This is a genomic window from Micromonospora sp. LOL_025 (genome assembly GCF_048060285.1).
GTDB lineage: Bacteria > Actinomycetota > Actinomycetes > Mycobacteriales > Micromonosporaceae > Micromonospora.
In genome coordinates this window covers 335,174-390,460 of the sequence record NZ_JBHMIR010000004.1, presented here as the reverse complement: position 1 = coordinate 390,460, position 55,287 = coordinate 335,174, and the positions used below count along the sequence as shown (strand labels likewise).

Here is a 55,287-nt window from a genome sequence, read left to right as displayed (position 1 = left end):
CCGACCGCAGCGCCGGCTGACCGGCTCCCGGCGGTTCACCGCCCGCCGCCCGACCGCCCCGGCCCAAGGCGCTACGCCGGCACGCACCGGCCAGGCCCACACGCCACCAAGGGCACGCGCCACCGCCGGCACGCACCGGCCGTCGGAGGCTGCGGCGGTCAGCGGCCGAGGCCGGGACGCGCACCCGGCGCGGTGGCGACGCCCCGCCCGCCGAGGTCGGCGCGGCGGCCCGCCTCGGCACCCGAGCCGAAACCGCCGCCGGCCAGCCGGCGCGGCGCGGCGGTACGCAGCCGTGGGTAGACCTCGGCGACGCGGTGCCGGACCCGGTCCGACCGGTCGGCCAGGACCAGTGCCACCGAGGGCGCACCCGCCTCGGCGGCCGCCCCGGCCTCCGCCGCCCGGAGCCGCACCCCGATCACCTGGGCGAAACCGGCCAGCCAGGAGCGCCGGAAGGCGGCGACATGCGCGCCGGCCGGCACCTCGGCGCCGGCCAGCCCGTGGGCGGCCTGCACCAGCAGCGACGTGAAGAGCAGCTCGACCCGTTCCAGGTCGCTGGCGAAGCCGAACAGGTGCATGGCGAAGCCGGCGCCCTCCCGGCGGCGGACGCAGCGGCAGCGCAGCGGATCGGCGACGGCGGCGAGCAGGCCGGCCTTGTCCCGGGCGTACGGGGCGACGACCTCGACCACCCGGTCGCCCACCGGGTCCGTGGCCGGATCCCGGGCGGCCAGCAGCGCCCGGTCCACGCCGTAGCGGGCGATCAGCTCGGTCGCCTTGGCCGTGAACGCGGCCGACTCGGCGGGGGTGCAGGCCGGGTCCTCGGCCTGGGCCAGCAGCTTGCGCACCTTGCTGAGCATGGCGTCGGACATGCCCCTCAGCCTGTCACGGCGGACCGGCCCCGCCGCACCACGCCCGACCGGTGGCCGTCGGGCGCCCAGGTGATCCCGAGCCGGCGGGCGGCACCGACGGGTCAGTCGGCTCGGCTACGCAGTGTCGCCACGGTCGAGCCGGCGAGGGTGAGCAGGCACTCCGGCAGCAGCCCGTCGGCCGCCGCCGCCCCGAACAGCGCCTCGCCGGTGTCGGCGTCGGCGTTGGCGTACGCGCTGACGAAGCGCGCCACCCAGCGGGTGTCGTAGCCCGCCTCGTCGATGCCGGGAAAGTCCAGCGCGCAGGTGCCCGGCGGGACCGGCTCGCCGACCATCGTCGCGGCAAGACACCAGGCCACCCCGTACGCGCCGGCCAGGCCGGACCGGTCGACGACGGCGTCGAAAGCCCCCGCCACCGCGTCGCCGTCCCCGGCCAGCGCCGAGCGGAGCACGGCGGTCGCGTCGTCGAGCGTCTGCTGTGGTGAGTCCGTCACCCACAGCACGGTAGAGGGGAGGGTCAAGCCATCCGGCAGCAGTCACTTTCCGTAGTCAGGGCGGGCGACCTGCGGATTGAGCCCCATCCGTGGTCCCGCCGCGCAGCCCAGCACGCTAATGTGCGCAGCGGACCTTCGCCGGAGGAAGGACGACCATGTTCAAGTCACGCGCCTCGCGGGCGGCCACCCTGGCTGCCTGCGCGACGTTCCTGCTCGCCACGAGCGCCTGCGGGACCGAAGAGCCCGAGGAGGCGGCCACCCAACAGGTGCGCCTCTACGGCACCGACGGCAACATGCTGAACTCGTACCCTGCCGAGCTGAAGGATCGCGCCAGCCTGGTCGACGGCATGAAGGGCACCACGCCGCTGACACCCCTGCCCGAGGACTTCAAGAACCGGCTCCGGTCCATCGACCCGAAGCTGGGCGACTTCCTCTACTCCGCCGAGGCGTACGACGCGGTGGTGATCAGCGCGATCGCCGCACAGCTCGCGGGCACGACGGATCCGGCCGCCATCGCGAAGCAGATCGTCGGGGTCACCAACGGCGGGCAGCGCTGCGAGCGGGTGGCCGAGTGCCTGGTCCTGGCCCGCGCGGGTCAGGACGTGGAGTACCGCAGCGTCTCGCTGACCCGGGCCGGCTTCACCGACGCCGGGGAGCCCTCCACCGCGAGCTACGGCACGCTGCACTTCGACGGCCAGCGGCTCAACGACGGCAAGACGGAGTTCGTCGGGGCCGGGGACGAGTCGGCGGCGAGCACCAAGGCCCCGCCGAAGGCGAAGAAGCAGCGCGGCGGGCGCACCGACCGCAGCGACGGCTCGCCGCTGGTCATGGGCGGCCTGCTGCCGCAGTCCGGTGACCTGGCCCTCGCGTACCCGCCGATCTCCGCCGGCACCAAGCTGGCGATCAAGGAGATCAACGCGGCGGGCGGGGTGCTCGGCGAGCCGGTGGCCTGGATCGACGGCGACGACGGCACCAACCCGGCCGTCGCCAAGGCCACCGTGGCCCGGCACGTCGCGCAGAACGTCCACGTCATCATCGGCGCCGGCGCCTCCGGCATCTCCCGCGCGGTGCTGCCCGACGTGGTGCGGGCCGGCAAGGTGCTGTTCGCCCCGTCGAACACCGACGCCAGCCTCACCGAGCTGGACGACAAGGGCCTCTACTTCCGCACCGCCCCGCCGGACAGCCTCCAGGGCCGGGCGCTGGCCGACGTGATCCTCCGCGACGGCCCGCAGAAGATCGCCATCGTCGCCCGTAAGGACTCCTACGGCGAGGGGCTCCAGAGCACCGTCCGGGCCGAACTGGAGCGGGCCGGCATCGGCGGCGACCGGCTCAAGCTGCTGACCTACGACCCGCCGGAGGACGCCAAGGCGAACCCGATCGACTTCGTCGCGGGCGCGAAGGAGATCAAGGACTTCGGCGCGGAGGCCGTGCTGATCATCGGCTTCGCCGAGTCCGCGCAGGTGATCCGGGCCCTCGCGGACGCCGGGGTCGAGATCCGGCACTGAGCCGCCACCCGTCGGACACGGACGGCCGCACCGGTGACCGGTGCGGCCGTCGTTCGTCCGGGGCCTCAGCGGGGGCGGCGACGCTCCAGGAACTCCGTCATCCGCCGGTGCTTCTCCTCGTCCTCGAAGAGCACCGCCTGGCTGACCAGGTCGAGGTGCGGGTGCGCGGCGGCCGGCGCGTCGACCGCCAGCTTGGTCAGCCGCAGCGCCAGCGCGGAGCCCTTCGCCATCTCGTCGAGCAGCCCGTGCGCCGTGGGCAGCAGCTCGCCGGGCTCGGCCACCACCCGGTTGACCAGCCCGATCCGCAGCGCCTCCTCGGCGTCCACCCGCCGGCCGGTGAAGAGCAGCTCCTTGGCCCGGGCCTCCCCGACCAGCGCCGGCAGCCGGTGGGTCGCCCCCGCGCCGGCCAGGATCCCCAGCCGGACCTCCGGCTGGCCGAACACCGCCCGCGCCGTGCAGACCCGCAGATCGCAGGCGTACGCCAGCTCGGCGCCCCCGCCCAGCGCGGGCCCGTCCACGGCCGCCACGGTCGGCATCGGCAGCGCCCGGATCCGGGCGAAGGCCGCCGAGTTGATCGCCGCGAGGGCGTCCAGCCGACCCCGCTCGCGCAGCTGCCCGATGTCCGCCCCACCGGCGAAGATCCCCTCGGTGCCGCCGGTGAGCAGCAGCAGGCGGGGCCGTGCCTCCAGGTCCGCGCAGACCTGGTGCAGCTCGGCGATCAGGTCGGCGTCGATGGCGTTGCGCTTCTCCGGCCGGTCGAGCGTCACCACCAGCCGGTCCGCGTGTTCCTCGATCCGCAGCCCACTCATGAGCGCACCCCGCCTTCCCAGCGGTAGAAGCCCTGGCCGGACTTCTTGCCCAGCCGGCCGGCGGCCACCATCTTCTCCAGCAGCGGCGGCGGGGCGAACCGGTCCCCGTACGCGGCCTGGAGGGTGCGCGCGATGTCGAGCCGCACGTCCAGCCCGACGAGGTCGGTCAGTTCCAGCGGGCCGACCGGGTGCCGGTAGCCGAGCACCATCGCCTTGTCGATGTCGGCCGGGCTGGCCACCCCGTCGGCGACCATCCGGATCGCCTCCAGCCCGAGGGTGACCCCGAGCCGGGAGGTGGCGAAGCCGGGCATGTCGCGTACGACCACGGGGTCCTTGCCCAGCCGGCCGGCGAGCGCGACCGCCTCGGCGGTGGTCTCCTCCGCGGTGGCCGGGCCGACCACGACCTCCAGCAGGGCCATCGCCCAGACCGGGTTGAAGAAGTGCAGCCCGAGGAAGCGCTCGGGCCGGGCCAGCCCCTCGGCCAGCGCGGCGATCGGGATGCTGGAGGTGTTGCTGCCGAGCAGCGCCGGCCGCAGCGCCTCGGCCTCGCGCAGCACCGCCCGCTTCAGGTCCGGCCGCTCCGGTACGGCCTCGACCACCACCGCCGGCTCCTCGGCGACCTCGGCGAGCCCTGAGCGCAGGGTCACCCGCTCCCGGTTCGTCGCGGCCCGGTCGGCGTCCAGCTTGCCGCGCGCCACCGCCCTGTCCCACAGCTCCCCGAGCCGCTCGACGGCCGCCGCGCCCCGGGCCCGGTCCACCTCGACCAGCTCGACGGCGTGCCCGGCCCCGGCCGCCACGTACGCGATGCCGAGGCCCATCGTGCCGGCCCCGACGACGACAAAGCGGTCGCTCATGACGCCTCCCTGTCTCCGGTGGCGGGACGGGGTCGACCCGCGCCCCGCCGCCCGCTCCACTCGCTCATGGGCCGACCCTATGCAGCGGCGATCTTCACGGCATGCGTGGGGGCGCGGAGGATCGGGTACCACGGCACCCAACCGAGGGAAGGACGGGCCAGATGAGCCAGGCACCGGAGACCGCGCACGCCACGGACGCGGCGGAGACCGTGGAGACCCGCGGGGACGAGCGGGTCGACCTGCTGCGCGCCGACACCAACAACGACGGCCGCACCGACGTCTGGGTGGCCGACACCGACGGGGACGGCAAGCCCGACCTCTTCCAGTTCGACACCGACCACGACGGCAAGGTGGACATCACGATGGTCGACCTCGACGAGGACGGCACGCCCGACGAGGTGGTCGACGGCGACGGCGGCCTGCCGCCCGAGCAGCTCCCGCCGACCGTCCAGGTCTGACACCCGCGCCGGGTTCCCGCGTCCAGCGGGAATCCGGCGTCGGCGTTCCAGGGCCGCCGGCCGAGGTCTACGCGGCCCCTGTCGCGGTCGGGGCCTTGCGGTCAGCCGGCGAGGCGCAGCGTGGCCAGGTAGTACGGCGCGTCCCGGTCGTCCACGTCGGCCAGTCGCCAGCCGCTGCCCCGGACCAGCTCGGCCAGCTCGTCCGGGGAGCAGACCAGGTAGTCGAACCACTCGGTGCCCAGCTCCCGGTAGCGCAGCCGAAGCCGGAGCTGCCCACCGAACCGGCCCCGGCGCCGGTTGCGCTCGTGGTAGCCGGTGTGCACCGGGTCCCGGGTGCCGTACGGGTCGGTGCCGTGGGCGATGACCTGTGCGCCGGGCCGGGCCAGCGCGGCCAACGCGGCCAGCAGCGCCGGCCCCCGTTCCCGCCCCTCCAGCAGGCCGACGTTGTTGCCGAGCAGCAGGAACGTGTCGTAGCGGCGGCCGTCCGCGACGTGCGCGTCGACTGTGCCGTGCACCAGGTCGCGTACGCCCCGGCGGCGGCAGACGGCCAGCGCCCCGGCCGACGTGTCCAGCCCGGTGACGGGCACGCCCCGCTCCTGGAGCAGCAGCGCGATCCGACCCGCTCCGACGCCGACGTCCAGGGTCGCGCCCCGGACCCGGTCCACGGCACGGTGGTCGTACGGCTGCCAGTCCGCCGGCGGGTCCAGGTAGTGCGCGGCGGGCGCGCCGTTGATGAGCCCGTCGTCCCGCTCGATGATCTCGATGACCGGTCGCGGCAGCCGCCCGCCGGCCAGCGGCCGGGGGCCGACCCCGGTGGCCACGGCGTACGCGTCGCGCAGCATCTCTCCGAACACGTCACCGATCCGTGGCTGTGCCGTCACGGGCTTCACGCTATCCGGCCGGTCAGTCAGCCGCACCGGTCGTATCCTGGCGGGGTGACCACCCTGGACCGCCTCGGCGCGGAGAAGTACATCCTGCTCACGACGTTTCGCAAGGACGGTCGGGCGGTGCCGACCCCGGTCTGGGCGGTGCGCGACGGCGACGCGCTCTGGGTGTGGTCGGCGGCGGACGCCGGCAAGGTGAAGCGGATCCGGCGCAGTGGCGACGTGACGGTGGCACCGTGCGACGTCCGGGGCCGGCCGCACGGCGAGGCGGTCGCCGCCCACGCGACCCTCTGCGACGCGGCCGGCACGCGGCGGGTCCGTGAGCTGATCAAGCAGAAGTACCGGATGATCGGCCGGCTCAGCCTGCTCGGCAGCCGCCTGCGTCGCGGTGAGAGCGGCACGGTCGGCATCCGGGTCGTCCTCGCGGACGGGCCGACGGCCGGCGCCTGATCCGCGCCCCCGTCGCGTACGCGGGCGGGGTCCGGACACGACGGAGGGCGGCGGACCATGTCCGCCGCCCTCCGTTCACGCCTGTTTGACTCCCGGTCGGTCAGTCCCCCTGGCGCTGCTGGGGAATCTGTCCCTGCAACAGGGCCCTGACCTCCGACTCCCGGTACCGACGGTGGCCACCCAGCGTGCGGATGGCGCTGAGCTTGCCCGCCTTGGCCCACCGGGTCACCGTCTTCGGGTCGACACGGAACATCGACGCCACCTCGGCCGGTGTGAGTAGCGGCTCTGGTTCGTGCGTTCGCGATGCCATCGGTCACTCCTCCACATGTATAGACATCGGCCGGGGTCCCGCCGGCCGACGCGTCTCCCATGGTCCGGCTAGTCCCCGATGTCCGACATGGGCCGAACGGCCGAACGTCCCTAGACGGACGGATGAACCATGCCCGATTTATGCGACTTTTACACGGCAGAAAGTACCTTATTCGGACTCATGATCACGGTTCGTGATGCGTCGACTACGAACTCGCCTCAGCGTGGGAGCGCTCCCTGGGCGATTTCGTATCAGTTGCACCGTTCCAGCAACTGGATCGCCCGCCAGCGCGCGACCAGCCTGTCGTACGCCGCCGAGGCCTCCTCCGCCTCGCCCCGGGACAGCCCGGCGAGCCCGCTCGCCACCAGCTCGGGTGAGTCGTCGGCGGCCAGCGTCTCGTCCGACAGCAGCTCGACCAGGCCGCCGTAGTCCAGCTCCACCATCGAGCGGGGGTGGAACTCCTCCAGCCAGCGGGCAGCCTCCTCGACCGCCTCCGTGATCGGCGCGTCGCCGATCGACTTGCGCAGCACCGACAGGGCCCGCGACGAACGACGCCGTGCCTTGGAGATCTCCGTCCGGTAGCGCAGCGCCCGCCGCCCGGGGTGGGTCACGTGGTGCCGCTCCTCCGGGTCGAAGAGCACGAACCAGCGCAGCGGTACGCCCCACGTGGCGATCTGCTCGTGCACGCGCGGCACGCCGTGCTCCAGCACCCGCGCCCCGCTGCGCCAGTCCTCCACCACTGCCTTCGCCTGACCGGCGAGCACCGGCGGGACGAAGGCGTCGGCCAGCACCGGCGGCACCCCGTCGCGCGCGCTCAACGCCGCCTCGGCCACCCGGATGCGCAGGTTCCACGGGCAGACCAGCAGGGCCTCGTCGGTCTCCAGGACGTACGCCTCGTCCGGCAGGTCGGGCAGCCGGGTCCAGCCGGCGCCGAGCGCCTCCAGCACCGACGTCCGTTGCCGGCCCGGCCCCTCCACCGGTGCCACCGCCCGCCCCTGCTCGACGTAGCGCCGCCAGTACGCCTGGCGGTCCCGGTCGAAGGCGGTCAGCGGCTCGTACACGCGCAGGTATGAAGCGAAGAGCGACGGCACGGCGCGATCCTCCCACGAATTGGAACTCGGCCGTCGCCGGCGGCACGATCACGCGCGACGTGGGCGGCCGGACGGCGTCGGCCGATACTAGGCTCAGCGGCACCGGCAGCATCCCGCCGGCGGTCCACCGGTCCGCGTTCCACAAGGACGCACCCCACACCAGGAGCGAGTCATGGGCGTATTCGCCACCACCGAAGACCCGGGGTCCAGCGGTCACGAACAGGTCGTGTTCTGCCAGGACAAGCAGACCGGCCTCAAGGCGATCATCGGCATCTACTCCACCGCGCTCGGCCCCGCGCTCGGTGGGACCCGGTTCTACCCGTACGCCAGCGAGTCCGAGGCCCTCGCCGACGTGCTCGACCTCTCCCGGGGCATGGCCTACAAGAACGCCCTCGCCGGTCTGGACCTGGGCGGCGGCAAGGCGGTCATCTGGGGTGACCCCGAGCGGATCAAGAGCGAGGCGCTGCTGCGCGCGTACGGCCGCTTCGTGGAGTCCCTCGCCGGGCGCTACTACACCGCCTGCGACGTCGGCACCTACGTCGCCGACATGGACGTGATCGCCCGCGAGACCTCGTACGTCACGGGCCGCAGCGTCGAGCACGGCGGCGCCGGCGACTCCTCGATCCTCACCGCCTGGGGCGTGTTCCAGGGCATGCGGGCCGCGGCCGAGCACGTCTGGGGCGCCCCGACCCTCGCCGGTCGGCGGGTCGGCGTGGCCGGCCTGGGCAAGGTCGGCAAGTACCTCGTCGGCCACCTCATCGACGACGGCGCCGAGGTGGTGGCGACGGACGTCAACCCGAAGGCCCTGGAGTGGGCGCGCACCACCCACCCGCGGGTCGCGCTGGTCGACGACGCCGCCGCCCTGGTCGCCGCCGACATCGACGTGTACGCCCCGTGCGCGCTGGGCGGCGCGCTCAACGACGACACGGTGCCGGCGCTGCACGCCAAGGTGGTCGCCGGCGCGGCCAACAACCAGCTCGCCCACTCCGGCATCGAGAAGCTCCTCGCCGACCGCGGCATCCTCTACGCCCCGGACTACGTCGTGAACGCCGGCGGCGTGATCCAGGTGGCGGACGAGATCGAGGGCTTCAACTTCGACCGGGCCAAGCTGCGCGCGACCCGGATCTACGACACCACCCGGGAGATCCTGCGACTGGCCGACGCCGAGGGCGTGCCGCCGGCGGTCGCGGCGGACCGGCTGGCGGAGCGGCGGATGGCCGACGTCGGCCGGCTGCGCACGATCCACCTGCGCTGAGGGCCCCGGGGGCGGAGCGGCCGTTCCGCCCCCGGCCACGGCGGGCGGCCCGTCCCGTTAGGGTGGTTTGGACTGCTTTGCCCGGTGTCACGGGCGCTCCCCGCGCCGCTCCTTACCGGGTACAATCGGTGACGGCCGGATGACCGCGACGCGCGGTGTCGGTCGACGGTAACCCGAGGTGTCGAACGATGGCATCCCCATGTACCGTAAGAGCCACGAGAGATGCCTGACGTCATCGGGGCCCGCCTTCGGGCTGCCCCGCATTCTGTGCGAGGGGGTCGAGCCATGGGGCGCGGCCGTGCTAAGGCCAAGCAGACGAAGGTGGCCCGGGAGTTGAAGTACCACTCCCCGAACACCGACCTCACCGCCTTGCAGCGCGAACTGGCGGGTGCTGGTAAGTCTGAGCACAACTTCGACGACGACTACAAAGAGTATGTCGACGACGATGATGAGGATCACGCGGACGAAGACCCGGATCCCTGGGTACGTCCGCCCCGCTGACCTCCGGTAGCAGCTGAGCACGCGGTGATCGCCCGCGTGCTCACGCATGTGCCCATCGAAGCGGCGCCACGACCGACGATCAGGGACCTGCCCCGTCCCGGAGAGCCCTCCGGACGATCGACAGGTCCCTGATCACGGTCCGTGTCAGCGGGGACGGTTGTTCCAGTTGTAGAACGTCGGGATGTTCTCGAAGTGGTTCCAGGCGCACACGGCGCTCGCGCCGTCGCCGCCCGCCACCTCGGCCCGTAGTCGCCGCGCGGCCTCGGCCTCGTGGAGGAGTGCGGTGAGCCCCGGCGCGGCTTCCCGCACCCGGTCGGCTACCTCGTCCGGGGTGTCCGTCCTCCGGTCAGGATGCCGGTGACTGGTGGTCTCGGGCATGCTCCAACACTCCCTCCAGTAAGTGGATCTTGCTGTTGCGGCAGTGCGCGGTCTGCGTACCGTCGAAACGCCCCTGTTCGAAGTAGCGGTTGGCCGCGTGACCGCCGCCGCAGAACCCGAAGTAGGGGCAGGACGAACGGCACGCCTCGACGCCGGCGAGGAACTCGCCGACCCAGGGCGTCCGGTCCGCGTGGGCGAGGATCTCGACCAGCGGGGTGGCCAGCACGTTGCCGCTGCTGAAGTCGCCGTAGCGGACATCGGTGAAACCGGCCAGCTCCGGCGAGAGCACGATCACCGAGCCGTCGTGGCCGACGGTCGGGATCGGGTCCAACCGCCGGGGGAGCACATCGTCGGCGCTGCCGTCCAGGACCGCCGCGGCGTACCGCAGCGACCACTCGACCTCGCGCAGGTGGATCCGGGGCTCCCGGCGCCAGGCCGCCACCAGCTCCGCCCAGAAGGCGGTCACCAGCCGTGGATCGTGGGAGTTGTCGCGGAGGTTGACCCCCTCGGTCTCCTCGATGTTGACGCCCAGCACGTCACAGCCCAGGTCGAGGAAGTAGTCGTACAGCTCGGTGGCGAGGCCCGGCCCGGGGCGGCCCACCACCGCCAGCGCCGAGAACGGCAGGCCGTGCCGGCGCAGCGCCGCCACCCCGCGCAGGATCCGGTCGTACGCGGGCCCGCCGCCCCGGGTGACCCGGTCGCCGTTGCGTTCCCGCGGGCCGTCCACGCTCACGCTCACCCGCACCCCGTGCTCGACGAAGAACGCGCACCAGGCGTCGTCGATCAGCGTGGCGTTGGTCTGGACGTGGTGCTCGACCTCGGGCCCGAAGGGCGCGATCAGCGCGGCGAGGTGCTCCCGGCCGGCCGCCAGCGGCTCGCCGCCGTGCCACACCACCGAGAAGCGGCCCGCCGCCGCCCAGGGGTTGACCGACGCGGCCACCGCCTCGGCCACCGGCACCGGCATCCGCCGATCGGCCGCACGGAACGGCAGGTAGCAGTAGGCGCAGTCCAGGTTGCAGAGGGTGGTGGGCTGCATGACCACGTACGAGGGGACGGCGGCCAGGCCGCGCATCCCGCTGAACGGCAGTCCCCGAGCAGCCATTGCCCTCCTCCGTGCCTGAAGGGCTGTCGGGGAACCCGGGCGGGCGGCCCCGACAGCTCTGAGGGTGCCCTTCAGGCTAGGCGGCGACGGCCACTTGGGTGAAGCCCTGATCAGGTGCCCGTACGGTCACCGGGAGTCGATCAGCCCCTGGTGTGCTGGCCGATCATCTGCACGTTGCCGGAGCCCTCGATGATCTCGCCGGCCTGCCACGCGTCGACGCCCCGGCCCGTCAGGGTGGCCAGCGCGCGGTCCGCGTCCTCGGCGGAGACGATCGCGAACATGCCGACGCCCATGTTGAAGGTCGCCTCCATCTCCGGGTCCTCGATCCGCCCCTTGGACTGGATCAGGTCGAAGATCGGCTGCGGCTTCCAGGTGGACCGGTTGACCACCGCGTCGACGTGCTCGGGGAGCACCCGGACCAGGTTGCCGGGGATGCCGCCGCCGGTGACGTGGGCGATGGAGCGCACCTCGGCCTCGGCGATGAGCTTCAGGCAGTCCTGCGCGTAGATCTTCGTCGGGGTGAGCAGTTCCTCGCCGAGGGTGCGCTGCCGGCCGAAGTCGTCGATCACCACGTCGAGCCGCATCCGGCCGGCGCCCAGCAGCACGTGGCGCACCAGGGAGTAGCCGTTGGAGTGCAGGCCGGAGGAGCGCATCGCGATGACCACGTCACCCACCTCGACCCGGTCCGGGCTGAGGATGTCGCTCTCCTCCACCACACCGACGCCGGTGGCGGAGATGTCGTACTCGTCCGGACGCAGCACGCCCGGATGCTCGGCGGTCTCGCCGCCCAGCAGGGCGCAGCCGGCGTACCGGCAGCCGTCGGCGATGCCCGCGCCGATCTCGGCGACCCGGTCCGGCACGACCTCGCCGGTGGCGATGTAGTCGAGCAGGAAGAGCGGCTCGGCGCCGCACGCCACCAGGTCGTCGACGACCATCGCGACCAGGTCGATGCCGACCGTGTCGTGGATGTCCATCTGCTGCGCGATCACCAGCTTGGTGCCCACGCCGTCGGTGGACGAGGCCAGGATGGGGTTCTTGTACTTCTTCGTGTCCAGCCGGAACAGGCCGGCGAAGCCGCCCAGGTCGCCCATCACCTCGGGACGCCGCGTCTGCTTCACCTTCGACTTCAGCAGCTCGACCGCGCGGTCGCCCGCCTCGATCGAGACCCCGGCGTCCGCGTACGAGACCGAGCGTTTGCGCGCCTGACGGCCGGCGCCGGCCGTCCAGGGCTGGCGGTCGTCGCCGGCGCCGGTCGGGCTGCTTCCTGCGCCGCTGCGCTCGGACACGTGCGTCACGGTTCTCCCCCTTGGTTCTGGCGCCGCGCCGGCGGTGACCGGGCCGCGCCGGGTGGTGCTACGGGCGGTGTGTGGTCACGCCGCCCGGAGTGGCGACGAGCGGGGCGGTGTGCTCCGGGGTGTCGGACGCCTGCGCGGCGACCCGCCGACCCACCCCTTCGAGCACGTGCTTGCCGATCAGGTTGCCGGCGGGCAGCTCGATCGGGTACTCCCCGTCGAAGCACGCACGGCACAGCCGGGTCTTCGGCTGCTCGGTGGCGGCGATCAGGCCCGGGAGCGACACGTAGCCGAGCGTGTCCGCCCCGATGGAGCGCCGGATGCCGTCGTTGTCCAGCCCGTTGGCCAGCAGCTCGGCGCGGGTGGCGAAGTCGATGCCGTAGAAGCACGGCCAGTTGACCGGCGGCGAGGAGATTCGCACGTGCACCTCCAGCGCGCCGGCCTCGCGCAGCATCCGCACGATCGCCCGCTGGGTGTTGCCGCGCACGATCGAGTCGTCGACCACGACCAGCCGCTTGCCCCGGACGTTCTCCCGCAGCGGGTTGAGCTTGAGCCGGATGCCGAGCTGGCGCAGGGTCTGCGACGGCTGGATGAAGGTGCGCCCGACGTACGGGTTCTTCATCAGGCCGGCGCCGTAGGTGATGCCCGACTCCTCGGCGTAGCCGATCGCGGCCGGGGTGCCGGACTCCGGCACCGGGATGACCAGGTCGGCCTCGACCGGGTGTTCCTTGGCCAGCTGGCGACCGATCTGCACCCGGGCGGAGTGCACGTTGCGGCCGGCGATGGTGGCGTCCGGGCGGGCGATGTAGACGTACTCGAAGAGGCAGCCCTTGGGCTCCGGGGCGGCGAACCGGCTGGAGCGCAGGCCGTCCTCGTCGATCGCGATCAGCTCGCCGGGCTCGACCTCGCGGACCACGCTCGCACCGACGATGTCCAGCGCGGCGGTCTCGCTGGCCACCACCCAGCCGCGCTCCAGCCGGCCCAGCACCAGCGGGCGCACGCCGTGCGGGTCACGGGCCGCGTAGAGGGTCGACTCGTCCATGAACACGAAGCTGAAGGCGCCCCGCAGCTGCGGCAGCACCTCCAGCGCCGCCGCCTCGACCGACAGGTCCGGGCGGCTGGCCAGCAGCATCGTCACCAGGGAGGTGTCGTTGGTCGAGCCGTCGGCGACGAGGCCCCGCTCGGCGACCTCGCGCTGGAGCTCCGCGGTGTTGACCAGGTTGCCGTTGTGGGCCAGGGCGATGGTGGTGCCCGACGTGGTGGACCGGATGGTCGGCTGGGCGTTTTCCCAGGTCGATCCGCCGGTGGTGGAGTAGCGGGCGTGCCCGATCGCCACGTGCCCGCGCAGGCTGGCCAGGGTCGGCTCGTCGAAGACCTGGGCGACCAGGCCGAGGTCCTTGTAGACCACCACGCCCGAGCCGTCGCTGACCGCGATGCCCGCGGCCTCCTGGCCACGGTGCTGGAGGGCGTAGAGCCCGAAGTAGGTCAGGTTGGCGACCTCCTCCCCGGGCGCCCAGACGCCGAAGACGCCGCACGCGTCCTGGGGGCCTGGTCGTTGGGGATCAAGGTCGTGGCTCAGCCGGCCGTCGCCTCGGGGCACCTGCGCTCCCTCATGCTGATCTGGACCGGCCTTGCGGAATCACGCGGGGGCGGATCCGCACTCCTCGACCGGGACCACTGTCGTCGCCTGACAGTGTACGCGAATCCGTGTCGATACAGAAAGTCACGATCCGCCTCCAACCTGTCACCTGTCGATGCGTATCGCCGCAGCTAGAGCGGCAGGTGCGCGGAGAGATCCGCCCGGATTCCGCTCACCCGTACGCGACCCTCGGTGATCGCGTCGGCCCAGTCGAGCCGTCCGGTGGCCACCGCCAGCCAGGTCTCGGGCTCCATCTCGACGACGTTCGCAGGGGTGCCACGGGTGTGTCGGGGACCGGGAACGCACTGAACTGCGCCGTAAGGTGGGACACGCACCTCCACCGATCGGCCGGGGGCGCGCTCCGCGAGGACGGTCAACAGGGCACGGACCGCCTCCCGGAGGACCGGTCGTTCGGGCGTACGCCCCTCGTCGAGCGCCGACAACGCCGCCGCGACCGCGGCGGACTTAATGTGCGGAGAGGACACGACGGGACGATACGGCTTCAACGCGCCGCGTCCGACGCTGGCCCTGGGTCGCGCCGATCCGGTCAGACAAGGCATAGTTGCCGACGGCGTATTCGTACCGTGATGATCCCCGGCCCGGCGCCTCGCCGCCGAGGGAAGTCAGTCCGGAAGGCGGTGGACGTGTCAACACACCGACGTGCCTGGAAGCAGCGGGCCGGTGTGGTCGTGGCGCTGGTTGTCGGCGCTCTGCTCGCCGTCCCCGCCACACCAGCCCTGGCCGCCGACGTCACGGTGTCGCCCGGCTCGGTCACCGTCAACGCCGGCAGCGACGCCGCCGTCACCGTGCAGGTGACCCCCCGCGACGGCGACGAGAAGGTCCAGATCAGCCTCGCCGGCCTGCCGAGCGGCGTGAGCTGCGCCGGCGGTTGCGGGGAGATCGACTTCAACAACGACCGGCCGAGGTCCCAGCTGCTGCGGCTCCGGGCCAACGACAACGCCGGCGACGCCAACGTCACCGTGACCGTGGCGGCCGAGGGCGACAAGTCCGGCCCCGGCACCGCCACCTTCCAGCTCGGCGTGAAGGGCAAGGCCCAGCCGTCCGAGCCCGCGCAGGCACAGACCGTCAAGTCGGTCTCCGGCAAGGTCGTCGCCCAGGCCAACGGCAAGGCCGTGCCGAACGCCGTGGTCATGCTCCAGGACGGCGCCGGCAAGAAGCGCGACACGATCAGTGACGACGACGGCAACTTCCGCTTCACCGGCAGCAGCGAGAAGCCGATCGCGCCCGGCCGGCTCGCCGTCGGCGCCAGCGTCGGTGAGGTCTACGCCACCAAGAGCTTCGACGCGTCCGCCGGGCAGAGCGTCACCGGCCAGCGCATCGCCCTGGCGATCAAGGTCGAGACGACCCCGAGCGCGACCCCTTCGGCCAGCGAGGAGCCCCTCCCCTCCGACGAGCCCGTCGAGGAGACGCCCGAGGAGAGCGCCGAGGCGACCCCGGGCGCGGCGGCCAACGCCAGCAACGAGGACTCCGGCGGCATGGGCTCCTGGCTGATCATCCTGCTCGGCGGCCTGCTCGTCGCCGCCGGTGTCGGCACCATCGTGCTGCTCTGGATGCGGCGCAAGGACAGCGGCGACGAGGCCGACGACGACGCCCCGGCGGGCGCCGCGGCCGGTGCGGTCCCGGCGGCGCGCGGGGCGTTCCGGGGCGCGGACGACCAGACCCGGGTGGTCAACCGCGTCGGTGCCACGCCGGATCCGACGATGGTCGGCGGCACCGCGCTCAGCGACGCCCCGACGATGATGCACCGCCCCGTGGTCGACGACGTGCCGCCGGACCCGTACGGGGCTCCCCCGCAGCCCTACGGCGCGGCGGGCAACCAGCAGGGCTGGGGCGGCAGCGGCTACGGCGACGAGCCGGCCGGCGCGGGTGGCTACGGCGGTGCCGGCTACGGCAACGCGCCCGCCTCCGGCGGCGGCTACGGCAGCGGCGGAGCCGGCGGCGGCTACGGCAACGCACCGTCCTCGGGAAGCGGCTACGGCAACGCGCCCGCCTCGGGCGGCGGCTACGGCAGCAACGACTACGGCGCTCCGGCGGGTGCGGCCGGCGCGGCGGGTGCCGCGGGCTACCCGCCGGCGGGCGGCGGCCGGGGCTACGGCGAGCGGTACGACGAGCCGACCGGCCGCTACACCGGCGACGCCACGCAGTATCCGGCCCCGGCCGACCCGTACGCGACCGGCGTCTACCAGCCGGAGCAGGGTCAGGGCTACGGCCAGTCCGAGCTGGGCGGGTACGGCCGGGGCGGCGAGCCGACCGGCGGTTACGACCAGCCGGGCGGCGGCTACGAGCGGGGCAGCTACGGCCAGCCCGGTGGCTACGGCCAGGAGCCTCCGGCGCCACGCGACGGCTACGGCCAGCCGGGCGGCTACGACCAGCCCACCTCGTACGACAACCAGGGCGGCTACGGCCAGGGCGGCTACGGCCAGGAGCCCCCGCAGCAGCGCGGCGGCTACGAGGACCGCGAAGGCTACGGCCAGGGTGGCTACGGTCAGCCGGGCGGCTACGAGGACCCGCAGACCGGTCGCGGTCGCCCGGACGGCCCACCGCAGCAGGACCGGGGTGGCCGCCGGCTGGACTGGCTGGACGACTGACCCGCTCGGGGGACGGGCCCCCGACGACAGCACCACGGCGAGGGCCGTCCGGAGATCCGGGCGGCCCTCGCCGCCGTTCCGGCCTTTCGGACCAGGTAGGACGCGCGGTTGCGGGAAGGTCAGGCGGCGGAGAAGACGCCCTGGCGCAGCACCGGGACCACGGCCGAGACGCCGACCCGGACGGCGACCTCCACGTCCCCGGCGAAGCCGCCCTCGATGAGTTCGCGGCCGGACACGCTGCCGCAGACCGCGGCGGGCACGTCGGGGGTGCTGGCCAGCGCGGCGAGGGCCATGGCCGCCTCCACGGAGAGGCCGCCGGGCACACCCGACAGGGCGTCCAGCACGCAGGCCGCCCCGAGCTGGTCCTCCACGCAGGGGCGCAGGGAGCCGTCCGGCCAGCGCTCGCCCGAGGCGATCACGCCGATCGGCGCGTCCGTCGTGCCGTACCCCTGCTGGTCCAGCCAACGGCCGACGGCGCGCGCGTTGCGCAGGCAGGCCGCGACCACCGGCAGCCCGGTCGCGCTGGCCGCCGCGCTGATCGCCGAGCCGTTCGGCGACGGCAGCACCAGATCGGCGACGACCGGCGCGGTGGTCAGCGCCGCCGACGAGAGCGACCACGGATGCTCCGGGGTCGTCTGCCGGCGGCCCACCGCCGCGACCGCGCCGACCCGCCGGGCGTAGTCGGCCGCCTGCTCGCCCCACGGGAACGGGTGCACCCGCATGCCGCGCCCGACCGCGACGTCCACGGCGGTGGTGAACGACAGCACGTCCACCACCACCAGCACCGCGCACACCCGGCCCAGCTCGGCCGCCCCCGTCACCCCCCAGTCGAAGCGGGCGCCGGAACCGGGTTGGACGTGGACGGCAGCGGCCACCGCCTCAGCGCCGACCGGGCTCGGTGTCGCCGGACCCGGGAGCCGACGCCCCGCCCGCCTCGGCCGGCTGGTCGGCGGCCTCGGCCGCCGGCTGCTCCGGGCCGGGCGCGACGGCCTCCGCCAGGGCTGCCGCCTCGGCCGGGGTCACCGGCTCGACGGCACCGGTCGACGGGACCGGCCCGAAGGACGCGATCGGCTCGCTCACGACGGCCGACGGGTCCACGGGCTCCACCCCGGTCGATTCGGCGACGGGCAGCGGCACGGCCTCGACGGCCCCCGCCACACCGGTGGCCGGCGCGGGCACCTCGACGACCCCCGCGCCCCCGAAGAGGCGCGGCAGCGTCGCGCCGTGCGCGGCCCGCAGCTCGTCCAGGCCGATCCGGAACTGGCCGTGCACCTCCAGTGCGCCGCCGGTCGGGTCGGTGACGCCGATCAGCTCGAACGGCACGCCGCGCTCGGCGCAGAGGGCGGTGAACGCCTTCTCGCGGCCGCGCGGCACCGACACCAGGACCCGGCCGGCGGACTCGCTGAACAGGTAGACGAACGGCATCGAGCCGCCCTCGAACCGCTCCGGCACCGCGATCCGGGCGCCGACGCCGCGCCGCAGGCAGGACTCCACCAGGCTCTGCGCGAGGCCACCGTCGGAGAGGTCGTGCGCGGCGCTGAGGTGCCCGACCCGCGCGGCCTCCGCCAGCAGGTCGGCCAAGAGCCGCTCGCGGGCCAGGTCGACCTGCGGGGGTACGCCGCCGAGGTGCTCGTGGGTGACCCAGGCCCACTCCGAGCCGGAGAGTTCCACGTGCGTCTCGCCGAGCAGGAAGATCTGGTCGTGGTCGCCGCTCGGCCGGGGCACGAAGCCCATCGGCACCCGGTCGGCCACGTCGTCGAGCACACCGAGCACACCGACCACCGGGGTCGGGTGGATCGGCGCGGCGCCCGTCTGGTTGTAGAAGCTGACGTTGCCGCCGGTGACCGGGATGCCCAGCTCGGCGCAGCCGTCCGCCAGGCCGCGCACGGCCTCGGCGAACTGCCACATCACGCCCGGGTCCTCCGGCGAGCCGAAGTTGAGACAGTTGGTGACGGCGATCGGCTTCGCGCCGGTCACGGCCACGTTCCGGTACGCCTCCGCCAGCGCGAGCTTCGTGCCGTGGTACGGGTCGAGCCGTGCGTACCGGCCGTTGCCGTCCACCGACAGCGCCACGCCGAGCCCGGTCCGCTCGTCGATCCGGATCACGCCGGAGTCCTCCGGCTGGGCGAGCACGGTGTTGCCCAGCACGTAGCGGTCGTACTGCTCGGTGACCCAGGTCTTGTCGGCCAGGTTGGGCGAGGCGATCATGCGCAGCACGGTCTCGCGCAGCGCCTCCGGGTCGGCCGGCCGGGGCAGCGTCTCCGCGCGGTCGGCCTGGAGCAGGATCAGGTCGGCCGGCTCGCGCATCGGGCGGGCGTAGACCGGGCCGTCGTCGACCAGCGAGCCCGGCGGCACGTCCACCACCAACTGGTCGTGCCAGGTGATCAGCAGCCGGCCGGGCTGTCCGTCCGGCGCCGGCGGGGTGACCTCGCCGATCGCGGTGGCCCAGACGCCCCACTTCTCGGCGGTCTTGAGCACCGCTTCGAGCTTCTCCGGCTCGACGACCAGCAGCATCCGCTCCTGGGACTCGCTGGCCAGGATCTCGTGCGGCTCCATCGAGGGCTCGCGCAGCGGCACGCGCTCCAGCCAGACCCGCATGCCGGTGCCGGCCGCCGCGGCGGTCTCGGTCAGCGCGCAGGTGAGGCCGGCGCCGCCGAGGTCCTGGATGCCGACGACCAGCCGGGCGTCGTAGAGCTCCAGGCATGCCTCGATGAGCAGCTTCTCCATGAACGGGTCGCCGACCTGCACCGACGGGCGGCGCTTCTCGCTGCCCTCGTCGAAGGTGGCGCTGGCCAGCACCGACACGCCGCCGATGCCGTCCCGGCCGGTCCTGGCGCCCATCAGCACGACGACGTTGCCCGGGCCGGCGGCGGCCTTGTTCTGCAGCCGGTCGACCGGCAGCACGCCGAGGCAGAGCGCGTTGACCAGCGGGTTGCCCTGGTAGCAGGGGTCGAAGACGACCTCGCCGCCGATGTTCGGCAGGCCCAGGCAGTTGCCGTAGCCGCCCACGCCGGCCACGACGCCGGGCAGCACCCGGGCGGTGTCGGGGTGGTCGGCGGCGCCGAAGCGCAGCGGGTCCATCACCGCGACCGGGCGGGCACCCATGGCGAGGATGTCCCGGACGATGCCGCCGACGCCGGTGGCCGCGCCCTGGTAGGGCTCGACGAAGCTCGGGTGGTTGTGCGACTCGACCTTGAAGGTCACCGCCAGCTCGTCGGAGACCTGCACCACACCGGCGTTCTCGCCGATGCCGGCGAGCAGCCGGTCGCTCGGCGGGGCCTTCTCGCCGAACTGGCGCAGGTGCACCTTGCTCGACTTGTAGGAGCAGTGCTCGCTCCACATGATCGAGTACATCGCCAGCTCGGCCTGGGTGGGCCGCCGGTCGAGGATGTGCCGGATCCGCTCGTACTCGTCGTCGCGGAGCCCGAGCTCGGCGTACGGCTGGAGCTCACCGGGGGTGTCCCCGGCGCGCGGCACGGTGTCCAGGCCGTCGGCCCAGTCGGCGGTCGCCGGCCCGGGACGCCCGGCCGGCGGCGCGACGGCGGCCGGACGCGGCTCCACCGGCTGCGCCGGGGCGGCCGGGAAGGCCTCCGGGTTATCCCGTACCTCGTCCGGATGGGTGGTCATGACCTCTCCTCGCTGCGCTCGCGTCCGCCCGACGGGCGGGTGAGCCGACCGATGATGCCGCGCACGGTCACGCCGGCGTCCCCACCAGGTGCTTGAGCACCGAGGTGAAGAAGCCGAGACCGTCCAGGGAGGGGCCCGTGAGCGCCTCCACCGCGTGCTCGGGATGCGGCATGATGCCGACCACGTTGCCGGCGGGGTTCGTGATCGCGGCGATGTCGCGCTGCGACCCGTTGGGGTTGCCGCCGACGTAGCGGGCGACCACCCGGCCCTCGGCTTCGAGCTGGTCGAGCGTCGCGGTGTCGGCGACGTAGCAGCCCTCGCCGTTCTTGACCGGGATCAGCACCTCCTGGCCGGGCTGGAACGTGTTCGTCCACGCGGTGCCGGCCGACTCGATGCGCAGGACCTGGTCGCGGTTGCGGAAGTGCAGGTGCTGGTTGCGGGTGAGCGCCCCGGGCAGCAGGTGGGCCTCGCAGAGGATCTGGAAGCCGTTGCAGATGCCGAGCACGGGCAGGCCGCCCCGGGCCGCGTCCACGATCGTGCCCATCACCGGCGCGAACCGGGCGATGGCGCCGCAGCGCAGGTAGTCGCCGTAGGAGAAGCCGCCGGGCAGGACGACGGCGTCCACCCCGTGCAGCTGCGGGTCACCGTGCCAGAGGCGGACCGGCTCGGCGCCCGCGATCCGGACGGCCCGGGCCGCGTCCCCGTCGTCGAGCGAGCCGGGGAAGGTGACCACACCGACCCGGGCGGTCACGAGCGGGCGTCCACGGTCTCGTCGGCCTCGGCCACGCGGACCGTGAAGTCCTCGATGACCGGGTTGGCGAGCAGCTTGTCGGCGATCTCCCGGGCCCGGTCCAGGTCCGGTTCACCGGTGAATTCGATCTCGATCCGCCTGCCGATCCGAACCGAGGCGACGTCGCTGACGCCGAGCCGGGGCAGCGCGTTTGCGACGGCCTGGCCCTGGGGATCGAGGATCTCGGGCTTGAGCATGACGTCGACGACGACGCGAGGCACTGGGCACTCCTGACTGTGTACGCAGTTGGGTGCCGACCCACAACGGGCGAGCGCAGCCAGCCTACCTGGCAGATACCGCCCCGGACGCACCGGCCGGACGCAGTTCAGGCAGTGATCGACATTCCCGGCGCGGGGCCCGGGGACCGATGCGGGTTCGTTGCGATCCCGATGCCCATCCGTTGTCGACCGGCCCGTTTCGCCCCGCTCCGCCGGGCCGCGTGGCACCCGACCGTCGCCCGTCCCGCCATACCGTCTCATCCATCATTTCCGATGGATCTCTTGTGAACGACATCTCAGGGGCCCTACCGTACATCGTCGTACGTCGATCGGACGTCGGGCCACCCCCGCCCGCCGGCCGACAGCTCGACCCGGTGAACCCGGGCCCCGTCCCCGAAGGAGCCCCCATGCGCATCCGATCCATGATCGCGGTACTGGCCACCGCAGCGGCCGGTCTGCTCGGCGCCAGCTCCGGCGCCCTCGCCGCACCCGTCAGCCCGTACATCATCGGCGGCGGCACCGTCTCGTCGGCCCCGTGGGCCGCCGCCGTACTCAGCAACGGCTCGTTCACCTGCTCCGGCACGATCATCGCGCCGCAGTGGGTGCTCACCGCCCGGCACTGCGTCAACGGCACGATGTCCGTCCGGGTCGGCAGCGTCAACCGCACCTCCGGCGGCCAGACCCGCACCGTCAGCGCCAGCTACGGCCGGTACGACCTGGCCCTGCTGCGCCTGTCCAGCTCGGTGAGCACCTCGTACGTCACGCTCGCCAACAGCAACCCGCCGATCAACTCGACCAACTCGATCTACGGCTGGGGCATGACCTGCTACAGCGGCTGCTCCGCCTCGACCCAGCTGAAGACCGCGTCGGTCCGGGTGACCAGCAACAGCGCCACCGACGCGTACGGCGGGCAGGCGATCCGGAGCACCCGGATCAACGGCAACGCCTGGCGGGGCGACTCGGGCGGCCCGCAGTTCTACAACGGCGCGCAGGTCGGCGTCGCCTCCACCGCCGACGGCCAGAGCATCCAGAACTACGGCAGCGTCGCGTACAACCGGGCCTGGATCTCCCAGACGGCCGGTGTCTGACGGTTAGCGCCACGGTAGGCGCGGATGGTCGGCGGCGCGCCGACCGTCCGCGCCGCGCCGTTTTGCAGCATCCGATCAGGTGAACAAGGCCCACGATCGGGCGCCTCGTCACCCTGACAGCATCGGAAGCGTGCTGGTCGTGACGACGGAGCAACTGCCCGGGTACGAGATCCGCCAGATCCTCGGCGAAGTGGTGTCATCGATGGCCAGGACGCGGAACCCGTACCGCGAGGGGGTCAAGAACCTGCGCGGTGGCGCGTACGACCCGATGGCCCCGGACAACCTCACCCGGTGGCGTACGGACTTGGTGGCCCGGCTCGGCGAGGAGGCCCGCCGCATCGGCGCGAACGCCGTGGTGGGGATGCGCTTCGACAGCCGGGACTGCGGCGAGATGTGGATGGAGATCTGCGCGTACGGCACGGCCGTCGTCGTGGCGCCCAAGATGCCCGACGTCATGCCGCCCGACCAGCCGCTGGTCGCCGCCGAGACCGCGCACGACCCGGCCTTCGCCGAGTCCCCGGGCGGCATCGCCGAACCGGCGAGCGCCCCCAACCTCCGCTCGGCCGCGGAAACCCCCACCCGAGACTGACCCACCCACCGACCCCACCCACCCCACCCCACCCCAACCCCGGTGATCATGAGGTTAACGGCGAAGTCGATCTCTAAAACCGCCGCCAACCTCATGATCACCGCGTAGAGGATGGGGGGTGGGGGGTGGGTCAGAGGATGGGGGGTGGGGTGTAGGTGGCGACCTCGGGGTGGGCGTTCACGACCGTGGCGACGCGGCGGGCGACGGCCTCGACCTGGGCCGGGGCGGCGCCGACGAAGGCGGTGCGGTCGGCGACGAGGGCGTCGATCTCGCCACGGGTCAGGCCCAGCCGGCCGTCCGCCGCCAGGCGGTCGAAGAGGTCGTTCTCGGCGGCGCCCTTCTCGCGCATGGCCAGGGCCACCGCGACCGCGTGCTCCTTGATCACCTCGTGGGCGACCTCGCGGCCGACACCGCGCCGGACCGCCGCCACCAGGATCTTCGTGGTGGCCAGGAACGGCAGGAAGCGCTCCAGCTCCCGGTTGATCACCGCCGGGTACGCGCCGAACTCGTCGAGCACGGTGAGGAAGGTCTGGAACAGCCCGTCGGCGGCGAAGAACGCGTCCGGCAGGGCGACCCGGCGGACCACCGAGCAGGAGACGTCCCCCTCGTTCCACTGGTCGCCGGCCAGCTCGCCGACCATCGACAGATAACCCCGGATGATCACCGCGAAGCCGTTGACCCGCTCGCTGGAGCGGGTGTTCATCTTGTGCGGCATCGCGCTGGAGCCCACCTGGCCCGGCTTGAAACCCTCGGTGGCCAGCTCCTGGCCGACCATCAGCCGGATCGTGGTCGCCAGCGACGACGGGGCGGCGGCGACCTGGGCCAGGGTGGAGAGCACCGCCAGGTCGATCGAGCGCGGGTAGACCTGCCCGACGCTGTCGAGGACCCGGCTGAAGCCGAGGTGCCCCGCGACCCGGCGCTCCAGCTCCGCCACCCGCTCGGCGTCGCCGTCGAAGAGGTCGAGCTGGTCGGCGGCGGTGCCGACCGGGCCCTTGATGCCCCGCAGCGGGTACCAGTTGATGAGGTCTTCCAGCCGCTCGTACGCGATGAGCAGTTCTTCCGCGGCCGACGCGAAGCGCTTGCCCAGCGTGGTGGCCTGCGCCGCGACGTTGTGCGACCGGCCGGTCATGACCAGGTCGGAGTGCTCGACGGCGAGCCGGGCCAGCCGGGCCAGGGTGGCGACCACGCGGTCGCGGATCAGCTCCAGCGAGCGGCGCACCTGGAGCTGCTCGACGTTCTCGGTGAGGTCCCGGGAGGTCATCCCCTTGTGCACGTGCTCGTGCCCGGCGAGCGCGCTGAACTCCTCGATCCGGGCCTTCACGTCGTGCCGGGTGACCCGCTCCCGCTCGGCGATCGAGGCCAGGTCGATCTGGTCGAGCACCCCCTCGTACGCCTCGACGACGCCGTCGGGCACGGGGACGCCGAGGTCCCGCTGGGCCCGGAGCACGGCGAGCCAGAGCCGCCGCTCCATCCGGATCTTCTCCTCGGGCGACCAGAGGGCGACCAGCTCGGGTGAGGCGTACCGGTTGGCGAGCACGTTCGGAATCGTCACGTACCTCAGTCTTTCACGTCGCCTGTGACGGCCCGGACGAGGACGTCCGCCCGCCCGACTGCGCGGACACCGTGCTCGACCGGGTGGGGATGCCGGACCGGATCCACGAGCGGGCGGCCGAGATCCAGGAACAGCTCACCGCCCGGGGCACCCACCGCTCGGCCGGCGCCGTCGACCTGCTGATCGCGGCGACGGCCGAACACCAGGGCCTGTCCCTGCTGCACTACGACCGTGACTTCGACCAGATCTCCGAAGTGACCGGTCAACCCGTGCGATGGCTCGCCCCGGCCGGCACGATCAAGTAGGTCCCGAACCAACTCGTGCCAGCCGGGCATCCGCCGCCGACTCCACCCTGCCGCGGCCCGGGTCACCAGGCGGGGCGGGCGGCCGGGTCGAGGGCGAGGTCCCGGAGCTGCTCCGGGGTGAGCACGAACCGCCCGTCACGGCTGTGCAGCGAGATCCTGATCCAGGTGCCGTCGCGGTGCAGCACGTCGACCCCCCGGAAGTGGGTGACGTCGCCGCCCCCAACGGCTTCCCGGACGCGCGCGGTCTCCCGGACGCGCGCGGTCTCCCGGACGCGCGCGCCGTCCGGCCCCGCCGACAGGCCGCACGAGTCGAAGGTCTGCTTGTCGCAGTCCATGACGTCGCGGTTCATGCCCGGCTGCGGCTCGGCCAACGCCAGGGCCGACAACTCGTTGCTGAACGCGCCGGTGGGGTCGACCGGGTAGGCGTGCGCCGAGAAACCGACGTTGCGGTAGTCCTCGTACGCGCCCCCGACCGGCGCGTCGCCGGCCGGTGCCGTCGGAAGGACGTCGCGACTCACCGCGGTCAGTGGCACCCACCGGACTCCGGGCGCCCGCGCGACGAAGGCCGCTGCCACCCCACCCTGGTAGCGCTCGGCCGCCTCCGTGGGCAGCAGCTGGTTGCTCTTGCGGTGCGGGGGCCGCGAGGCGGTTGCCGAGGGCGCCGGCTGCAGGTCCGGACGGTCGACCACCAGGCCCGCGCCGAGCACCAGCGCGAGCACCCCGCCGGCCGCCGAGGCGTACGCCCCGAGCCGGCGCGTGCGGACCAGCCGGCGCTGCCGCAGGATCACCCCGTCCAGGTCGATCGAGGTGGGCGGCGGATCGCCGATCGCCGCGTCGAAGATCTCCCGGTACGTCACGCGAACCTCCCCGTTCTCAGAGCCGGCTGGTCCACGGCCAGCAGGCGTAGTGATTCCAACGCTCTGGCGGCCTGGCTCTTCACCGTGCCGGTGGTGACGCCCAGGATCTGCGCGGTGTCCTCCACGGAGAGGTCGCAGTAGAAGCGCAGCACCAGCACCGCGCGCCGCCGCTCGGGCAGCTTCCCGAGCAGGTCGAGCAGCAGCTCCCGGTCGGCCAGGTCGGGTTCGCTGTCCGGCGCGGCATCGTCGGGGACCTCGTCGGTGCTGCGTTCGCGCCGCCACGGCCGCCGCCGCTCGTCCAGCCACGCGCGCGTGAGCACCTGCCGGACGTACGCGTCGACGTTCTCCGCCGCGCGGACCCGGGGCCAGGCCCGGTAGAGCTTGCCCAGCGTGATGGAGACGAGGTCGTCGGCGGTGTGCCAGTCCCGGCAGAGCAGGTACGCCGTGCGGCGTAGGTGCTCCAGCCGGGCCTCGACGAACTGCCGGTACTCGTCCTCGTCCGCCCGCTTCACCTGTTCCGCCTTCGCCGCCTCATGTCCAAGGGACGGAGAGCGGGGCCGGGCAGGTTGCCCGGGTCAGCGTTCGAGGATGGCGGTCACGCCCTGGCCGCCGGCGGCGCAGATGGAGATCAGGCCCCGCCCGCCGCCCTTCTCCGCCAGCAGCTTCGCCAGGGTCGCCACGATCCGCCCGCCGGTGGCCGCGAACGGGTGCCCGGCGGCCAGCGACGAGCCGTTGACGTTCAACTTCTCCCGGTCGATCGCGCCGAGCGGGGCGTCCAGCCCCAGCCGGTCCTTGCAGAACTCCGGGGACTCCCAGGCGGCGAGGGTGGCCAGCACCTGCGAGGCGAACGCCTCGTGGATCTCGTAGAAGTCGAAGTCCTGGAGGGTCAGCCCGGCCCGGGACAGCATCCGGGGCACCGCGTACGCGGGGGCCATCAGCAGCCCCTCGTCGCCGTGCACGAAGTCGACGGCGGCGGTCTCCGACCAGGAGAACCACGCCAGCACGGGCAGGCTGTGCGCGCGGGCCCACTCCTCGCTGGCCAGCAGCACCGTCGAGGCGCCGTCGGTCAGCGGCGACGAGTTGCCGGCGGTCATGGTCGCCGCCTCGGCGTCGGGCCCCTTGGCGCCGAAGACCGGCTTCAGCGAGCCGAGCCGCTCCAGGCTGGTGTCGGGGCGCAGGTTCGCATCCCGGGTCAGCCCCAGGTAGGGGGTCAGCAGGTCGTCGAAGAACCCCCGGTCGTACGCGGCGGCGAGCCGCTGGTGCGAGCGCAGCGCCAGCTCGTCCTGGGCCTGCCGGTCGATCTGCCAGCGCAACGCCGTGCGGGCGGCGTGCTCCCCCATCGACAGCCCGGTACGCGGCTCCGCGTTGCGCGGGATCTCCGGCCTGAACGGCTGGGTGGGACGCAGCTTCGCGGCGATCCTCAGCCGCTCGCCGAGGGTGCGGGCGCTGTTGAGCCGGAGCAGCGTGCGGCGCATCTCCTCGTTGACCGCGAGCGGCGCGTCGGAGGTGGTGTCCACGCCGCCGGCGATGCCGACGTCGATCTGCCCGAGGGCGATCTTGTTGGCGACCAGGATGGCCGCCTCCAGCCCGGTGCCGCATGCCTGCTGGATGTCGTACGCCGGGGTGTGCGGGTCGAGCTTCGAGCCGAGCACGACCTCGCGGGTCAGGTTGAAGTCCTTCGCGTGCTTGAGCACCGCGCCGGCCACCACCTCGCCGACGCGCTGGCCGGCCAGGCCGAACCGGGCGACGAGCCCGTCCAGCGCGGCGCCCAGCATGTCGGCGTTCGACGCGCTGGCGTACCGCGAGTTGGACCGCGCGAAGGGGATGCGGTTGCCGCCGATGACCGCCACCCGCCGGATGCTCTGCACGATCCCGCCTCCTCGAAAGACTTGCTCTCAACCTACTCGCCAGTAGGCTACGCCTATGACCGACAGGTACGCGAGCTTCGTCCGATCGGGGGCCGGTCGTGCGCTGGTCAAGCGCCTCGGGCTGCCCGACCCGCCGCGACTGCGCCGGCACGCCCCCGGCGACCCCGTCGTGCCCGGCCCCGTCCTGCTGGGCGCCGCGACCGGCGGCCGGCTCGCCGAACCGGTCGGCAAGCTCCTGACCGCCGCCGGGGTCGAGCTGCGCGATCCCGGCGCCGTGGAGTCCACCGGGCGCTTCGCCGCCCTGGTGTACGACGCCACCGGCGTCACCGACTCCGGCGAGCTGCGGCAGCTGTACGACTTCTTCCACCCGCACGCCCGGTCGGTGCTGCCCAGCGGCCGGGTCGTCGTGCTCGGCACCCCGCCCGACGAGTGCGGCTCCCCCCGGGAGGCGACCGCCCAGCGGGCCCTGGAGGGGCTGACCCGCAGCATCGGCAAGGAGTTCGGCCGGGGCGTCACCGCCCAGCTCGTCCACGTCACCAAGGATCCCGACGCCGGCACCTGGACCGGCGTGGAGGCGACCCTGCGGTTCCTGCTCTCCGGCCGGTCCGCGTACGTCTCCGGGCAGGTGGTCCGGGTCGGCGCCGGCACGGCCGAGGCGCCGGCCGACTGGGACCGCCCGCTGGACGGGCAGGTCGTGCTGGTCACCGGGGCCGCCCGGGGCATCGGCGCGGCGCTGGCCCGGGTGCTGGCCCGCGACGGCGCCCGGGTCGTCGCGCTGGACATCCCGGCCGCTGGGGACGAGCTGGCGGCGGTCGCCAACGAGATCGGCGGCACGGCCGTCCAGCTCGACCTGACCGCCCCCGACGCCCCGGCCCGGCTCGCCGCGCACCTCGCCGACCGACACGGCCGGGTCGACGTGGTCGTGCACAACGCCGGCATCACCCGCGACAAGACCCTCGGCCGGATGGACGCCGACCGGTGGGACTCGGTGCTCGACGTCAACCTCTCCAGCCAGGAGCGGATCAACGACGTGCTGCTGGAGCGGGAGCTGATCCCGGCCGGCGGCCGGATCGTCTCGGTCTCCTCGATCGCCGGCATCGCCGGCAACCGGGGCCAGACCAACTACGCCACCAGCAAGGCGGGCGTGATCGGGCTGGTGGAGTCGCTCGCCCCGGCGCTGCGCGAACGGCAGATCAGCGTCAACGCGGTCGCCCCCGGGTTCATCGAGACCCGGCTGACCGCGCGCATCCCGCTGGTGCTGCGCGAGGCGGGCCGGCGAATGAACAGCATGTCCCAGGGCGGGCTGCCGGTGGACGTCGCCGAGACCATCGGCTGGCTGGCCTGGCCGGCGACCGGCGCGGTCAGCGGCAACGTCGTCCGGGTCTGCGGCCAGAGTCTGCTGGGGGCGTGATGGCGAGGCGAGAACGACCGGCACCGGACCCGGACGACCTGTCGGTGCACGAGCTGATCGACGGCCCGACCGAGATCCTGTCGCAGGGCACCCTGGACGCGATCCGCGCGCCGGAGACGTCCGGCCACGACCTGAGCCTCGAACAGACGCACGACCTCTCCGCCTCCGCCGCCGAGGCGACGCAGGACCTCTCGGGCCGGGGCCCGGCCGGGACGGGTGCCCGGGAGCGCGTCGAGCTGCCCCGGATGCCGGCGGCCGGGGCGCTCTACCGGCGGGCGCTGCTCGGCGCGCTGCCCGGTCTCGGCGGTGGGCGGCGCTCGGCGGGCGTCCCGGCGGTCGAGCTGGCCGCCGGCGGGATCGCCGTCGACCGGACGCACCTCGCCGACTACGACCGGGTCTGCGGGTTCCGGCTCACCGATCGGCTGCCCGCCACGTTCCCGCACGTCATGGGCTTTCCGTTGGCCCTGCGGCTGATGACCGCGCCGGAGTTCCCCATCCCGCTGACGGGCGTGGTGCACATCGGCAACCGGATCACCGTGCACCGCCCGGTCACCGCCGACGAGACCCTCGACTTCCGCGCGTACGCCGAGAACCTGCGCCCGCACGACCGGGGGCGGCAGGTCGACGTGGTGCTGGTCGGCTCGGTCGACGGGGCGGAGGTCTGGCGGGGCGTCTCGACGTACCTCGGCAGGGAGGGCAAGCGGGGCGCCGGCGGGCGGCGCGACGAGGCCGGGCGGCCCACGACGCCGGCCGGTTCGGCCCGCTGGCGGGTCGAGCCCCGCGTCGGTACGGACTACGCGCGGGTCTCCGGCGACCACAACCCGATCCACACCCTCCGCCTCGGCGCCCGGCTGTTCGGTTTTCCCCGGCCGATCGCGCACGGGATGTGGAGCAAGGCCCGCTGCCTGGCCGCGCTGGAGAACCGGCTGCCGGACGCCTACACGGTCGAGGTGGCCTTCAAGCTGCCGGTGCCGCTGCCGAGCACGGTGAGCTTCGGCCTGCTGCCGGAGGGCGGATTCGCCCTGCACGACTCGCGCGGTCGACCGCACCTGGCGGGCCTCGTACGCTGAGGCGCCCTTGCCGAAGCTGGGCACGCCCCTGCCGGATCCGGATCCCGGGCTTGGCAGGGGCGTTCTCGTGCGCTAAGTTCTTCTCAGATCGAGATGTTCTCAGAATGAGAGAGACATGGTTGACGAGCAGGACTTCCTGGCCGGGTACGACCCCGGGGCCTACCCGTCGGTCGCCGTGACCGTCGACGTGGTGGCGCTGACCATCCGGGACGGCGCGCTGCACCTGCTGCTGATCCGACGCGGCCAGCCGCCCTTCGAGGGGCACTGGGCGCTGCCCGGCGGCTTCGTCCGCCCCGACGAGGACCTCACCGCCGGCGCCCGACGGGAGCTGGCCGAGGAGACCGGGCTCGGCGGCGAGGGGCTGCGCCGCGTACACCTGGAGCAGTTGGGCAGCTACGGCACCCCCGACCGCGACCCGCGCATGCGCGTCGTCTCGGTCGCCCACCTCGCGTTCGCCCCCGACCTGCCCGACCCGGCCGCCGGCACCGACGCCGACGAGGCGGTCTGGCTGCCGGTGACCGCGCTGACCGGCCGGCAGCTCGCCTTCGACCACGGCCGGATCATCGACGACGCGCTGGAGCGGGCCCGGTCCAAGCTGGAATACACCCCGCTCGCCACGCGCTTCCTCGCCGGCGAGTTCACGATCAGCGAGCTGCGCGCCGTCTACGAGACGGTCTGGGGCCACCCGCTGCACGCCGGCAACTTCCACCGCAAGGTGCTCTCCGTGCCGGGCTTCGTGGAGAGCACCGGCACCAGCACCGAGCGCGGCGGCGCCCGGGGCGGTCCCCGCGCCCGGCTCTACCGGGCCGGCGACGCCCGGCTGCTGCACCCGGCGCTGCTGCGCCCCGCCCGGGAGGAGGCGGTCCGATGAGGACCGCCGACGCCGTCCGCCTGGTCGCGGCGGCCCGCACCGACGCCGACCTGTTCGGCACGGACCAGCCGGCCCGGCGCTACCGCGAGCTGGTCGCGGCCCTGCACCCCGACCGCCTGCCGCCCGACCCGGCGGTACGCGCCGAGGCCACCGACGCGTTCATCCGGGTCACCACCCGCTGGCGGGCCCGGCAGGTCACCGTCCTCGGCGACTACCGACTCGGCACGCCGGCCTACTCGGGCGACCTGGCCGACCTCTACGACGTCGGGGCCGACCGGCTGCTCAAGCTGCCCCGGCGGCCCGCCGACAACGACCTGATGGCCCGCGAGGCGCACGCCCTGCGCACCATCGCCGAGCGCGGCGACCCGCGCTACCTGCCGTACGTGCCCCGGCTGGTCGAGGACTTCCCGCACCGGGACGCCGCGACCGGCGCCGAACGACGGATCAACGTGCTCGCCACCGCGCCCGGCCTGCACGACCTCGACGAGGTCCGGCGCGCGTACCCGGACGGGCTGGACGCCCGCGACGTGGCCTGGATGTGGCGGCGGCTGCTGGTGGCGCTCGGCCTGGCCCACGGGGCGGGCATCGTGCACGGTGCGGTCCTGCCGCCGCACGTGCTGATCGAGCCGGACGGGCACGGCGTGGTGCTGGTCGACTGGTGCTTCTCCGCCCCCGTCGGCAGCACGGTCCCCGCGCTGGTGCCCGGCTACGACGCGAAGTGGTACCCGGACGAGATCCCCCGGAAGAAGCCCTGCGGCCCGGGCACCGACATCGCGATGGCCAGCGTCTGCATGAGCTGGCTGATGGGGCCGCGCGCGCCCCGCGAGCTGCACGACTTCGCGCGGGGCTGCCGCCAGCGGTCCCTGGACGCCCGGCCCGACGACGCCTGGCGTCTGCTGCGCGAACTGGACGAGGTGCTGGAGCGGCTCTACGGGCCGCGCACCTTCCGACCCTTCACCCTCAACCCGTAAGGAGCTGTCATGGGCAGTGGAATGTGGTCCACCGACGTGTACGACGCCGCCGACCGCTACCGCCGCAAGACCGGTAAGAGCGCGTTCTCCTACAGCGACAGCGGGGCGCGGACCGTGCACCCCGCCCTCGACCCCCGCGACGCGATGCGCGAGAGCCGCGACTCCGACGAGCACCCCCGGTCGACGCCCATCGCGGTGCTCTTCGACGTCACCGGCTCGATGCGCAACGTGCCGCGCGTCCTGCAGACCAAGCTGCCGCAGCTGCTCGGGCTGCTGCAACGGCAGGGCTACGCCAGCGACCCGCAGATCATGTTCGGCGCGATCGGCGACGCCACCTGCGACCGGGTGCCGTTGCAGGTCGGCCAGTTCGAGTCGGACAACCGGATGGACGACGACCTCGGCCGCATCGTGCTGGAGGGCGGCGGCGGCGGACAGATGAGCGAGTCGTACGAGCTGGCCATGTACTTCATGGCCCGGCACACCGTGACCGACTCCTGGGAGAAGCGCGGCCGGCGCGGCTACCTGTTCATCATCGGCGACGAGCTGGCGTACCCGAAGGTGAAGGCCCGCGAGGCGGCCCGCGTCATCGGCGACGACGTGCGCCAGGACGTGCCGCTGCGGCAGGTCGTCGACGAGCTGACCCGCCGCTGGGACACCTACTACCTGCTCCCCGCCGGCAGCCACTACGCCGGCAACGCCAAGGTGCTCGACTTCTGGCGGGACCTGCTCGGGCAGAACACCGTCGTGCTGGACGACCTCGACGCGGTCTGCGAGACGATCGCGCTCACCGTCGGGCTCGGCGAGCAGGCCATCGACCTGGACGAGGGCCTGCGCGACCTCGACCGGGCCGGCTCGGGCGCCACCGGCACCGTGTCCAAGGCGCTGGCCCGCCTGCGCGGGGGGCGGCGCGCCGAGGTGTCGACGCTGCCCGCGTTCCGCGAAACCGGCGGCGAGGTGACCCGGCTGTGAGGCATGTGGCGGTGGTCGACCTCGGCCACGGCGAGGTGACCCGGCGATGAGACACGTGGCGGTGGTCGACCTCGGCTACGGCGACGCCGGCAAGGGCACGGTCGTGGACTGGCTCTGCGCCACCCGGCCCGTGCACACGGTGGTCCGCTTCAACGGGGGCGCGCAGGCGGCGCACAACGTCGTGCTGCGCGACGGGCGGCACCACACGTTCGCGCAGTTCGGCGCCGGCACGTTCCACCCCGGCGTCCGTACGCACCTGTCGCGGCACGTGGTGGTGGACCCGCTGGCGCTGGCCGCCGAGGCCGACCACCTCGCCTCGGTCGGGGTGCCCGACGCCCTCGACCGGCTGACCGTGGACGGGGAGGCGCTGCTCGCCACCCCGTACCATCGGGCCGCGAACCGGGCCCGCGAGATCGCCCGGGGAGCCGACCGGCACGGCTCCTGCGGGCTGGGGGTGGGCGAGGCCGTCGCGTACGGTCTCGCCCACCCCGACGAGGCGCCCCGGGTGGCCGACTGCCGCAACCCGGCGCTGCTGCGCCGCCGGCTGACCGCCCTGCGGGACCGGCTGACCGCCGAGCTGGGCCCGCTGGACGCGCCGCCCGTCGAGGACTGCCTGCCCGCGTTCACCGGCTTCGCCGGGCGGGTCGCGATCGTCGACCGGAGCTGGCTGGCCGGGGCGCTGCGCGCCGGCACCTGCGTCTTCGAGGGCGCGCAGGGGGTGCTGCTCGACGAGTGGCACGGCTTCCACCCGTACACCACGTGGAGCACCACCACCTTCGCCAACGCCGACAGCCTGCTCGCCGAGGCGGGCCAGCCCGGCGGCGCCACCCGGATCGGGGTGCTCCGGGTGGTCACCACCCGGCACGGGCCCGGGCCGCTGGTGACCGAGGACCCGGCCCTGCCGCTGGCCGACCCGCACAACCCGACCAACCCATGGCAGGGGCGCTTCCGGTTCGGCCACTTCGACGCGGTCGCCCACCGGTACGCCCTCGCCGCCGCCGGCGGGGTCGACGGCCTGGCGCTCACCCACGTCGACCTCGCCGGCCCCGGGCTGCGGATCTGCCGCCGCTACGACACCACCGACCGGCTCACCCCGGGCCCGCCCGGCGACCTGGACCGGCAGGCCGCACTCACCGCCCGCCTGCTGCGCTCCCGTCCCGTGTACGACGACCCGCCCGTCGACTGGCCGTCGGCGGTGGCCGGGGAGCTCGGCGCGCCGGTGGTGCTCACCTCGCACGGCCCCACCGCCGACGACAAGACGCCGCACGGCCCGCTCCTCGCCCCACGCCCCCTCCCGCCGGTCAGGACGCCGGCCGAGGCGTCGGCGTGACGCCGGGCCCCGCCGGAGGCTCGACGCGGGTGATCCGGCGACTCGGCCACCGGGCGGGGCGCGCACGGCGAGCATGGGAGGCATGGAGTCCGTGCTCGACCTGCTCCGGCAGCTGGTCGCCTCACCGTGGGTGTACCTGCTGATCTTCGGGCTCACCGCGGTCGACGCGTTCTTCCCGGCCGTACCCGGCGAGGCGGCCGTGATCACCGCCGCCGTGCTCGCCACCGGCGGCGACCCCGACCTGGTGTGGGTGATCGTCGCCGCCGCGCTGGGGGCGTGCGCCGGCGACCACGTCTCGTACGCCATCGGTCGCGGCGGCGGCGCGAACCGGCTCGCCCGCTTCCCGGCGGACAGCCGGCGCCGGGCCGGCTCGGAATGGGCCCGGCGGGCGTTGCAGCGGCGCGGCGGGCTGATCCTGACCACCGCCCGGTACGTCCCCGGTGGCCGCACGGCGGTGACCCTCACCATGGGTGCGGTCCGCTACCCGCTCCGGTCGTTCCTGCTCTTCGACGCCGTCGCGGCGGTGAGCTGGGCGCTCTACTGCGCCCTGCTCGGCTACTTCGGCGGGCTGGCCTTCGAGCGCGACCCGTTCAAGGGCATCCTCGCCGGCGTGGGCCTGTCGCTGGCGGTCACCCTCCTGCTGGAGTCGTTCCGCTGGCTACGCCACCGCAGGCGCCGCTGAACCGCGCGACGACTGCTGCCGCGCGGATGCCCGCCGTCGGCGGGCAGGGCGGCGGGGTCAGGAGAGGGTGACCCGTGGGTGCCAGGTGACGCCGTGGAGGAGTTGGCCGGCGCCCAGCCAGGCGACGTTCATCATCCGGGTGGCGGTCTTCTCCGGGTCGGCCTCCGGGTGGTCGGCGAGCCAGTCAGCCAGCGACTCGGTCGCCCCCACCAGGGCGTACGCGACGACCTCCAGGTCGGTCTCGCCCACCTCGCGGCCCTCGGCGCGCAGCGCGTGGTCGAGCATCCCGGCGACCACCTCGACCAGCCGGGCGCGCATGCCGGCCAGCTCGCCGGCGAAGGGCTGCTCGCCCCGGGCCTGCCGGTAGAGCACCGCCCATCCGTCGCGGTGCGCCCCGACGAAGCCGAAGAAGGCGCGCAGCCCTCGCCAGAGCCGCTCGTCGGCCGGCAGTTCGGGGGCGGCCGCCCCGGCGATGGCCTGCATCATCCGGGTGCCCTCCCGGTGCAGGCAGGCGACGAAGAGTTCTTCCTTCGTGCCGAGGTACGCGTAGACCATGGGCTTGGAGATGCCGGCGTCCTCGGCGATCTCGTCCATGCTGGCGGCGTGGAAGCCCCTGCGGGAGAACACTTTCACGGCCGCGTCGAGCATCTGCTGCTCGCGTACGGCGCGGGGGAGGCGCTTGAAGGTGGGTGGGGTGGACACCTTGCGAGCATACCTACTCGCCCGTAAGGTTACGCACGAGTAGCCAATACCCGGAAGGTGCAGCCCCATGACTGACTTCGACCCGGCCAACTTCGCGAACGTCGGCCCCAAGGAGTTCGCCCAGCTGGTCAAGTCCACCCCGGACGACAAGATCGCCGAGGTGATGTCCGGCGACCTGCGCGGCAAGATCCTCGGCGAGGTCTTCGGCCGGATGCCGCAGCTCTTCCGCGCCGACCGGGCCGGCTCGACCAACGCGGTCATCCACTGGAACATCACCGGCCGTCCCGACGGGGGCACCGACACCTACGAGGTGGTCATCGCCGACGGCGCCTGCACCGTCAACGAGACCCCGCAGCACGACCCGAAGCTCAGCCTCACGATGGGCCCGGTCGAGTTCCTGAAGATCGTCTCCGGTGGCGCGAACCCCGTCATGATGTTCATGACCGGCAAGCTCAAGGCCAAGGGCGACCTGGGCCTGGCCGCCAACATCGCCAACCTGTTCGACATCCCCAAGGCCTGACATGGCCGAGTTCTCGCTCGACCTGAACGAGGAACAGCGGGATCTGCGCGACTGGGTGCACGGCTTCGCCGCCGAGGTCGTGCGCCCGGCCGCGGCTGAGTGGGACGCCCGGGAGGAGACTCCCTGGCCGATCATCCAGGAGGCGGCGAAGGTCGGCCTGTACGGCTTCGAGTTCCTCGCCACCTGCTGGGCCGACCCCACCGGCCTCTCCCTCCCGATCGCCAGCGAGGAACTCTTCTGGGGTGACGCCGGCATCGGGCTGGGCATCTTCGGCACCTCCCTCGCGGTGGCCGCGATCTACGGTGCCGGCACTCCCGACCAGATGGTCGAATGGGTGCCGCAGTGCTTCGGCACCGTCGACGAGCCGGCCGTCGCCGCGTTCTGCACCACCGAGCCCGAGGCCGGCTCCGACGTCGGCGCGATGCGCACCCGGGCCGGCTACGACGAGGCCACCGACGAGTGGGTGCTGAGCGGGCAGAAGGCGTACGCCACCAACGGCGGGATCGCCGGGGTGCACGTGGTCACCGCCTCGGTCGATCCGTCGCTCGGCTCCCGCGGGCAGGCCGCGTTCGTCGTACCGCCGGGCACCGCCGGCCTGACCGCGACCCGCAAGCTGCGCAAGCTGGGCCTGCGCGCGTCGCACACCGCCGACGTCTTCCTCGACGACGTACGCGTGCCGGGGCGCTGCCTGCTCGGCGGCCGGGACGCCCTGCTCGAACGGCTCGACCGGGCCCGTTCCGGCAAGCGCGCCTCGGGCCAGGCCGCGATGCGCACCTTCGAGCTCTCCCGGCCCACCGTCGGCGCGCAGGCGCTGGGCGTGGCCCGGGCCGCCTACGAGTACGCCCTGGACTACGCGAAGGAGCGGGTCCAGTTCGGCCGCCCGATCATCGAGAACCAGGCGGTCGCGTTCGCGCTGGCCGACATGAAGATGGAGATCGACGCGGCCCGGCTGCTGGTCTGGCGCGCCTCCTGGATGGGCCGCAACAACCGGCCCTTCACGGCCGGCGAGGGCTCGATGTCCAAGCTGAAGGCCGGCGAGGTGGCCGTCTCCGTCACCGACAAGGCCGTGCAGCTGCTCGGCGGGGCCGGCTTCCTGCGGGACCACCCGGTCGAGCGCTGGTACCGGGACGCCAAGATCTACACCATCTTCGAGGGCACCTCCGAGATCCAGCGGCTGGTCATCTCCCGGGCCATCTCCGGCGTCCAGATCCGCTGACCGACCGCAGCACCGAGCCACGGCACCACCTCACCGGTGCGCGGCGCGGCCGCCGTACCGGACGGGTGCCGGTCCGGGCGTCCGCCGCACCCGTACCACCGCGCACCTGATCTCCCCGATCGCCCGCGTGGGGCCCCTGCCCCGGGGCCCCACGCGCACCGCCTGAGGAGGTTGCGTCATGGATCTGCCGTTCGTCGTCGCCACCCTGACCCGACGCGGGCTGCTCGCCCCCGGCCGACCGATCCGCGTCGCCTCCCAGCTCCGGGCGCTGCGCAGGTGGGGCTGGAACATCGCCGGCGAGCTGCGCCAGGCTGCCGCCCGCGACCCCGACCGGACGGCCGTCGTCGACGAGCAGGGCACCGGCCTGACGTACGCCGAACTGCTCGACCGGGCCGAGCGGCTGGCGCAGGGGATGCGGACGGCGCTCGGGGTTCGGGCCGGGGACCGGGTCGGCGTGCTCTGCCGCAACCACCACGGCCCGGTCGAGACGATCGTGGCCGCCACCCTGCTCGGCGCGGACGCGGTGCTGGTCAACACCGGGCTCTCCGCCGGGCAGCTCGCCACCGTGGCGCAGGAGCAACGGCTGCGGGTGCTGGTGCACGACACCGAGTTCGCCGACCGGGCCGCCAACCTCCCCGCCGAGGTGCAACGGCTCGACGAGCGCGCCCGGGAGGCGCTCGTCGCCGGCGCGGTCCCGGGCGAGCTGCGTCCTCCCGGGCGCGACGGCCGGATCATCGTGCTCACCTCCGGCACCACCGGCGCCCCCAAGGGTGCCCGGCGCCCCACGCCGAACGGCTTCGGCCCGCTGGTCTCCATCATCGACCGGATCCCGCTGCACGCCCGGGACACCGTCATGATCGCCGCGCCGCTCTTCCACACCTGGGGGTACGCGGCCCTCCAGGTCTGCTTCGCCCTGCGGGCCACGATCGTGCTGCACCGCCGTTTCGACCCGGCCGCCACGCTGGCCGCCCTGGTGGCGCAGCGCTGCGACGCGCTCTTCGCCGTGCCGGTGATGCTGCAACGGCTGCTGGAGGTGCCGCCGCCGGACCCCCGCCCCCCGCTGAAGGTGGTCGCGGTCAGCGGCTCCGCGCTGCCGGGCGGCCTCGCCCTGCGGTTCATGGACGTCTACGGCGACGTGCTGCACAACCTCTACGGCTCCACCGAGGTCTCCTGGGCGTCCATCGCCGGCCCCGCCGACCTGCGCGCGGCTCCGACCACCGCCGGCCGCCCGCCGCACGGGACCCGGCTGGAGATCCTCGACGCGGCCGGCGAGCCGGTGCCGGCGGGGCAGGTCGGCCGGATCTTCGTCGGCAACGAGATGCTCTTCGAGGGCTACACCTCCGGGGCCGCCCGGGAGCACCACGACGGCCTGCTCGACACCGGCGACCTGGGTCGGCTCGACGCCGGCGGGCTGCTCTTCGTCGACGGCCGGGCCGACGACATGATCGTCTCGGGCGGGGAGAACGTCTTCCCGGCCGAGGTGGAGGACCTGATCGCCCGGCTCCCGCAGGTACGCGAGGCCGCCGTGATCGGCGTACCGGACCCGGAGTACGGCCAGCGGCTCGCCGCGTTCCTCGCCCTGCACCCCGGCGAGACGCTCGACGCGGAGGCGGTGCGCGAGTACGTCCGGCACTACCTGGCCCGGTTCTCCGTACCCCGGGACGTGGTCTTCGTGAAGTACCTGCCCCGCAACGCCACGGGCAAGGTGCTGGCCCGCGAGCTGCGCCGGTACTACGGCTGACCGTTCCCCGGCCGTTACTGCCCGGATGCCCCGCCGCCCTTAGGCTGACGGCACCATGATCGGCTCCGGACCGCGCCGCCGTGCCCGTCACCGCCACCATCCCCGTCACCGCCAACCGGGACCACGGAGGGCACCGCTGCTGCTGGTCGAAGCGGCGACGCTGCTCTCCAACACCGGCAACGGCGTGGCGAACGTGGCCCTGCCCTGGCTGGTGCTGGAACGCACCGGCAGTCCCACCGCCGCCGGCGTGGTCGCGGCGGCCAGCGCCCTGCCGCTGCTGCTGTCCGGCCTCGTCTCCGGCACGATCGTGGACCTGCTCGGCCGGCGGCGTACGGCGCTGGTCTCCGACACGCTCTCCGCCGTCTCGGTCGCCGCGATCCCGGTCGTCGACGCGCTGCTCGGGCTGAACCTCGGCTGGATCGTGGCGCTGGCGGTGCTCGGCGCGGTGTTCGACCCGGCCGGCCTGACCGCCCGGGAGACGCTGCTGCCGGCCGCCGCGCAGGCCGCCGGCTGGCGGATCGAACGGGCCAACGGGGTGCACGAGGCGGTCTGGGGGCTCGCCTTCCTGATCGGGCCCGGCGTCGGCGGCGTGCTCATCGCCGCGATCGGCCCCGGCTCGACCCTCTGGGTCACCGCCACCGGGTTCGCGCTGGCCGTCGCGATGATCGCCGCCGTCCGGCTGCCCGGGGCCGGCCGCCCCGAACGTCCCCCCTCCGGGTTGTGGCGCGGCACCGTCGAGGGGCTGCGGTTCGTCTGGCGGGACCGGCTGCTGCGGACCATCGCGCTGCTCTCGATGGTGCTGGCCGCGCTCTACCTGCCGGTCGAGGGCGTGCTGCTGCCGGCGTGGTTCGTCGGCCAGGGAGAACCGGCCCGCCTCGGCGCGATCCTGATGGCCATGAGCGCTGGCGGAGTCGTCGGTGCGCTCGCCTCCGGCGCGGCGGGTCGGCGGATCCGTCGCCGCACCCTGATGGTGACCGCCCTCGTCGTCATCGGCGTGGCCCTCGTCGGGCTGGCCACCCTGCCGCCGTTCCCGGCCATGATCGGCTTCGCCGTCGCGATCGGGCTCGCGTACGGGCCGGTCAACCCGCTGTCCAACTACGCCATGCAGACCCGCACGCCGGAACGGTTGCGCGGGCGCGTGGTCGGGGTGATGACCTCGTTCGCGTACGCCGCCGGTCCGGCGGGCTACCTGCTCGCCGGGCCGCTGGTCGGGTGGCTCGGGCTGCGTACCGCCTTCCTGGTGCTGGCCGGGGCGCTGCTGGTGGCGGCGCTGACCGCCGTACCGCTGCCGTCGCTGCGGGCGCTGGACGAGCCGCCCCGCTATCCGCCCGCCCCGCCCGGCGGCCCGGCGAACCGGGTGGAGGAGCCGGTCCCGCTCAACGGGCAGTACGCCTCGGCGGCGCACCGGGACGCGCCCCGCGTACAGGGGCGCGTCCGGGTCGACGAGCTGTGGACGCCCGCCGCGCACCGGGACGCGCCCGTGCGGGGCTGACGACCCGCGTCAGGGATGGAGCGTCAGCCCGGGCGTGCTGGCGATGGCCGCCAACTGCGCCACGGTGAGCACCGGCGGCGGACCGAACCGGAGCGTCGGCGGCGCGCCGTTCCCTCCGCCCTCGACGTGGTGGTTGTCCGTCGTCACCGTCACGGACGTGCCGTCCGCCCGTCGCACCTGCGCCCAGCGCTGCTCGAAGCCCTCGTCGCCCGGGGTGACCGTGCTGGTGGTGAGGGTGCCGCCGTCCGGCAGGCGGCTGCTCGTGCAGGTACGGGGGTCGGGGGCGGCGGCGCATCCCTCGGGCGCGTCGACGGCCGTCGGGACCAACGACACCGTCACGTTGTCCGCCTGGCCGTTGCCGCGCAGCCGGGCGTGGGCGTAGTAGTGCCAGTGGCTCTTCTCGTAGGTGAACTGCACCGGGTCGCAGCCCGGGATCGTGCCGTGGACCGTCAGCCCCGCCGGCACGACGGCCGCCAGCGCCGGACGCAGCACGAGGGTCAGCCGGGCCACGCCGGCGTCGGGGCGTTCGGTCGGCCGGTCGCGCACCGTGTCGTACGACTGCTGGGGCGCCGGTGGTCCGCTGGGCTCCGGTTCCGCCACCGGGCAGAGTGCCGCGTCGGCGGACGGCGAGCCGGCACCGGTCGGCAGGGTGGGCCCACCCGGTCCGGCGGCCGGGCCGACGAGCAGCGCCGGTGTCACCAAGACCGCGGCGACCAGGGCGGCGACCCCGGTGCCCGCCGTCGCCCACACCCGATGGCGGCGGCGCCGCCGGTCGTCGGCGATCAGCCGGTCCACGTCGATCCGGGTGGGCGGCGGCGACGCCACCGCGGTGCGCAACTGCCGGGCGAGTTCATCCATCGGTGCGTGCCTCCTCGGCTCGGGCCGGCACGCCCACGAGGCGGCTCCGCAGCGCCTCGATCGCGCGCGCCGACTGGCTCTTGACGGTGCCGGTGGTGCAGCCGAGTTCGCGGGCGGTCTCCTCCACGGACAGATCGCAGAAGTAGCGCAGCACCAGGACCGCGCGACGGCGCGGCGGCAGCTCGGCCAGCAGGGCGAGGATGGTCAGCCGGTCGGCGGCACCGTCGGTGGCGGAACGGACGGCGCCGTCGGGGACCTGGGCCCAGGCGGCCTCGCGTCGCCACGGCCGCCGTCGCTCGTCCAGCCAGACCCGCAGCAGGGTACGCCGGACGTACGCGTCGGGGCTGTCCATCCCGGACACCCGCCGCCAGTGCCGCAGCAGCTTGACCAGCGCCGTCGACACCAGGTCGTCGGCCGTGTGCCAGTCACCACAGAGCAGGTACGCCGTGCGGCGCAGCGGCTCCAGCCGCGCCCCGACGTACTCGCGGTAGCCCTCGATGTCGGCAGGCAATCCCGCCACCTCCTCGCCTCACCGCTCAAACGGAGGCGGGGAGGGGGGAGGTTGCCCGGTCAGCCCGGAATGCTGATCCGGCCCTCGACGGCGGCGGAGGCGATGTCGGTGCGGTGGTGCGCCCCGGCCAGCTCCACGCCGGCCACCAGCGCGTACGCGGCGTCCCGGGCTGCGGGCAGGTCGGCACCGGCGGCGGTGGCGCAGAGGACCCGGCCACCAGCGGAGCGCAGCGCCCCGTCGGCGTCCCGGCGGGTGCCGGCGTGGATGATCCCCGGCCCGTCGGCCCCGGTGATCACGTCGCCGGTGCGCGGGGCGGCCGGGTAGCCGTCGGCGGCGACCACCACCGTCACGGCGGCACCGTCGCGCCAGCGCAGCGGCGGGTGCCCGGCCAGCGTGCCCGTCGCGGCGGCGTGCAGCAGCCCGGCCAGCGGGGTCTCCAGCAGCGCCAGCACCACCTGCGTCTCCGGGTCGCCGAAGCGGGCGTTGAACTCGATCACCCGGGGGCCCTCGGCGGTGATCGCCAGCCCGACGTAGAGCAGGCCCGCGAACGGGGTGCCCCGCCGGGCCATCTCCGCCAGGGTCGGGTGCACGACGTCCCGCATGACCTCGTCGACCAGGCCGGACGGCGCCCAGGGCAGCGGCGCGTACGCCCCCATGCCGCCGGTGTTCGGGCCGGTGTCGCCGTCGCCGACCCGCTTGAAGTCCTGCGCCGGCACCAGCGGCACCGCCGCCTCGCCGTCGGTGACCACGAAGAGGGAGACCTCCGGGCCGGCCAGGTACTCCTCGACGACGACCCGACCGCACTCCTCGGCGTGCCGCAGCGCGGCGGCGCGGTCGTCGGTCACCACGACACCCTTGCCGGCGGCGAGCCCGTCGTTCTTCACCACGTACGGCGCGCCGAACTCGTCCAGCGCCCTGCCGGTGCTCTCCGCGTCCGTGCAGGTGTACGCCCGGGCGGTCGGTACGCCTGCGGCGGTCATCACGTCCTTGGCGAACGTCTTCGAGCCCTCCAGCCGGGCGGCCTCGGCGGACGGCCCGAAGGCGGGGATCCCCTTGGCGCGTACGGCGTCGGCGACCCCGGCCACCAGCGGCGCCTCCGGCCCGATCACCACCAGGTCGACCCCGGTCTCCACCGCCAGCGCGGCGACGGCCGCCGGATCGCAGACATCCACCGCCCGCAACGAGGCGACCGAGGCGATCCCGGGATTACCGGGCGCCGCGACCAACTGCTCGACGGCCGGATCCGCAGCCAACCCGAGCGCGAGCGCATGCTCCCGCCCCCCACCACCAAGAAGAAGAACCCGCACACCCGCATCCTACTGACCCCCTCCCCAAGCCCCGTTGATCAAGAAGTTTGCGTCCCATTTTCGGCCCGGGACGGGTCAGAACCTCTTGATCAACCATCCGGGCTGGAGCGGAGCACTGCCTTGACCGTGTGGGGGATGTAGTCGGGACGCAATGTGTCGGCCCAGGTGAAGCGGAGGATCCGCCAGCCGGCGTTGACCAGCCGGTTCTGCCGCGTACGGTCCTCGAAGACTGCCTGGGGCGTGCGATGGGGTGCCTGCCCGTCCGCCTCGGCGATCACCCGCGCCGCTCGCCAGCCGAGGTCGCCGACGCCGAGCAGGCAACCGTCCCGGTCACGCACCTCCAACTGGAGTACGTCGGGCGGCACGCCACCGTCGACACACCGCAGCCTGGTGCGGGTCTCCAGCGGGGACTGCGCCCGCCCGTCCGCCTCCGCGAGGTGACGCCGGGCCGCGACGGCTCCCCTACGGGCCACGAGAAGGGACGGGATCCGGGCCAGGTCGGACTCGGTGACGACCTGCCGGTTCAGCGCGGAATCGAGTACGCACACCGCCGAGTAGCGGTCCACGCGGAGGATGACATCGGCGACCGTACGCAGTGGGGTGGTCACGGGCATCCCGGCGACCACACCGACGGTGCCCGGATCGATGGTGAGCTGATGCACCACGACATCAGGGTCGGTGAGCCGCTGCGGTCGTGGCCGGTCAGCCGGCACCGACACGTGGATGGCGGATGCCGGACGGAGCCCGGCGATCCGATGCAGCTCGGCTGCGGTGTCGAGAACGACGACCGAGCCCGGCCCCAGGCTGGTGATAACAGCCCGGATGCGGGCTCTACGCAGCGCGGCAGGGCTCAACTCGGGGGCCGGCACGAAGCAACCCCTCGCCACCCGGATCCAACGCCCCGAGCGGCACAGGTACCGGATCTGGCTCCGACTAAAGCCGGCGGACAGTGCCTGTGCGGCCGTCACCACCCCATTCTGGCGGCCAGCGATACGGCGGAGGTCATCGACACTCACCCCACCACGATGACGAGCCGTCCACGCCTCGCACCGACCCTGTGGACAGCCCCGCCCTCCCTGTGGATAACCCGATCTCCCGGTGGAACCTCGACGCCGCGCTCGTCCGATCAAGAAGTTTGCGTCCGGATCCGGGCCGGGTCAGGACGCAAACTTCATGATCACCGCGCAGAGTCCCCGGGGTGGGGTTAGGGGAGGAGGGGGTGGCGGAGGACGTTCTCCTCGCGGCCCGGGCCCACGCCGACGACGCTGACGCGGGTGCCGCAGAGTTCCTCGATGCGGGCGATGTAGCGGCGGGCGTTCTCCGGGAGCTCGTCCTCGGTGCGCGCCTTGGTGATGTCCTCCCACCAGCCGTCGAGCTCCTCGTAGACCGGAGTCGCATGGTGGAAGTCCGTCTGGGTCATCGGCATGTCGTCGAAGCGCTCGCCGTTGATCTCGTACCCGACGCAGATCGGCACCTTCGGCAGGCCGGTGAGCACGTCCAGCTTCGTGACCACCAGGTCGGTGACGCCGTTGAGGCGGCAGGCGTACCGGGCGACGACGGCGTCGAACCAGCCGCAGCGCCGCTCCCGGCCGGTGGTGGTGCCGTACTCGTGGCCGATCTTGCGCAGGTGCTGCCCGTTGTCGTCGAACAGCTCCGTCGGGAACGGCCCGGAGCCGACCCGGGTGGTGTACGCCTTGCTGACCGCGATCACCCTGCTGATCGCCGTCGGCGGGATGCCGGCGCCCACGCAGGCCCCACCGGCCGTCGGATTCGACGAGGTCACGAAGGGGTACGTGCCGTGGTCCATGTCGAGCATGGTGGCCTGGGCACCCTCCAGCAGGACCGTCTCGCCGCGGTCCAGCGCGTCCCAGAGCATGACCCGGGTCTCGGCGATGTACGGCTTGAGCCGCTCCGCGTACCGCAGGTACTCCTCGACGGTCTCTTCGACGTCGATCGCCTTGCGGTTGTAGATCTTGAACAGGAGCTGGTTCTTCTCGCGCAGCGCCAGTTCCAGCTTCTTGCGCAGGATGCCCGGGTCGAGCAGGTCCTGCAGCCGGATGCCCATCCGGGCGACCTTGTCCCCGTACGCGGGGCCGATCCCCCGGCCGGTGGTGCCGATGCGGGAGCTACCGAGGTAGCGCTCGACGACCCGGTCGAGGGCCCGGTGGTGCGGCATGATCAGGTGCGCGTCGCCGGAGATCCGCAGGCGGCTGACGTCGACCCCGCGCTCGGCGAGCCCGTCGATCTCGGCCAGCAGCACCTTCGGGTCGACCACCACGCCGTTGCCGATGACGATCATCGCGCTCGGGGAGAGCGCCCCCGACGGCATCAGGTGCAGCGCGTACTTCTGGCCGTCCGGCGTGATCACGGTGTGGCCGGCGTTGTTGCCGCCGGAGTAGCGCACGACGTAGTCGACCCGCCCACCCAGCAGGTCGGTAACCTTGCCCTTGCCCTCGTCGCCCCACTGGGCACCGAGGAGCACGATCGCTGGCATCTCTTCGCCTCCAGAAGGCTCGGGTGCCAGGTGGCGACCGGTCAGCGAGCCCGGGGTGTCAGGCTAACAAGTAGTGGCGGCGCGGCCGGCAGGGGTCGCGTCGGGAGGCAGGAGGCCTTTCCGTGTACGACGTGGTGCTGCTCACCCTCGGCTCGGAGCGCGACGCGCCCGGCGGGGCCTGCGGCAGCGGCGGTTGCTGCGGCGCGGCGCCTCAGGACGGGGCCGGCCCGACCCACAGCGCGAAGGACGGGACCGGCCCGACCGACAGCGCGACTGCCGACGCCGGCGCGACCGGCGGCACGACGGCCGACGGCTGCGCCCCCGCCGACGGCGCGACGGCCGACGGGCGCTGCGACACCCCGCGGGTGCCGGTGCTGGCCTGCGCGGAGGCGCTCACCGCCCGGGGCGCCCGGGTCGAGACGGTCACCGCCCGCTCGGACGCCGAGATCGACGAGGTGCTGGCCCGGTTCGACGGCCCACCCCGCCCGGACGGCCTCACCTGGCCCGATCCCGACTCCAAGGCCCGGCTCGTGGTCGCCTCGGCCAGTGACGCCCAGTTGCGCGCCGTCGTGCGCCGGCTCGTCCGGCGGTACGCCCCACCGCCCAGCCGCCGCCCCGACGACCTGCCCGGCAACCGGACGGTGCCGGACCTGCCGCCGATCGGCGTACTCCCGCTCGATCCGGCGCGGAGCACGACGCACCGTGACCTGGCGGCGCAGCTCGGGCTGCCCCGCGACCCGGCGGCGGTGGCCGCCGCGGTGTTGGACGGCGGGCCCCGCCGGCTGGACCTGCTGCGCAACGACGGCGGCTCGGTGACCCTGGACGGCGCGCTCCTCGGCGCCGCCGACGACAGCGGCCGGCCGCTGCACTGGCGCGGTCGGGTGGAGGTGGACGACGCCGTGCTCTCGAACGGCGACGATCCGCTGCTGGCCTGCGCGATCGGCAACGCGGGCGGGTACGCCCGGCTCGACGACGTGGCCCTGCTCGGCGACCCGGACCCGACGGACGGGCTGGTCGAGGTGGCGGTCGCCGTTCCCGTGGTGACCCGCTCGGCGTTGGGCAGGAAGCGGGTGCGGCTGGAGGTACGACGCGCCCGGGGGCGGGCCGTGGCCGTGCTGCCCCGCGAGGGCAAGGTCCCCTTCCTCGACGACGGTGCCGAGGGCGAGCTGAGCCGGAAGCGGTCCTGGTGGACCGAACCGGGCGCCTGGGCGGTCTGGGCGGGCTGACCTCGGCGTCCCCGACGCGGCCGACGCGGCCGGCCCGCGACGGCCGACCCGGCGCGGCCACTGGGCCTATCCTCGGCAGGAGGAATGGGGAGGAACCGTGGTGGACGAGAACGTCGACCGGGTCCACGTGCCCGGCCAGCAGCCGATTCCGGAGCGGGACATCGAACCACTCTGGCCACCGGAGCAGATCGACGGCACCGACACGCCACCCTGGGCGTCGACCGCCGCGCCCCCGTCCGCCGTCCCGCCCCAGGGCCGGCCGGGTCACCCGCCCTCGCCGGCCGACTACCCGTCCCTGAACGGCGGGGTGCCGCTCCCCGGCCCGGGAGCGACCGCCCCGCAGGGCGCGAACACCGGCTGGTCGCCCCCACCACCCGCAGTCCCGGGCGACCCGCCAGCCGCAGCCCCGGGCCACCCGCCGGTCGCAGTCCCGGGGCCTCCACCGGCCGTGGCCCCGGGGCCTCCGCCCGCCGCAGCCTCGGGCCACCGGCCGACCGGGGCCTCGGCTTATCCAGCGACCGGGGCCTCGGGTCCTCCATCGGCCACGGCGTCGGGATGGGGGCCGGACGCCTCGGCCTGGGCACCGCCGGCACCCGCCGCGCAGGCCCCACCAGCCACCCCGAACACCCCCACGGACCCGACGGTCCCGCAGAACCCGAGCCCAAGCGCGAGCCAAAGCCCGAGCCCGGGCCCGACCCCGAGCCCGAGCCCGGGTCTTGGTGCGGCCGGCCCACCCGCCCCCGGCCCTGCCGGTGAACGCACGGCAGTCGGGATGGGCGGAGGCCCTTCGGTGGCCGGCGGCGGCGGCGTACCCGCTCCCCGGGCTCCGCAGACCGGTCCGGCCCGGGTCGACCTCGACATGCCCTTCAGCCTCGACCAGCCGGCCGTACCCGTCCCGGTGACGTCCCCGCGCCCCTTGGCCACCGCCCGGACCGGCGCCGGTCCGGGCGAACCGGCCCAGGGGTTCGCCGGGCGGCAGGACGAAGCCTGGCCGGCCGCCGCGGCCGACGCCTCCCCGGGCGACCGTCCGTCGCCCCACGACACGGCGCCCGATCCCGGCGGATCCGCCGGGGCTGACGGCCCGCACCGGACCGGCGACGCCCCGACGGGCGGCAGGCCGGCGACGGGCGGAGACGCGACCGGGGATCCGGCGAACGGCGGCCCGACGAGCAGGAGTACCGGCCCGACGAATGGCGGTTCGGGCGGGACGACGAATGGCGGTGCCGGCGAACTGACGAATGGCGGTGCCAGCGAACCGACGAATGACAGCGCCGGTAGCCCGACGAATGGCGGTGCCGGCAAAGCGACGGATGGCAGTGCCGGTGACCCCGCGAACGGGGGTGCCGGCGGCTCCGCGAACGGTGGTGTTGGCGGCGTGGCGACCATCGGCGGCCCGGTCAGCGGCGGCGGGGCGCGGATGCCGGCTGAGTCGCCGTGGGCGCAGCCGCCGCAGCGACCCGCCACGGCGGCGGCCGAGCCCGGACCGGGGTCCGGCGCGACCGGTCCCGCGCCGACGCACCAGGGCGCCGCGCTCCGACAGGCCCTCCACCACCAGCAACCGGCCCAGCCGGGCCCGGTCGGCCAGGGCATCCCCCCGCAGGGTCCGGCCGACCAGGGGCCGCTCCGGCAGGGCCCGCCCCAGGCGGGTGCGCCCCACGTCCCGTTTTCGCACGATCCGGAGGGGCGGGGCGTGCCGGTCGGGCCCGCGCCGGGCCCCGGGTCCGACCCGGCGACGTCACAGCAGGACTTCGGAGTTGACCCGACGGTGCCGCAGCAGGGCGTAGGACCCGACCCGGCGGCGACGCAGCAGGACTCCGGGGCCGACCAGCCGGCGTCACCGCAGGGCGTAGGACCCGACCCGGCGGCGACGCAGCAGTCCGTGCCGCCCGGGCCCTACCCGGCGCAGCAGGCCGGGCCGTACCCGCCGCAGCAGGCCGGTCCGCCGGGGCCGTACCCGCAGCAGGGTGGCCCGATGCCGCCCGGTCCGTACCCGCCCGGGTGGTATCCGCCGCCGTGGCAACAGGCCGCACCGGCGGGCCACGCCCCGGCTCCGCAGCAGGCGTACCAGCCGGCGGAGGGGGTCACCGCGGTGCCGCCGGCACAGCCCGACCCGAACTGGCACCCGGCGATCACCGAGCCGCCGACGGCCGAGGACTTCGCCCGCCGCCGGCAGGTCCGGCCCGCCGACCCGGTGGCCACGATGGGCGTACGGGCGGTTGCCAACCGGATGGGGCTGCGGCTGCCTCCGGGGCGGCACGAGCAGGAGCTGCGGCGGGACATCGAGACGGTACGCCGTAACTTCGGCGGGCTGCGCCAGGTGACCGTGGTGAACCCGAAGGGCGGCGCCGGCAAGACGGTGGCCATCCTGCTGCTGGCGATGACGTTCGGCCAGAAGCGCGGCGGCTACGTGCTGGCCTGGGACAACAACGAGACCCAGGGCACCCTCGGGATGCGCGCCCAGCAGGACTTCCACTCCCGTACGGTGCGGGACATGCTGCGCGACCTGGGCCAGTTCCAGGGCGCGCACGGGCGGGTGGGCGACCTGTCGCAGTACGTCCGCTCGCAGGGCGAGGGAATGTTCGACGTCCTCGCCTCGGACGAGTCGGCCACCGGTGGCGAGATGCTCACCGCCGCCGCGTTCGCCGAGATCCGCGAGGTGGTCAGCCGGTTCTACAAGCTGATCTTCGTGGACACGGGCAACAACGTCCGGGCCCAGAACTGGCAGGCCGCCATGGACGCCACCGACCAGTTGGTGGTCACCATGTCGGCCCGCAACGACTCGGCCGAGACGGCCGCCCGGATGCTGGACCACCTGGAGCAGAGCGGCCGGCAGCGGCTGGTCCGGCAGGCGGTCACCGTGGTCTCCATGCCGCCGTCCCGCAAGGAGATCGACCTGCCGGCGATCCAGGAGCACTTCGCGGCCCGCACCCGGGCGGTACTGCTCGCGCCGTACGAGCGCCTCATCGACACCGGCGAGCCGATCCGGTACGGGGGGCTCTCCGCGGCCACCCGGGACGCCTGGCTCAAGATCGCCGCCGCCGTCGCTGAGGGGCTGTAGGGCGTCGCCGGTATCCCTGGTGACGCCGCCCGGCGTCCAGGCGGCGTCGCCAGGTGGACGACGTGCCGGGTTCGCCGGGCACCGGACGAGCCGACGGCCGGGGCGGGACTGAGCCGCGCCGGCCGTCGGCCCCGACGTCAGTTGCTCGCCAGCGCGTCCGCCGCCGCCGGGTCGCAGTCGCGGAGGAACTGGGCGCAGCGGGCCGCCTCGTCCGACTCGCCGATCTCGTCGGCGGCCCGGGACAGCACGTAGAGGCAGCGCAGGAAGCCCTGGTTCGGCTCGTGCGACCACGGCACCGGACCGAATCCCTTCCAGCCGCTGCGGCGCAGCTGGTCCAGGCCGCGGTGGTAGCCGGTGCGCGCGTAGGCGTACGCCGGGATGACCTGGCCGGCGGCGAGAGCCCGCGCGGCCAGCGCACCCCAGCCGGCGCTGTAGGTCGGGAAGCGCGCCGCCACCTCGGCGAGCGCCTCGTCGCTGCCGGCCTGCTCGGCGGCGGCCAGGGCGGCGTCGGCCTCGTCGTGCGCGGGGAGGAGGGTGGCCGGTGGTTCCGGCAACAGGTTCTGCATCGCCCCATTCAACCCGCTTCGCCCCGCGGCGCGCGAGGGGGTTGGGCGAGCCGACTGGCTGAACGGCTGAGGAGTTGGTCACGCCTGCGGCCCATGCCCCGGGCCGGTGCTTTCGACTACAACTATTGGTCCGGAGCCTCCCCAGGACCCGGTACCGCGGAAGCCCGGTGGTCACGGCCGCCGGGCTCCCGTCGGTCCAGCGCAGGCCGGGCGGCCTTCGGCGGCGGGATCGCCGGCGCGCGGAGGTTTCCGAGGTTTGGCCGGTTGACCCGGCGGGGCAGGATGGCCAGGGTGCCGACCCCACCTCCCGCGGACGTCATCGAGCCGCACACCTGCACCGACGAGATCGAGACCCGCGCCGAGTTCGACCGGCGGCTGACCACCGGCAGCCTCGTCGGGCTGACCGTGCAGGGGCTGCGGCTCGATCTCGATCCCGTCCCCGACCTCACCGCCGTCGAGGTGACCGGCACCCTCTTCGTGGGGTGCCGCTTCGCCTCCCGTGAGGTCGGCGCCGACCTGGTCCGGCGCGGCGCCAACGTGGTGCCACCGTTCTCCGGGCTGCCCTACCCGACCCAGCCGTCCCACCTCTACACCCCGGAGGAGTTGGCCGCCGGCTTCGCCGAGGGCGGGTTCGCCGGCATGTACGACACCCGGGTCTACGAGCACTTCCGGGCGCACGGCGGGGCGCTGCCGGACGTCCGGGAGGCGCTCGGTCAGCGGCTGCACGACCACGGCGTGGACAACGCGCTGGCCGACGCCACCCGCGCCTGGCTGGCCACCCACGGTCCGCAGTCGGTGGTCGGCATCATGGGCGGGCACGCGGTGCCGCGCGGCAGCGCGCCGTACCGGATGGCGGCGGTGCTGGGCTGGGAGCTGGCCCGGGCCGACCGGCTGGTGGTGACCGGCGGCGGCCCCGGGGTGATGGAGGCCGCCAACCTCGGCGCCTACCTCGCGCTGCGGCCGATCGAGGATCTGGACGCCGCGATCGACCTGCTCGCCGGGGCGCCGGACTTCACCGACCACGACCGCTACACGGCGGCGGCGCTGCGGGTCCGGGAGCGCTACGGCCAACCGGTGGTGCCGCCCCGGCCCCGGGCCGCCGACCCCGGCAGCGTGTCCCGCGTCGACTCGGCCGCACTGGCCGCCGGCGACGTCACCTGGGCGCGCGCCGGCGGGTTGGCGATCCCGACCTGGCTGTACGGGCACGAGCCGGCGAACCTCTTCGCCGGCCGGATCGCGAAGTACTTCTCCAACGCCATCCGCGAGGACACCATCCTGCGGCTGGCCCGGGGTGGGATCGTCTTCGCCCCCGGCCGGGCGGGCACGGTGCAGGAGGTGTTCCAGGCCGCCACGAAGACCTACTACGGCACGGACGGGGCCAGCGGCGCGTACGTCTTCCTGGACCGCGCGTACTGGACGCACGAGCTTCCGGTGGAGTCGTTGCTGCGGCCGTTGCTGGGCGCCTCGCCGTTCGGCGACCTGTCGTCCTCCGTGCACCTCACCGACGACGTCCACGAGGCTGTCCGGGTGCTCACCGCGACGTCCTGACGGTTCCGGACACGGCGACGGCCGGCCCCCCGGGTGGGGAGCCGGCCGTCGGCGGTACGCGTCAGCGTGTCACTTGGCCAGGGTGGTGCCGGTCGAGCGCAGGTGCTCGCAGGCCTCCGCCACGCGGGCGGCCATGCCGGCCTCGGCGGCCTTGCCCCAGACCCGCGGGTCGTACAGCTTCTTGCTGCCGACCTCGCCGTCCACCTTGAGCACGCCGTCGTAGTTGCGGAACATGTGGTCCGCGACCGGCCGGGTGAAGGTGTACTGGGTGTCGGTGTCGATGTTCATCTTCACCACGCCGTAGTCGAGCGCCTCGCGGATCTCCGACAGCAGCGAGCCGGAACCGCCGTGGAAGACCAGGCTGAGCGGCTTCTCCTTGCCGTACTTGGCGCCGACCGCCTCCTGGATCTGGTTGAGGATCTCGGGGCGGAGCTTGACGTTGCCCGGCTTGTAGACGCCGTGCACGTTGCCGAAGGTCAGCGCCGCCATGTAGCGGCCCTTCTCGCCCAGGCCGAGCGCCTCGACCATGGCCAGGCCGTCCTCGACGGTGGTGTAGAGCTTGTCGTTGATGGCGTTCTCGACGCCGTCCTCCTCGCCGCCGACCACGCCGACCTCGATCTCAAGGACGATCTTGGCCTCGGCGGCCCGGTCGAGCAGCTCGGCCGCGATCTCCAGGTTCTCCGCCACGGGCACGGCCGAGCCGTCCCACATGTGCGACTGGAACAGCGGCTCCTGGCCGGCGGCCACCCGCTCCTTGGAGATCTGCATGAGCGGCCGGACGAACTTGTCCAGCTTCTCCTGCGGGCAGTGGTCGGTGTGCAGGGCGATGTTGACCGGGTACTTCTTGGCGACCTCGTGCGCGTACGCGGCGAACGCCACCGCGCCGGTGACCATGTCCTTCACGGAGGAGCCGGAGAGGTACTCCGCGCCACCGGTCGAGACCTGGATGATGCCGTCGCTCTCCGCGTCGGCGAAGCCCTTGAGCGCCGCGTTCAGGGTCTGCGAGGACGTCACGTTGATCGCGGGGTACGCGTACCGGCCGGCCTTGGCGCGGTCCAGCATCTCCGCGTAGGTCTCGGGGGAAGCGATGGGCATGTCGAACGCTCCTTACTTACCGCTCTCGGCCGTCACCGGCCGCTGTTGTCCCTGGGTGCGCCGGACCGCGCTGTCCACCGTCGGCAGTATCCCGTAGAAGGCCGGGGCCGGCACAACCGACCCGGTACGCGCCCGGTTCCTGGCACCGCCTCACCGCCCCTCCCACCTGTCGGGCACGACGACGCTGATCAGCCAGGTCGTCACGGCCATCACGATGGCGCCCCAGAACGCGGCCCAGAAACCGTCCACGTGGAACGGCAGGTCCAGCGCCCGGGCGATCCGGTCGGTCAGGAGGAACAGCAGGGCGTTGACCACCAGCGCGAACAGGCCGAGGGTGAGCAGGTAGAACACGCAGCCGAACACCCTGATCAGCGGCTTGAGCACCGCGTTCACCACGCCGAAGATCAGGGCCGCGACGATGAGTGTGAGCGCGGTGGTGGTGCCGGAGCGGCCGCTCACCTCCACGCCGGGCACGATCAGCGTGGTGATCCACAGCGCGACGGCGGTGATCGCCAGCCGGATCAGGAAGCCCACCGTCCCATCCTGGCACCGGGGCCGGCGGCCGGTGGGGCGATTCGGTCGACTCGGCTTCCGAGCGGCGGGCGGGCGCAACCCGTACGGTGTGTGGGGAACTGTCCGCTGAGATCCCGGGAGGGACTGATATGGGTCAGCCCGAAGAGGACTTCGCACCCAGCGACCACCTCAGCCCCGAGGAACGCGACATGGAGGCGGAGCCGGCCGACGCGGTCGAGCAGGCCGCCGCGATCGACCCCGGCGACGCCGACACCGAGCCGCGCCGTGGCCTGGAGGTCGACGACTGGGACGCGATGGAGCAGGCGCGGGTGGTCGCCGCCGACGAGGAGGACTACCGCTGAGCCGTACGCGGGCCGGACGGCGCCGGACGACCCCGGTGGCGTCCGGCCCGCGCGTCAGCGGGTGCGGGTGACCCGCTCCGGATCCCGCGCCGCCCACTGCGCCAACCGGTCCTCCCGCAACGCCGCGAGGAACGCCGGGGCCTCCTCCGGGTCCGGTGACAGCCGCCAGCCGACGTACTGGTTGGTCAGCATCGGCGGACGTAACGCTCGGGCGAGTCGGACTCCTGCCTCTGCTGACGGATGCGGGCGGCCGGAACGTTGCGGCGATCCTGGTCAGCCGTTCGGTCGATGTTTGCCCGTAGGAGGCCGACCGGGCAGCGGCGGTTCTTAAGGAGTCCTTAAGATCCGCTGGCCACTCCTGGCATTCCCACGGGAGGAACCCCCCACATGCTCAAGCACTCCACTCGGCGCTGGCTGGCCGGGCTGGGCGTCGCAGGCGCGCTCGTCGCCGCCTCCGCCTCCCCCGCCTCCGCCGAGGACACCGACGTCGAGCTCGGCGTCTACTTCAGCGACCTGACCGTCGCGGCCGGATCCGACGGCAAGTTCGAGTCGCCCATCCTGTCCGCCTCCGAGCCCGTCACCGTGTTCGGTCTGACGGCCCGGTTCGACTACCGCGACTTCGCGGGCAAGGTGCAGATCAAGTCGGAGTTCGAGTCCGAGTGCAGCTCGCCGGAGGCGGGCGTCCTGGTGTGCACGGACCCCTTCGAGCACGACCTGGACGACTGGGGCTCCGGCTACTTCAACGTGGCCGTGGTGCCCACGGCGGAGGCGAAGGACGGTGACGCCGGCAAGCTGAAGGTCACGGTGAGCGCCAAGGGCCTGGCGCCGGTGAGCCACACGTCGCAGATCCGCATCGGTGAGGGCGTCGACCTCGCCGGCGGTAACGAGGTGGAGGTCTCGGCGGCGCCCGGCGGCCGGTTCACCGCTCCGATCGTGCTCGGCAACGCCGGTCAGACCACCGCCAAGGGTGCCGTCGCCGTCTTCGACAACGACTACTCCATCCGCGCCGACAAGCGGCACAGCAACTGCACCTACGAGGACGGCTACCTCCGCACCTGCCGGTTCTCGGACGAGGTGGCCCCGGGGGCCGTCCACTCGGGTTCGTTGGCGTACCAGCTGGGCGAGGACACCTACGCTCCGGGCAGGGATTACGGCTACTACAACTGGATGACCGTCGCCGAGTTCGAGGACTTCAGCAAGTACCTCACCGACAACGGCTACTCGGTGGGTGAGCCCGGCGACGGTGCGGCCCTGAGCCTCTCGGCCCCGAACGTCCGGGCCCGCTCGTCCCAGGTCGACATCAACCCGGAGAACAACTGGTCGGGCATGGAGGTCACCGTCACCGGCAAGAACGGCACCGACCTCGGCGCCGTCGGCGACTCGGTG

55 protein-coding genes and 2 pseudogenes (2 of these 57 only partly in view) are annotated in these 55,287 nt (G+C 73.8%); 26 read left to right on the top strand and 31 right to left on the bottom strand.

The features are described 5' to 3' along the window. Window positions 1-20: the end of an SRPBCC family protein gene (locus tag ACFHW0_RS08670; protein WP_416606694.1), read on the top strand. It extends 499 nt beyond the left edge of the window; 20 of the gene's 519 nt are visible here — the last part of the coding sequence; its start codon lies off the left edge, out of view; its stop codon occupies window positions 18-20. 138 nt (window positions 21-158) lie between these two features. Here the strand turns inward: ACFHW0_RS08670 and ACFHW0_RS08665 are convergent, their stop codons facing one another. Both ACFHW0_RS08665 and ACFHW0_RS08660 read right to left on the bottom strand, forming a co-directional pair. Beyond that, complete coding sequence (locus ACFHW0_RS08665; RefSeq protein ID WP_416606693.1) at window positions 159-866, bottom strand: DUF2786 domain-containing protein; 708 nt, start codon at window positions 864-866, stop codon at window positions 159-161. 101 nt (window positions 867-967) lie between these two features. Further along, window positions 968-1,357, bottom strand: a complete 390-nt coding sequence (locus ACFHW0_RS08660) for a hypothetical protein (protein WP_416606691.1) — start codon at window positions 1,355-1,357, stop codon at window positions 968-970. A gap of 155 nt (window positions 1,358-1,512) precedes the next feature. On the opposite strand from ACFHW0_RS08660, the gene ACFHW0_RS08655 reads away from it, so the two are divergent. Next, window positions 1,513-2,862: an ABC transporter substrate-binding protein gene (locus ACFHW0_RS08655; protein ID WP_416606689.1), complete on the top strand. Its 1,350-nt coding sequence runs from the start codon at window positions 1,513-1,515 to the stop codon at window positions 2,860-2,862. 65 nt (window positions 2,863-2,927) lie between these two features. Here ACFHW0_RS08655 and ACFHW0_RS08650 read toward each other — a convergent pair whose 3' ends face one another. Both ACFHW0_RS08650 and ACFHW0_RS08645 read right to left on the bottom strand, forming a co-directional pair. Further along, window positions 2,928-3,671 carry an enoyl-CoA hydratase/isomerase family protein gene (locus tag ACFHW0_RS08650; protein WP_366641348.1) on the bottom strand — a complete coding sequence of 248 codons (744 nt, stop codon included), beginning with the start codon at window positions 3,669-3,671 and terminating at the stop codon, window positions 2,928-2,930. After that, on the bottom strand, window positions 3,668-4,525 hold the full coding sequence (locus ACFHW0_RS08645) for a 3-hydroxyacyl-CoA dehydrogenase family protein (protein ID WP_416606687.1): 858 nt from the start codon (window positions 4,523-4,525) through the stop codon (window positions 3,668-3,670). Before ACFHW0_RS08645 ends, ACFHW0_RS08650 begins: the two co-directional genes overlap by 4 nt. Before the next feature lie 161 nt (window positions 4,526-4,686). Here ACFHW0_RS08645 and ACFHW0_RS08640 point away from each other — a divergent pair, with 161 nt between their 5' ends. Then, window positions 4,687-4,983, top strand: a complete 297-nt coding sequence (locus tag ACFHW0_RS08640; RefSeq protein ID WP_121397222.1) for a hypothetical protein — start codon at window positions 4,687-4,689, stop codon at window positions 4,981-4,983. A gap of 101 nt (window positions 4,984-5,084) precedes the next feature. Here ACFHW0_RS08640 and ACFHW0_RS08635 read toward each other — a convergent pair whose 3' ends face one another. Continuing rightward, window positions 5,085-5,864, bottom strand: a complete 780-nt coding sequence (locus tag ACFHW0_RS08635) for a class I SAM-dependent methyltransferase (RefSeq protein ID WP_416606685.1) — start codon at window positions 5,862-5,864, stop codon at window positions 5,085-5,087. A gap of 54 nt (window positions 5,865-5,918) precedes the next feature. Here ACFHW0_RS08635 and ACFHW0_RS08630 point away from each other — a divergent pair, with 54 nt between their 5' ends. Next, complete coding sequence (locus tag ACFHW0_RS08630) at window positions 5,919-6,317, top strand: PPOX class F420-dependent oxidoreductase (RefSeq protein WP_416606683.1); 399 nt, start codon at window positions 5,919-5,921, stop codon at window positions 6,315-6,317. 100 nt (window positions 6,318-6,417) lie between these two features. Here ACFHW0_RS08630 and ACFHW0_RS08625 read toward each other — a convergent pair whose 3' ends face one another. Both ACFHW0_RS08625 and ACFHW0_RS08620 read right to left on the bottom strand, forming a co-directional pair. After that, entirely contained in the window at window positions 6,418-6,627 is a 210-nt protein-coding gene (locus ACFHW0_RS08625) for a BldC family transcriptional regulator (RefSeq protein ID WP_007073996.1), read from the bottom strand. A 251-nt stretch (window positions 6,628-6,878) separates the two neighbouring features. Next, on the bottom strand, window positions 6,879-7,718 hold the full coding sequence (locus ACFHW0_RS08620) for a hypothetical protein (protein WP_121397224.1): 840 nt from the start codon (window positions 7,716-7,718) through the stop codon (window positions 6,879-6,881). A gap of 172 nt (window positions 7,719-7,890) precedes the next feature. Between ACFHW0_RS08620 and ACFHW0_RS08615 the strand changes: the two genes are divergently transcribed. After that, complete coding sequence (locus ACFHW0_RS08615) at window positions 7,891-8,973, top strand: Glu/Leu/Phe/Val family dehydrogenase (RefSeq protein WP_416606681.1); 1,083 nt, start codon at window positions 7,891-7,893, stop codon at window positions 8,971-8,973. Between the two features lie 285 nt (window positions 8,974-9,258). Further along, window positions 9,259-9,474 (top strand): DUF3073 domain-containing protein, encoded by a 216-nt coding sequence (locus tag ACFHW0_RS08610; protein ID WP_089002617.1) that lies wholly within the window; start codon window positions 9,259-9,261, stop codon window positions 9,472-9,474. 144 nt (window positions 9,475-9,618) lie between these two features. On the opposite strand, the gene amcA is transcribed toward ACFHW0_RS08610, so the two are convergent. From amcA to ACFHW0_RS08585, 5 genes are all read right to left on the bottom strand, one after another. After that, window positions 9,619-9,852, bottom strand: coding sequence for a multiple cyclophane-containing RiPP AmcA (amcA, locus tag ACFHW0_RS08605; RefSeq protein WP_151455707.1), 234 nt, complete (start codon window positions 9,850-9,852; stop codon window positions 9,619-9,621). Continuing rightward, complete coding sequence (gene amcB, locus ACFHW0_RS08600; RefSeq protein WP_416606736.1) at window positions 9,821-10,924, bottom strand: cyclophane-forming radical SAM peptide maturase AmcB; 1,104 nt, start codon at window positions 10,922-10,924, stop codon at window positions 9,821-9,823. The genes amcA and amcB overlap by 32 nt, the downstream gene beginning before the upstream one ends. Before the next feature lie 170 nt (window positions 10,925-11,094). Next, a complete protein-coding gene (gene purM, locus ACFHW0_RS08595) occupies window positions 11,095-12,249 on the bottom strand; it encodes a phosphoribosylformylglycinamidine cyclo-ligase (protein WP_121397228.1) in 1,155 nt (384 codons plus the stop codon). A gap of 58 nt (window positions 12,250-12,307) precedes the next feature. After that, window positions 12,308-13,846 (bottom strand): amidophosphoribosyltransferase, encoded by a 1,539-nt coding sequence (purF, locus tag ACFHW0_RS08590; protein ID WP_121397229.1) that lies wholly within the window; start codon window positions 13,844-13,846, stop codon window positions 12,308-12,310. Window positions 13,847-14,016: 170 nt separating this feature from the next. Next, window positions 14,017-14,370, bottom strand: a complete 354-nt coding sequence (locus tag ACFHW0_RS08585; protein WP_416606678.1) for a sterol carrier family protein — start codon at window positions 14,368-14,370, stop codon at window positions 14,017-14,019. A 102-nt stretch (window positions 14,371-14,472) separates the two neighbouring features. Between ACFHW0_RS08585 and ACFHW0_RS08580 the strand changes: the two genes are divergently transcribed. Then, window positions 14,473-16,494: a carboxypeptidase-like regulatory domain-containing protein gene (locus tag ACFHW0_RS08580; protein ID WP_416606676.1), complete on the top strand. Its 2,022-nt coding sequence runs from the start codon at window positions 14,473-14,475 to the stop codon at window positions 16,492-16,494. 119 nt (window positions 16,495-16,613) lie between these two features. Here ACFHW0_RS08580 and ACFHW0_RS08575 read toward each other — a convergent pair whose 3' ends face one another. The 4 genes from ACFHW0_RS08575 to purS all read right to left on the bottom strand — a co-directional run bounded on the left by ACFHW0_RS08575 (window position 16,614) and on the right by purS (window position 21,132). Then, window positions 16,614-17,369 carry a 2-phosphosulfolactate phosphatase gene (locus ACFHW0_RS08575; RefSeq protein ID WP_416606674.1) on the bottom strand — a complete coding sequence of 252 codons (756 nt, stop codon included), beginning with the start codon at window positions 17,367-17,369 and terminating at the stop codon, window positions 16,614-16,616. A gap of 4 nt (window positions 17,370-17,373) precedes the next feature. Then, entirely contained in the window at window positions 17,374-20,121 is a 2,748-nt protein-coding gene (gene purL, locus ACFHW0_RS08570) for a phosphoribosylformylglycinamidine synthase subunit PurL (protein ID WP_416606672.1), read from the bottom strand. A 67-nt stretch (window positions 20,122-20,188) separates the two neighbouring features. Then, a complete protein-coding gene (purQ, locus tag ACFHW0_RS08565; RefSeq protein WP_121397233.1) occupies window positions 20,189-20,872 on the bottom strand; it encodes a phosphoribosylformylglycinamidine synthase subunit PurQ in 684 nt (227 codons plus the stop codon). After that, a complete protein-coding gene (purS, locus tag ACFHW0_RS08560) occupies window positions 20,869-21,132 on the bottom strand; it encodes a phosphoribosylformylglycinamidine synthase subunit PurS (protein WP_121397234.1) in 264 nt (87 codons plus the stop codon). Before purS ends, purQ begins: the two co-directional genes overlap by 4 nt. Window positions 21,133-21,536: 404 nt before the next feature. On the opposite strand from purS, the gene ACFHW0_RS08555 reads away from it, so the two are divergent. Both ACFHW0_RS08555 and ACFHW0_RS08550 read left to right on the top strand, forming a co-directional pair. Next, window positions 21,537-22,217 (top strand): S1 family peptidase, encoded by a 681-nt coding sequence (locus ACFHW0_RS08555; RefSeq protein WP_416606670.1) that lies wholly within the window; start codon window positions 21,537-21,539, stop codon window positions 22,215-22,217. Window positions 22,218-22,241: 24 nt separating this feature from the next. Further along, window positions 22,242-22,806: pseudogene (locus ACFHW0_RS08550) on the top strand (YbjQ family protein). A gap of 130 nt (window positions 22,807-22,936) precedes the next feature. Here ACFHW0_RS08550 and purB read toward each other — a convergent pair. Then, on the bottom strand, window positions 22,937-24,358 hold the full coding sequence (purB, locus tag ACFHW0_RS08545; protein ID WP_416606668.1) for an adenylosuccinate lyase: 1,422 nt from the start codon (window positions 24,356-24,358) through the stop codon (window positions 22,937-22,939). Between the two features lie 89 nt (window positions 24,359-24,447). Here purB and ACFHW0_RS08540 point away from each other — a divergent pair, with 89 nt between their 5' ends. Next, window positions 24,448-24,663, top strand: coding sequence for a PIN domain-containing protein (locus tag ACFHW0_RS08540; protein ID WP_416606735.1), 216 nt, complete (start codon window positions 24,448-24,450; stop codon window positions 24,661-24,663). 62 nt (window positions 24,664-24,725) lie between these two features. On the opposite strand, the gene ACFHW0_RS08535 is transcribed toward ACFHW0_RS08540, so the two are convergent. From ACFHW0_RS08535 to ACFHW0_RS08525, 3 genes are all read right to left on the bottom strand, one after another. Beyond that, window positions 24,726-25,520: a hypothetical protein gene (locus ACFHW0_RS08535; protein ID WP_416606666.1), complete on the bottom strand. Its 795-nt coding sequence runs from the start codon at window positions 25,518-25,520 to the stop codon at window positions 24,726-24,728. Next, window positions 25,517-26,032 carry a SigE family RNA polymerase sigma factor gene (locus tag ACFHW0_RS08530; RefSeq protein WP_416606664.1) on the bottom strand — a complete coding sequence of 172 codons (516 nt, stop codon included), beginning with the start codon at window positions 26,030-26,032 and terminating at the stop codon, window positions 25,517-25,519. Before ACFHW0_RS08530 ends, ACFHW0_RS08535 begins: the two co-directional genes overlap by 4 nt. A gap of 63 nt (window positions 26,033-26,095) precedes the next feature. Further along, window positions 26,096-27,388: an acetyl-CoA C-acetyltransferase gene (locus ACFHW0_RS08525; protein ID WP_416606662.1), complete on the bottom strand. Its 1,293-nt coding sequence runs from the start codon at window positions 27,386-27,388 to the stop codon at window positions 26,096-26,098. 55 nt (window positions 27,389-27,443) lie between these two features. Here ACFHW0_RS08525 and ACFHW0_RS08520 point away from each other — a divergent pair, with 55 nt between their 5' ends. The 7 genes from ACFHW0_RS08520 (at window position 27,444) to ACFHW0_RS08490 (ending at window position 34,692) form a co-directional block, all read left to right on the top strand. Then, on the top strand, window positions 27,444-28,799 hold the full coding sequence (locus ACFHW0_RS08520) for a 3-oxoacyl-ACP reductase (RefSeq protein ID WP_416606660.1): 1,356 nt from the start codon (window positions 27,444-27,446) through the stop codon (window positions 28,797-28,799). A gap of 245 nt (window positions 28,800-29,044) precedes the next feature. Then, a complete protein-coding gene (locus ACFHW0_RS08515) occupies window positions 29,045-29,869 on the top strand; it encodes a MaoC/PaaZ C-terminal domain-containing protein (protein ID WP_416606734.1) in 825 nt (274 codons plus the stop codon). A gap of 115 nt (window positions 29,870-29,984) precedes the next feature. After that, window positions 29,985-30,740 (top strand): NUDIX hydrolase, encoded by a 756-nt coding sequence (locus ACFHW0_RS08510; RefSeq protein ID WP_121397242.1) that lies wholly within the window; start codon window positions 29,985-29,987, stop codon window positions 30,738-30,740. Continuing rightward, window positions 30,737-31,711 carry a serine/threonine protein kinase gene (locus tag ACFHW0_RS08505; RefSeq protein WP_416606657.1) on the top strand — a complete coding sequence of 325 codons (975 nt, stop codon included), beginning with the start codon at window positions 30,737-30,739 and terminating at the stop codon, window positions 31,709-31,711. The genes ACFHW0_RS08510 and ACFHW0_RS08505 overlap by 4 nt, the downstream gene beginning before the upstream one ends. 9 nt (window positions 31,712-31,720) lie before the next feature. Then, window positions 31,721-32,680 carry a hypothetical protein gene (locus tag ACFHW0_RS08500; protein WP_416606655.1) on the top strand — a complete coding sequence of 320 codons (960 nt, stop codon included), beginning with the start codon at window positions 31,721-31,723 and terminating at the stop codon, window positions 32,678-32,680. 46 nt (window positions 32,681-32,726) lie between these two features. Continuing rightward, window positions 32,727-34,010 carry an adenylosuccinate synthetase gene (locus ACFHW0_RS08495; protein WP_416606653.1) on the top strand — a complete coding sequence of 428 codons (1,284 nt, stop codon included), beginning with the start codon at window positions 32,727-32,729 and terminating at the stop codon, window positions 34,008-34,010. 82 nt (window positions 34,011-34,092) lie between these two features. Then, window positions 34,093-34,692 carry a DedA family protein gene (locus tag ACFHW0_RS08490; protein ID WP_416606651.1) on the top strand — a complete coding sequence of 200 codons (600 nt, stop codon included), beginning with the start codon at window positions 34,093-34,095 and terminating at the stop codon, window positions 34,690-34,692. Window positions 34,693-34,749: 57 nt separating this feature from the next. Here ACFHW0_RS08490 and ACFHW0_RS08485 read toward each other — a convergent pair whose 3' ends face one another. Further along, complete coding sequence (locus tag ACFHW0_RS08485; protein ID WP_416606649.1) at window positions 34,750-35,394, bottom strand: TetR/AcrR family transcriptional regulator; 645 nt, start codon at window positions 35,392-35,394, stop codon at window positions 34,750-34,752. Window positions 35,395-35,461: 67 nt separating this feature from the next. Here ACFHW0_RS08485 and ACFHW0_RS08480 point away from each other — a divergent pair, with 67 nt between their 5' ends. The 4 genes from ACFHW0_RS08480 (at window position 35,462) to ACFHW0_RS08465 (ending at window position 40,363) form a co-directional block, all read left to right on the top strand. Beyond that, window positions 35,462-35,914 (top strand): SCP2 sterol-binding domain-containing protein, encoded by a 453-nt coding sequence (locus tag ACFHW0_RS08480; RefSeq protein WP_089002639.1) that lies wholly within the window; start codon window positions 35,462-35,464, stop codon window positions 35,912-35,914. Window position 35,915: 1 nt separating this feature from the next. After that, complete coding sequence (locus ACFHW0_RS08475; RefSeq protein WP_416606647.1) at window positions 35,916-37,130, top strand: acyl-CoA dehydrogenase family protein; 1,215 nt, start codon at window positions 35,916-35,918, stop codon at window positions 37,128-37,130. A 178-nt stretch (window positions 37,131-37,308) separates the two neighbouring features. Beyond that, on the top strand, window positions 37,309-38,871 hold the full coding sequence (locus ACFHW0_RS08470; protein ID WP_416606646.1) for an AMP-binding protein: 1,563 nt from the start codon (window positions 37,309-37,311) through the stop codon (window positions 38,869-38,871). Window positions 38,872-38,926: 55 nt separating this feature from the next. Continuing rightward, window positions 38,927-40,363 (top strand): MFS transporter, encoded by a 1,437-nt coding sequence (locus tag ACFHW0_RS08465; RefSeq protein ID WP_416606644.1) that lies wholly within the window; start codon window positions 38,927-38,929, stop codon window positions 40,361-40,363. A 9-nt stretch (window positions 40,364-40,372) separates the two neighbouring features. On the opposite strand, the gene ACFHW0_RS08460 is transcribed toward ACFHW0_RS08465, so the two are convergent. The 6 genes and pseudogenes from ACFHW0_RS08460 to ACFHW0_RS08435 form a co-directional block, all read right to left on the bottom strand. Then, window positions 40,373-41,221: a hypothetical protein gene (locus tag ACFHW0_RS08460; protein ID WP_416606642.1), complete on the bottom strand. Its 849-nt coding sequence runs from the start codon at window positions 41,219-41,221 to the stop codon at window positions 40,373-40,375. Continuing rightward, window positions 41,214-41,732: a SigE family RNA polymerase sigma factor gene (locus tag ACFHW0_RS08455; protein WP_416606640.1), complete on the bottom strand. Its 519-nt coding sequence runs from the start codon at window positions 41,730-41,732 to the stop codon at window positions 41,214-41,216. Before ACFHW0_RS08455 ends, ACFHW0_RS08460 begins: the two co-directional genes overlap by 8 nt. A gap of 59 nt (window positions 41,733-41,791) precedes the next feature. Beyond that, window positions 41,792-43,039: a phosphoribosylamine--glycine ligase gene (gene purD, locus ACFHW0_RS08450; protein WP_416606639.1), complete on the bottom strand. Its 1,248-nt coding sequence runs from the start codon at window positions 43,037-43,039 to the stop codon at window positions 41,792-41,794. 89 nt (window positions 43,040-43,128) lie between these two features. Further along, complete coding sequence (locus tag ACFHW0_RS08445) at window positions 43,129-43,704, bottom strand: hypothetical protein (protein WP_416606738.1); 576 nt, start codon at window positions 43,702-43,704, stop codon at window positions 43,129-43,131. Between the two features lie 213 nt (window positions 43,705-43,917). Beyond that, window positions 43,918-44,055 (bottom strand): annotated as a pseudogene (locus ACFHW0_RS08440) (type IV toxin-antitoxin system AbiEi family antitoxin domain-containing protein); the annotation flags it as partial. Window positions 44,056-44,243: 188 nt separating this feature from the next. Then, window positions 44,244-45,533 carry an adenylosuccinate synthase gene (locus ACFHW0_RS08435; protein WP_416606637.1) on the bottom strand — a complete coding sequence of 430 codons (1,290 nt, stop codon included), beginning with the start codon at window positions 45,531-45,533 and terminating at the stop codon, window positions 44,244-44,246. A 122-nt stretch (window positions 45,534-45,655) separates the two neighbouring features. Here ACFHW0_RS08435 and ACFHW0_RS08430 point away from each other — a divergent pair, with 122 nt between their 5' ends. Further along, on the top strand, window positions 45,656-46,759 hold the full coding sequence (locus ACFHW0_RS08430) for a hypothetical protein (RefSeq protein WP_416606636.1): 1,104 nt from the start codon (window positions 45,656-45,658) through the stop codon (window positions 46,757-46,759). Window positions 46,760-48,176: 1,417 nt separating this feature from the next. Then, complete coding sequence (locus ACFHW0_RS08425; RefSeq protein ID WP_416606732.1) at window positions 48,177-49,817, top strand: chromosome partitioning protein; 1,641 nt, start codon at window positions 48,177-48,179, stop codon at window positions 49,815-49,817. A 137-nt stretch (window positions 49,818-49,954) separates the two neighbouring features. Here the strand turns inward: ACFHW0_RS08425 and ACFHW0_RS08420 are convergent, their stop codons facing one another. Further along, the gene (locus ACFHW0_RS08420; RefSeq protein ID WP_416606634.1) at window positions 49,955-50,383 is read right to left on the bottom strand and encodes a DUF3151 domain-containing protein; all 429 of its coding nucleotides are present in this window, start codon (window positions 50,381-50,383) and stop codon (window positions 49,955-49,957) included. A gap of 291 nt (window positions 50,384-50,674) precedes the next feature. On the opposite strand from ACFHW0_RS08420, the gene ACFHW0_RS08415 reads away from it, so the two are divergent. Further along, entirely contained in the window at window positions 50,675-51,931 is a 1,257-nt protein-coding gene (locus ACFHW0_RS08415) for an LOG family protein (protein WP_416606632.1), read from the top strand. Window positions 51,932-52,000: 69 nt separating this feature from the next. On the opposite strand, the gene fbaA is transcribed toward ACFHW0_RS08415, so the two are convergent. Together fbaA and ACFHW0_RS08405 are read right to left on the bottom strand one after the other, a co-directional pair. Then, window positions 52,001-53,026 carry a class II fructose-bisphosphate aldolase gene (gene fbaA / locus ACFHW0_RS08410; RefSeq protein WP_121397259.1) on the bottom strand — a complete coding sequence of 342 codons (1,026 nt, stop codon included), beginning with the start codon at window positions 53,024-53,026 and terminating at the stop codon, window positions 52,001-52,003. Between the two features lie 150 nt (window positions 53,027-53,176). Beyond that, window positions 53,177-53,560 (bottom strand): phage holin family protein, encoded by a 384-nt coding sequence (locus ACFHW0_RS08405; protein WP_416606630.1) that lies wholly within the window; start codon window positions 53,558-53,560, stop codon window positions 53,177-53,179. Between the two features lie 128 nt (window positions 53,561-53,688). On the opposite strand from ACFHW0_RS08405, the gene ACFHW0_RS08400 reads away from it, so the two are divergent. Next, entirely contained in the window at window positions 53,689-53,901 is a 213-nt protein-coding gene (locus tag ACFHW0_RS08400) for a hypothetical protein (RefSeq protein WP_416606628.1), read from the top strand. Between the two features lie 54 nt (window positions 53,902-53,955). Here ACFHW0_RS08400 and ACFHW0_RS08395 read toward each other — a convergent pair whose 3' ends face one another. Next, window positions 53,956-54,093 carry a hypothetical protein gene (locus tag ACFHW0_RS08395; protein ID WP_416606627.1) on the bottom strand — a complete coding sequence of 46 codons (138 nt, stop codon included), beginning with the start codon at window positions 54,091-54,093 and terminating at the stop codon, window positions 53,956-53,958. Window positions 54,094-54,288: 195 nt separating this feature from the next. On the opposite strand from ACFHW0_RS08395, the gene ACFHW0_RS08390 reads away from it, so the two are divergent. Further along, on the top strand, window positions 54,289-55,287 hold the 5' portion of the coding sequence (locus tag ACFHW0_RS08390) for an LPXTG cell wall anchor domain-containing protein (RefSeq protein WP_416606626.1). Its footprint extends 564 nt past the window's final position; only the first 999 of its 1,563 coding nucleotides appear in the window; it begins with the start codon at window positions 54,289-54,291; its stop codon lies beyond the right edge, outside the window.

Excerpts from the sequence above, each read along its gene's own strand:
- ACFHW0_RS08665 (WP_416606693.1), bottom strand. The coding sequence starts at position 866 with ATGTCCGACGCCATGCTCAGCAAGGTGCGCAAGCTGCTGGCCCAGGCC.
- ACFHW0_RS08655 (WP_416606689.1), top strand. The coding sequence starts at position 1,513 with ATGTTCAAGTCACGCGCCTCGCGGGCGGCCACCCTGGCTGCCTGCGCG.
- ACFHW0_RS08650 (WP_366641348.1), bottom strand. The coding sequence starts at position 3,671 with ATGAGTGGGCTGCGGATCGAGGAACACGCGGACCGGCTGGTGGTGACG.
- ACFHW0_RS08645 (WP_416606687.1), bottom strand. The coding sequence starts at position 4,525 with ATGAGCGACCGCTTTGTCGTCGTCGGGGCCGGCACGATGGGCCTCGGC.
- ACFHW0_RS08640 (WP_121397222.1), top strand. The coding sequence starts at position 4,687 with ATGAGCCAGGCACCGGAGACCGCGCACGCCACGGACGCGGCGGAGACC.
- ACFHW0_RS08625 (WP_007073996.1), bottom strand. The coding sequence starts at position 6,627 with ATGGCATCGCGAACGCACGAACCAGAGCCGCTACTCACACCGGCCGAG.
- ACFHW0_RS08615 (WP_416606681.1), top strand. The coding sequence starts at position 7,891 with ATGGGCGTATTCGCCACCACCGAAGACCCGGGGTCCAGCGGTCACGAA.
- ACFHW0_RS08610 (WP_089002617.1), top strand. The coding sequence starts at position 9,259 with ATGGGGCGCGGCCGTGCTAAGGCCAAGCAGACGAAGGTGGCCCGGGAG.
- amcA (WP_151455707.1), bottom strand. The coding sequence starts at position 9,852 with ATGCCCGAGACCACCAGTCACCGGCATCCTGACCGGAGGACGGACACC.
- amcB (WP_416606736.1), bottom strand. The coding sequence starts at position 10,924 with ATGCGCGGCCTGGCCGCCGTCCCCTCGTACGTGGTCATGCAGCCCACC.
- ACFHW0_RS08580 (WP_416606676.1), top strand. The coding sequence starts at position 14,473 with ATGATCCCCGGCCCGGCGCCTCGCCGCCGAGGGAAGTCAGTCCGGAAG.
- purL (WP_416606672.1), bottom strand. The coding sequence starts at position 20,121 with ATGACCACCCATCCGGACGAGGTACGGGATAACCCGGAGGCCTTCCCG.
- ACFHW0_RS08555 (WP_416606670.1), top strand. The coding sequence starts at position 21,537 with ATGCGCATCCGATCCATGATCGCGGTACTGGCCACCGCAGCGGCCGGT.
- ACFHW0_RS08540 (WP_416606735.1), top strand. The coding sequence starts at position 24,448 with ATGCCGGACCGGATCCACGAGCGGGCGGCCGAGATCCAGGAACAGCTC.
- ACFHW0_RS08520 (WP_416606660.1), top strand. The coding sequence starts at position 27,444 with ATGACCGACAGGTACGCGAGCTTCGTCCGATCGGGGGCCGGTCGTGCG.
- ACFHW0_RS08515 (WP_416606734.1), top strand. The coding sequence starts at position 29,045 with ATGCCGGCGGCCGGGGCGCTCTACCGGCGGGCGCTGCTCGGCGCGCTG.
- ACFHW0_RS08510 (WP_121397242.1), top strand. The coding sequence starts at position 29,985 with ATGGTTGACGAGCAGGACTTCCTGGCCGGGTACGACCCCGGGGCCTAC.
- ACFHW0_RS08505 (WP_416606657.1), top strand. The coding sequence starts at position 30,737 with ATGAGGACCGCCGACGCCGTCCGCCTGGTCGCGGCGGCCCGCACCGAC.
- ACFHW0_RS08500 (WP_416606655.1), top strand. The coding sequence starts at position 31,721 with ATGGGCAGTGGAATGTGGTCCACCGACGTGTACGACGCCGCCGACCGC.
- ACFHW0_RS08495 (WP_416606653.1), top strand. The coding sequence starts at position 32,727 with ATGAGACACGTGGCGGTGGTCGACCTCGGCTACGGCGACGCCGGCAAG.
- ACFHW0_RS08490 (WP_416606651.1), top strand. The coding sequence starts at position 34,093 with ATGGAGTCCGTGCTCGACCTGCTCCGGCAGCTGGTCGCCTCACCGTGG.
- ACFHW0_RS08480 (WP_089002639.1), top strand. The coding sequence starts at position 35,462 with ATGACTGACTTCGACCCGGCCAACTTCGCGAACGTCGGCCCCAAGGAG.
- ACFHW0_RS08475 (WP_416606647.1), top strand. The coding sequence starts at position 35,916 with ATGGCCGAGTTCTCGCTCGACCTGAACGAGGAACAGCGGGATCTGCGC.
- ACFHW0_RS08470 (WP_416606646.1), top strand. The coding sequence starts at position 37,309 with ATGGATCTGCCGTTCGTCGTCGCCACCCTGACCCGACGCGGGCTGCTC.
- ACFHW0_RS08465 (WP_416606644.1), top strand. The coding sequence starts at position 38,927 with ATGATCGGCTCCGGACCGCGCCGCCGTGCCCGTCACCGCCACCATCCC.
- ACFHW0_RS08460 (WP_416606642.1), bottom strand. The coding sequence starts at position 41,221 with ATGGATGAACTCGCCCGGCAGTTGCGCACCGCGGTGGCGTCGCCGCCG.
- ACFHW0_RS08435 (WP_416606637.1), bottom strand. The coding sequence starts at position 45,533 with ATGCCAGCGATCGTGCTCCTCGGTGCCCAGTGGGGCGACGAGGGCAAG.
- ACFHW0_RS08425 (WP_416606732.1), top strand. The coding sequence starts at position 48,177 with ATGCCGGCTGAGTCGCCGTGGGCGCAGCCGCCGCAGCGACCCGCCACG.
- ACFHW0_RS08420 (WP_416606634.1), bottom strand. The coding sequence starts at position 50,383 with ATGCAGAACCTGTTGCCGGAACCACCGGCCACCCTCCTCCCCGCGCAC.
- fbaA (WP_121397259.1), bottom strand. The coding sequence starts at position 53,026 with ATGCCCATCGCTTCCCCCGAGACCTACGCGGAGATGCTGGACCGCGCC.
- ACFHW0_RS08400 (WP_416606628.1), top strand. The coding sequence starts at position 53,689 with ATGGGTCAGCCCGAAGAGGACTTCGCACCCAGCGACCACCTCAGCCCC.
- ACFHW0_RS08395 (WP_416606627.1), bottom strand. The coding sequence starts at position 54,093 with ATGCTGACCAACCAGTACGTCGGCTGGCGGCTGTCACCGGACCCGGAG.